The sequence below is a fragment of the Ottowia beijingensis genome (assembly GCF_042680925.1).
In the GTDB taxonomy this organism is placed as follows: domain Bacteria; phylum Pseudomonadota; class Gammaproteobacteria; order Burkholderiales; family Burkholderiaceae_C; genus Ottowia; species Ottowia beijingensis.
On the sequence record NZ_JBHUEP010000001.1, the window covers coordinates 276,914 to 332,491 of the forward strand.

At 68.0% G+C, this 55,578-nt stretch carries 54 protein-coding genes (2 of these 54 only partly in view); 31 read left to right on the forward strand and 23 right to left on the reverse strand.

Translation table 11 applies throughout. The features are described 5' to 3' along the window. Positions 1 to 369, reverse strand: the 5' portion of a protein-coding gene (locus ACFSCU_RS01310; protein WP_377559618.1) for a GNAT family N-acetyltransferase. Its footprint begins 327 nt before the window's first position; 369 of the gene's 696 nt are visible here — the first part of the coding sequence; it begins with the start codon at positions 367 to 369; its stop codon lies off the left edge, out of view. Between the two features lie 223 nt (positions 370 to 592). On the opposite strand from ACFSCU_RS01310, the gene ACFSCU_RS01315 reads away from it, so the two are divergent. Continuing rightward, the gene (locus ACFSCU_RS01315) at positions 593 to 1,330 is read left to right on the forward strand and encodes a DUF4124 domain-containing protein (protein ID WP_377559620.1); all 738 of its coding nucleotides are present in this window, start codon (positions 593 to 595) and stop codon (positions 1,328 to 1,330) included. Between the two features lie 173 nt (positions 1,331 to 1,503). Here ACFSCU_RS01315 and ACFSCU_RS01320 read toward each other — a convergent pair whose 3' ends face one another. Continuing rightward, entirely contained in the window at positions 1,504 to 1,818 is a 315-nt protein-coding gene (locus tag ACFSCU_RS01320) for a hypothetical protein (protein ID WP_377559622.1), read from the reverse strand. Between the two features lie 267 nt (positions 1,819 to 2,085). Between ACFSCU_RS01320 and ACFSCU_RS01325 the strand changes: the two genes are divergently transcribed. From ACFSCU_RS01325 to ACFSCU_RS01335, 3 genes are all read left to right on the forward strand, one after another. Then, complete coding sequence (locus ACFSCU_RS01325) at positions 2,086 to 2,694, forward strand: hypothetical protein (protein ID WP_180550360.1); 609 nt, start codon at positions 2,086 to 2,088, stop codon at positions 2,692 to 2,694. Positions 2,695 to 3,039: 345 nt separating this feature from the next. Further along, positions 3,040 to 3,306 (forward strand): translation initiation factor IF-1, encoded by a 267-nt coding sequence (infA, locus tag ACFSCU_RS01330; RefSeq protein ID WP_180550359.1) that lies wholly within the window; start codon positions 3,040 to 3,042, stop codon positions 3,304 to 3,306. A gap of 152 nt (positions 3,307 to 3,458) precedes the next feature. Continuing rightward, positions 3,459 to 4,034, forward strand: coding sequence for a protein-L-isoaspartate O-methyltransferase family protein (locus ACFSCU_RS01335; RefSeq protein WP_377559624.1), 576 nt, complete (start codon positions 3,459 to 3,461; stop codon positions 4,032 to 4,034). A gap of 476 nt (positions 4,035 to 4,510) precedes the next feature. Here ACFSCU_RS01335 and ACFSCU_RS01340 read toward each other — a convergent pair whose 3' ends face one another. From ACFSCU_RS01340 to ACFSCU_RS01350, 3 genes are all read right to left on the reverse strand, one after another. Then, positions 4,511 to 5,602 (reverse strand): 3-deoxy-7-phosphoheptulonate synthase, encoded by a 1,092-nt coding sequence (locus ACFSCU_RS01340; protein ID WP_180550358.1) that lies wholly within the window; start codon positions 5,600 to 5,602, stop codon positions 4,511 to 4,513. Positions 5,603 to 5,658: 56 nt separating this feature from the next. Beyond that, entirely contained in the window at positions 5,659 to 5,904 is a 246-nt protein-coding gene (locus tag ACFSCU_RS01345; RefSeq protein WP_180550357.1) for an ATP-binding protein, read from the reverse strand. A gap of 145 nt (positions 5,905 to 6,049) precedes the next feature. Next, positions 6,050 to 7,303 (reverse strand): M14 family metallopeptidase, encoded by a 1,254-nt coding sequence (locus tag ACFSCU_RS01350; protein WP_180550356.1) that lies wholly within the window; start codon positions 7,301 to 7,303, stop codon positions 6,050 to 6,052. Positions 7,304 to 7,359: 56 nt separating this feature from the next. On the opposite strand from ACFSCU_RS01350, the gene ACFSCU_RS01355 reads away from it, so the two are divergent. Beyond that, positions 7,360 to 7,656, forward strand: a complete 297-nt coding sequence (locus ACFSCU_RS01355; RefSeq protein ID WP_377559627.1) for an acylphosphatase — start codon at positions 7,360 to 7,362, stop codon at positions 7,654 to 7,656. Between the two features lie 139 nt (positions 7,657 to 7,795). On the opposite strand, the gene ACFSCU_RS01360 is transcribed toward ACFSCU_RS01355, so the two are convergent. Then, entirely contained in the window at positions 7,796 to 8,383 is a 588-nt protein-coding gene (locus ACFSCU_RS01360) for an NnrU family protein (RefSeq protein ID WP_180550355.1), read from the reverse strand. 150 nt (positions 8,384 to 8,533) lie between these two features. Here ACFSCU_RS01360 and rocF point away from each other — a divergent pair, with 150 nt between their 5' ends. Together rocF and ACFSCU_RS01370 are read left to right on the forward strand one after the other, a co-directional pair. Next, positions 8,534 to 9,478, forward strand: coding sequence for an arginase (gene rocF, locus ACFSCU_RS01365; protein WP_377559630.1), 945 nt, complete (start codon positions 8,534 to 8,536; stop codon positions 9,476 to 9,478). A gap of 17 nt (positions 9,479 to 9,495) precedes the next feature. Next, complete coding sequence (locus ACFSCU_RS01370) at positions 9,496 to 10,152, forward strand: hypothetical protein (RefSeq protein WP_377559632.1); 657 nt, start codon at positions 9,496 to 9,498, stop codon at positions 10,150 to 10,152. Between the two features lie 86 nt (positions 10,153 to 10,238). On the opposite strand, the gene ACFSCU_RS01375 is transcribed toward ACFSCU_RS01370, so the two are convergent. After that, a complete protein-coding gene (locus ACFSCU_RS01375) occupies positions 10,239 to 10,805 on the reverse strand; it encodes a P-loop NTPase family protein (protein ID WP_180550353.1) in 567 nt (188 codons plus the stop codon). Between the two features lie 51 nt (positions 10,806 to 10,856). Next, complete coding sequence (locus ACFSCU_RS01380) at positions 10,857 to 11,333, reverse strand: Lrp/AsnC ligand binding domain-containing protein (RefSeq protein WP_180550352.1); 477 nt, start codon at positions 11,331 to 11,333, stop codon at positions 10,857 to 10,859. A gap of 174 nt (positions 11,334 to 11,507) precedes the next feature. Here ACFSCU_RS01380 and putA point away from each other — a divergent pair, with 174 nt between their 5' ends. Continuing rightward, entirely contained in the window at positions 11,508 to 15,350 is a 3,843-nt protein-coding gene (gene putA / locus ACFSCU_RS01385; protein ID WP_377559635.1) for a bifunctional proline dehydrogenase/L-glutamate gamma-semialdehyde dehydrogenase PutA, read from the forward strand. A 39-nt stretch (positions 15,351 to 15,389) separates the two neighbouring features. On the opposite strand, the gene ACFSCU_RS01390 is transcribed toward putA, so the two are convergent. Beyond that, a complete protein-coding gene (locus tag ACFSCU_RS01390; protein WP_377559637.1) occupies positions 15,390 to 17,984 on the reverse strand; it encodes a sensor domain-containing protein in 2,595 nt (864 codons plus the stop codon). A gap of 620 nt (positions 17,985 to 18,604) precedes the next feature. Here ACFSCU_RS01390 and ACFSCU_RS01395 point away from each other — a divergent pair. The 9 genes from ACFSCU_RS01395 to cutA all read left to right on the forward strand — a co-directional run bounded on the left by ACFSCU_RS01395 (position 18,605) and on the right by cutA (position 29,835). Then, a complete protein-coding gene (locus ACFSCU_RS01395; protein WP_377559639.1) occupies positions 18,605 to 18,910 on the forward strand; it encodes an RNA recognition motif domain-containing protein in 306 nt (101 codons plus the stop codon). Further along, positions 18,910 to 20,079 (forward strand): non-hydrolyzing UDP-N-acetylglucosamine 2-epimerase, encoded by a 1,170-nt coding sequence (gene wecB, locus ACFSCU_RS01400; RefSeq protein ID WP_377559641.1) that lies wholly within the window; start codon positions 18,910 to 18,912, stop codon positions 20,077 to 20,079. The genes ACFSCU_RS01395 and wecB overlap by 1 nt, the downstream gene beginning before the upstream one ends. Further along, the gene (nfrB, locus tag ACFSCU_RS01405) at positions 20,066 to 22,285 is read left to right on the forward strand and encodes a cyclic di-3',5'-guanylate-activated glycosyltransferase NfrB (protein WP_377559643.1); all 2,220 of its coding nucleotides are present in this window, start codon (positions 20,066 to 20,068) and stop codon (positions 22,283 to 22,285) included. The genes wecB and nfrB overlap by 14 nt, the downstream gene beginning before the upstream one ends. Positions 22,286 to 22,295: 10 nt before the next feature. Beyond that, complete coding sequence (locus ACFSCU_RS01410; protein ID WP_377559645.1) at positions 22,296 to 25,100, forward strand: NfrA family protein; 2,805 nt, start codon at positions 22,296 to 22,298, stop codon at positions 25,098 to 25,100. 64 nt (positions 25,101 to 25,164) lie between these two features. Next, positions 25,165 to 25,989 carry a hypothetical protein gene (locus ACFSCU_RS01415; RefSeq protein ID WP_377559646.1) on the forward strand — a complete coding sequence of 275 codons (825 nt, stop codon included), beginning with the start codon at positions 25,165 to 25,167 and terminating at the stop codon, positions 25,987 to 25,989. Between the two features lie 34 nt (positions 25,990 to 26,023). Continuing rightward, complete coding sequence (locus tag ACFSCU_RS01420) at positions 26,024 to 26,923, forward strand: DUF2334 domain-containing protein (protein ID WP_377559649.1); 900 nt, start codon at positions 26,024 to 26,026, stop codon at positions 26,921 to 26,923. After that, entirely contained in the window at positions 26,890 to 27,795 is a 906-nt protein-coding gene (locus ACFSCU_RS01425; protein ID WP_377559652.1) for an alpha-amylase family protein, read from the forward strand. Before ACFSCU_RS01420 ends, ACFSCU_RS01425 begins: the two co-directional genes overlap by 34 nt. A gap of 530 nt (positions 27,796 to 28,325) precedes the next feature. Beyond that, complete coding sequence (locus tag ACFSCU_RS01430; protein ID WP_377559653.1) at positions 28,326 to 29,492, forward strand: aminotransferase class V-fold PLP-dependent enzyme; 1,167 nt, start codon at positions 28,326 to 28,328, stop codon at positions 29,490 to 29,492. A gap of 22 nt (positions 29,493 to 29,514) precedes the next feature. Then, positions 29,515 to 29,835 (forward strand): divalent-cation tolerance protein CutA, encoded by a 321-nt coding sequence (cutA, locus tag ACFSCU_RS01435; protein WP_180550344.1) that lies wholly within the window; start codon positions 29,515 to 29,517, stop codon positions 29,833 to 29,835. Positions 29,836 to 30,030: 195 nt separating this feature from the next. Here the strand turns inward: cutA and ACFSCU_RS01440 are convergent, their stop codons facing one another. Then, a complete protein-coding gene (locus ACFSCU_RS01440) occupies positions 30,031 to 31,572 on the reverse strand; it encodes an FAD-linked oxidase C-terminal domain-containing protein (RefSeq protein ID WP_377559655.1) in 1,542 nt (513 codons plus the stop codon). Between the two features lie 145 nt (positions 31,573 to 31,717). Between ACFSCU_RS01440 and ACFSCU_RS01445 the strand changes: the two genes are divergently transcribed. Next, entirely contained in the window at positions 31,718 to 32,131 is a 414-nt protein-coding gene (locus ACFSCU_RS01445; RefSeq protein ID WP_377559657.1) for a hypothetical protein, read from the forward strand. Positions 32,132 to 32,407: 276 nt separating this feature from the next. Here ACFSCU_RS01445 and ACFSCU_RS01450 read toward each other — a convergent pair whose 3' ends face one another. From ACFSCU_RS01450 to ACFSCU_RS01465, 4 genes are all read right to left on the reverse strand, one after another. Further along, positions 32,408 to 32,833: a barstar family protein gene (locus tag ACFSCU_RS01450; RefSeq protein ID WP_180550342.1), complete on the reverse strand. Its 426-nt coding sequence runs from the start codon at positions 32,831 to 32,833 to the stop codon at positions 32,408 to 32,410. 80 nt (positions 32,834 to 32,913) lie between these two features. Beyond that, a complete protein-coding gene (locus ACFSCU_RS01455) occupies positions 32,914 to 33,270 on the reverse strand; it encodes a guanyl-specific ribonuclease (protein ID WP_377559659.1) in 357 nt (118 codons plus the stop codon). A 208-nt stretch (positions 33,271 to 33,478) separates the two neighbouring features. Then, complete coding sequence (locus ACFSCU_RS01460) at positions 33,479 to 35,800, reverse strand: NADP-dependent malic enzyme (protein WP_377559662.1); 2,322 nt, start codon at positions 35,798 to 35,800, stop codon at positions 33,479 to 33,481. Between the two features lie 56 nt (positions 35,801 to 35,856). Further along, positions 35,857 to 36,102 carry a DUF2061 domain-containing protein gene (locus ACFSCU_RS01465; protein ID WP_180550341.1) on the reverse strand — a complete coding sequence of 82 codons (246 nt, stop codon included), beginning with the start codon at positions 36,100 to 36,102 and terminating at the stop codon, positions 35,857 to 35,859. 417 nt (positions 36,103 to 36,519) lie between these two features. Between ACFSCU_RS01465 and rarD the strand changes: the two genes are divergently transcribed. The 6 genes from rarD (at position 36,520) to ACFSCU_RS01495 (ending at position 41,393) form a co-directional block, all read left to right on the forward strand. After that, positions 36,520 to 37,407, forward strand: a complete 888-nt coding sequence (gene rarD, locus ACFSCU_RS01470; RefSeq protein WP_180550340.1) for an EamA family transporter RarD — start codon at positions 36,520 to 36,522, stop codon at positions 37,405 to 37,407. Between the two features lie 9 nt (positions 37,408 to 37,416). Continuing rightward, on the forward strand, positions 37,417 to 37,953 hold the full coding sequence (locus ACFSCU_RS01475) for a hypothetical protein (RefSeq protein ID WP_377559664.1): 537 nt from the start codon (positions 37,417 to 37,419) through the stop codon (positions 37,951 to 37,953). Then, entirely contained in the window at positions 37,902 to 39,041 is a 1,140-nt protein-coding gene (locus tag ACFSCU_RS01480; RefSeq protein WP_377559666.1) for a hypothetical protein, read from the forward strand. Before ACFSCU_RS01475 ends, ACFSCU_RS01480 begins: the two co-directional genes overlap by 52 nt. Next, positions 38,939 to 39,880: a FecR family protein gene (locus ACFSCU_RS01485; RefSeq protein ID WP_180550337.1), complete on the forward strand. Its 942-nt coding sequence runs from the start codon at positions 38,939 to 38,941 to the stop codon at positions 39,878 to 39,880. Before ACFSCU_RS01480 ends, ACFSCU_RS01485 begins: the two co-directional genes overlap by 103 nt. Positions 39,881 to 40,032: 152 nt before the next feature. After that, positions 40,033 to 40,530: a hypothetical protein gene (locus ACFSCU_RS01490; RefSeq protein WP_180550336.1), complete on the forward strand. Its 498-nt coding sequence runs from the start codon at positions 40,033 to 40,035 to the stop codon at positions 40,528 to 40,530. A gap of 317 nt (positions 40,531 to 40,847) precedes the next feature. Further along, the gene (locus ACFSCU_RS01495; protein WP_180550335.1) at positions 40,848 to 41,393 is read left to right on the forward strand and encodes a ferritin-like domain-containing protein; all 546 of its coding nucleotides are present in this window, start codon (positions 40,848 to 40,850) and stop codon (positions 41,391 to 41,393) included. Positions 41,394 to 41,743: 350 nt separating this feature from the next. On the opposite strand, the gene ACFSCU_RS01500 is transcribed toward ACFSCU_RS01495, so the two are convergent. Further along, complete coding sequence (locus ACFSCU_RS01500) at positions 41,744 to 42,364, reverse strand: glutathione S-transferase N-terminal domain-containing protein (protein WP_180551758.1); 621 nt, start codon at positions 42,362 to 42,364, stop codon at positions 41,744 to 41,746. 129 nt (positions 42,365 to 42,493) lie between these two features. Between ACFSCU_RS01500 and purB the strand changes: the two genes are divergently transcribed. The 3 genes from purB (at position 42,494) to ACFSCU_RS01515 (ending at position 45,151) form a co-directional block, all read left to right on the forward strand. After that, a complete protein-coding gene (purB, locus tag ACFSCU_RS01505) occupies positions 42,494 to 43,900 on the forward strand; it encodes an adenylosuccinate lyase (RefSeq protein WP_180550334.1) in 1,407 nt (468 codons plus the stop codon). Between the two features lie 143 nt (positions 43,901 to 44,043). After that, the gene (locus tag ACFSCU_RS01510) at positions 44,044 to 44,556 is read left to right on the forward strand and encodes a TIGR00645 family protein (RefSeq protein WP_180550333.1); all 513 of its coding nucleotides are present in this window, start codon (positions 44,044 to 44,046) and stop codon (positions 44,554 to 44,556) included. Positions 44,557 to 44,590: 34 nt separating this feature from the next. After that, positions 44,591 to 45,151: a YaeQ family protein gene (locus ACFSCU_RS01515; protein WP_180550332.1), complete on the forward strand. Its 561-nt coding sequence runs from the start codon at positions 44,591 to 44,593 to the stop codon at positions 45,149 to 45,151. 58 nt (positions 45,152 to 45,209) lie between these two features. Here the strand turns inward: ACFSCU_RS01515 and ACFSCU_RS01520 are convergent, their stop codons facing one another. The 8 genes from ACFSCU_RS01520 to ACFSCU_RS01555 form a co-directional block, all read right to left on the reverse strand. Next, positions 45,210 to 45,527, reverse strand: a complete 318-nt coding sequence (locus ACFSCU_RS01520; protein ID WP_180550331.1) for a putative signal transducing protein — start codon at positions 45,525 to 45,527, stop codon at positions 45,210 to 45,212. A 94-nt stretch (positions 45,528 to 45,621) separates the two neighbouring features. Continuing rightward, a complete protein-coding gene (locus tag ACFSCU_RS01525; RefSeq protein WP_180550330.1) occupies positions 45,622 to 45,786 on the reverse strand; it encodes a hypothetical protein in 165 nt (54 codons plus the stop codon). 93 nt (positions 45,787 to 45,879) lie between these two features. Further along, positions 45,880 to 47,130 (reverse strand): MFS transporter, encoded by a 1,251-nt coding sequence (locus tag ACFSCU_RS01530; protein ID WP_180550329.1) that lies wholly within the window; start codon positions 47,128 to 47,130, stop codon positions 45,880 to 45,882. Positions 47,131 to 47,378: 248 nt separating this feature from the next. Continuing rightward, positions 47,379 to 47,849 (reverse strand): FKBP-type peptidyl-prolyl cis-trans isomerase, encoded by a 471-nt coding sequence (locus ACFSCU_RS01535; RefSeq protein ID WP_180550328.1) that lies wholly within the window; start codon positions 47,847 to 47,849, stop codon positions 47,379 to 47,381. A 43-nt stretch (positions 47,850 to 47,892) separates the two neighbouring features. Beyond that, positions 47,893 to 48,861 (reverse strand): patatin-like phospholipase family protein, encoded by a 969-nt coding sequence (locus tag ACFSCU_RS01540; protein ID WP_377559669.1) that lies wholly within the window; start codon positions 48,859 to 48,861, stop codon positions 47,893 to 47,895. Then, complete coding sequence (locus ACFSCU_RS01545; protein ID WP_180550326.1) at positions 48,843 to 49,262, reverse strand: type II toxin-antitoxin system VapC family toxin; 420 nt, start codon at positions 49,260 to 49,262, stop codon at positions 48,843 to 48,845. The genes ACFSCU_RS01540 and ACFSCU_RS01545 overlap by 19 nt, the downstream gene beginning before the upstream one ends. A 7-nt stretch (positions 49,263 to 49,269) precedes the next feature. Continuing rightward, positions 49,270 to 49,551, reverse strand: a complete 282-nt coding sequence (locus tag ACFSCU_RS01550) for a type II toxin-antitoxin system prevent-host-death family antitoxin (protein WP_180550325.1) — start codon at positions 49,549 to 49,551, stop codon at positions 49,270 to 49,272. Between the two features lie 74 nt (positions 49,552 to 49,625). After that, complete coding sequence (locus ACFSCU_RS01555; protein WP_377559670.1) at positions 49,626 to 52,574, reverse strand: DNA topoisomerase III; 2,949 nt, start codon at positions 52,572 to 52,574, stop codon at positions 49,626 to 49,628. A gap of 105 nt (positions 52,575 to 52,679) precedes the next feature. Here ACFSCU_RS01555 and ACFSCU_RS01560 point away from each other — a divergent pair, with 105 nt between their 5' ends. The 4 genes from ACFSCU_RS01560 to ACFSCU_RS01575 all read left to right on the forward strand — a co-directional run. After that, positions 52,680 to 53,213, forward strand: coding sequence for an SET domain-containing protein (locus ACFSCU_RS01560; protein ID WP_180550324.1), 534 nt, complete (start codon positions 52,680 to 52,682; stop codon positions 53,211 to 53,213). A gap of 3 nt (positions 53,214 to 53,216) precedes the next feature. Next, on the forward strand, positions 53,217 to 54,014 hold the full coding sequence (locus ACFSCU_RS01565) for a biotin--[acetyl-CoA-carboxylase] ligase (protein WP_180550323.1): 798 nt from the start codon (positions 53,217 to 53,219) through the stop codon (positions 54,012 to 54,014). Beyond that, positions 54,014 to 54,781 (forward strand): SPOR domain-containing protein, encoded by a 768-nt coding sequence (locus tag ACFSCU_RS01570; RefSeq protein WP_377559671.1) that lies wholly within the window; start codon positions 54,014 to 54,016, stop codon positions 54,779 to 54,781. Before ACFSCU_RS01565 ends, ACFSCU_RS01570 begins: the two co-directional genes overlap by 1 nt. Before the next feature lie 418 nt (positions 54,782 to 55,199). Then, on the forward strand, positions 55,200 to 55,578 hold the 5' portion of the coding sequence (locus ACFSCU_RS01575) for a glutathione S-transferase family protein (protein ID WP_180550322.1). 281 nt of this gene lie beyond the right edge of the window; 379 of the gene's 660 nt are visible here — the first part of the coding sequence; it begins with the start codon at positions 55,200 to 55,202; its stop codon lies off the right edge, out of view.

Here is a 55,578-nt window from a genome sequence, read left to right on the forward strand (position 1 = left end):
CAGGCTGAACCAGCCGCTGAAGCGCCACTCCGGCGCTTCCACCAGCGCCAGCAGCGCGTCGTTGATCTCGCCATCAGCATGCGCCTGGCGCGCCTCGGCCAGCGTGGCCGCGTCGGGCGGCAGGGCGCGCTCGGCGCACCAGATGCCCGTGCCTTCGTGCCGGCGGTAGAAATCCCGCAGGCCGGCGATGAAGCGCGCCGCCGTGGCGGGCTCGTCCAGCGGCAGGTCGTCCACCAGTTGCGCGCGCACGCGCGGGTCGCGGTGCATGTCGGCCAGGTCATCCGTGTCGTGGGCGGCAAACTCACGCAGGCGCAGCCGCGCGCTGGCGGGCCAGGGCGGTGCAGGCAGGGGCGGCGCGGCGGCGGTCATGGCTGCGGGCACTGTAGCCGGGGCCAATGACGGCCGCCAGCTTGGAGGTTTACCAACAATCTTTTGCTATTCAATAAATAGCTGCCTGCGCTTGTCGGTAAAGGCTAAAAACCCGATTTGACTCGAATTTTCTGCATGAAGCCTTCACCGCCTGCGGATGGGCCGCCTCCCGTATCATTCGCCCTTGCCGCATCCGCCGCGCGGCCTGCCCGCCGCTCTCGCCATGCCCCCCGATCCTCACGACCACCCCGACCAGCCGCTGCGCCCGCCCGAGCCCGAGGCCGAACAGAGCCTGTGGCGCTGGTTGGTGGCGGCCGTGCTGGTGCTGGTCATCGTGGTGGGTGCCTACCAGGCGTACGAATGGCTGGTGAATGACGTGGAGCGCCGCCGCGCCGTGGCCGAGGCGCCCGCCGCGCCGCCACCGCCGCCCGCCGCGCGCGCGCGCCAGCCCGACGCCGCTCCGCCCGTCGGGCGCACCGTGCAGCCGGCGCAGCCCAGCGCGCCGCTCGAGGCCCCGGCGCCCGCCGTCACCGGCCAGGCCATCCACAAATGCGTGGTCGACGGCCAGGTGACCTATTCCAACCAGCCCTGCCCCGACGGCGCCGCCAGCGAAGCCCTGCAAGCCGATGGCGAAGACCCGAATGGCGTCGTCGGCTCCACCGGCGACAGCGTGCCCGTGCTGGTGGCGCGCCCGACCAGCCTGGGCGTGGGCGATCCCAGCCACCAGACCGCCGTGTGCGGCTACCTGCTGGCCGAGATCACGCGCCTGGACTTCGAGTTCAGGCAGCCCCTGCCGCCCAACGTGCTCGACCACATCTCCAGCCGGCTCAGCGCCCTGCGTGCCGAGCACGCCGCCGCCCAGTGCGCCCCGCTGCCCAAGGCGGCGGCCGATGCCAAGGCCGCGCCCGCCGCGCGCAAACGCCCGGCGGCGAAGGTGGTGGACGAAAAGCCGGGCGATTGAGGGCCTGGCGAGCGCTTCAAGTTTTCTTGATAGTGCAGCAAGTTTTATAGCTGTTTGCGCAATGTAGACGGGCGCTAAAGCCGAAAAAGACAAGAAAAAACCCGGCCTGAACAGGTCGGGTTTTTTCATATGGCGGCGGTCAACTCGGGGCCATCGCCCCGGGCCGGCCGCACTCAGGGCCGGGTGGAGCGCGGCGCCGGCATGCCCGCCGGTTTGCCGGCGCTGGCGGCACCGCTGGCCGCGCTGGCCGGCATGGCGGGCGTCAGGTCGGCCGGCAGGGCGCTGCCGCCGCCAAAGGCCGCGCCGCCGCGCGGGGCCGTGTCAGCCGCTGGCGCCGGGGTGGCGGGTGCCGGTGCTTTCTGCACCGTTCCGGTGGCGGCGCCAACCGGCGCGCCCATCGTGCCCTGCGCCGCGGCCGGCAGGTTCCAGGCCAGCGCCGTGGTCATCAGCAGGGCGGCGGGGACGGTGCGAAGAATGCGTTGAGACATGCGTGAATACCTTTCGGTGGTTGAACACAAGGCGCAGTCTGCCGGCTTTGCCCGTTACATGACGGGCGCAAATGTTGGCGTTGTAACGATGTGAATGCATACTCACATTACAAGTCGCAAGGCTTGGCCGGGAGCTGTCGGCGTGGCTGTCAGCGTGTGAAAGCACCGGATCCGCGGCTTCATCCGCCGCCTGCCCTTGCCAGCCGGGGGCTGGGTTGGCTACCCTGCCGCCATGGCGCCCCGAGGCGCCGCCTGGCCCATGCACCCATGCCGAACGACCCGCCTCCCTCCTTTCTCAGGCCGCCGCCGGAGCGCGGCGTGCCCCTGGGCGCGTGGCTGACCGGCCTGGTGCTGCTGGGCGTGTTGGCGCTGCAACTGCTGCGGCTGACAGCGGCACCGGCGCCCGAGCCAGCGCCTGCGGCCGCGCCCGCACCCACCGCCCCGCCGGCCCCTGCCGCGCGGCCCGCCCCCGTGCCCGCCGCGCCCGCGCTGCCGCCGGCGCGCGTGTCGCCCGCGGTGCCGGGCGACACCGTCGTCACCCGCTGCGTGCAGGCCGGGCGCACCACCTTCACCGACGGCGACTGCGCCCCCGGCGCCCAGGCCAGCGAGTTGCGCGTGCAACGCGACCTGAACCTGGCCGACGGCGCCGCCCACCTGCCGCGTGCCCGGCCGCAGCGGGCGCCGCAGGCCGCCGCGGCGCCTGGCGGCAACGCGGCCCGGGTGGGCATCGACCGGCGCAGCGAATGCGCCGCGCTGGCCCGGCGCATCGAGCAGCTCGACGCCCAGGCGCGCCAGCCGCAAAGCGGGCAGATGCAGGACTGGATCAGCGAACGCCGGCACCAGGCGCGCAGCCGCCAGTTCCAGCTGCGCTGCTAGGCGTTGCCGAACCGCGCCGCCAGCACTGGCGCCAGACCGCCCTGCTGGGTAAAATAAAGGGTTGCCCTCACGACCCATTGGCGCGGGGGGAGTGCCGCAGACAGCACGTTTTCGCCTTGTGGTTATGCCTGGTGCGCCCCTTCATACCTGCCCGCCGGCAGCGCCGCACACCGTGCCGCCACTGCCCTTGCCGATCAGCCCTGAAAGGGCGGCGGTGCCGGGCCTTCGCAGCGTCCGCGCCGGGTCCGTGCCCGACCAGCGCGCGCCGCGCAGACCGCCCTTTCAGCCCGGTCCCCGCTGTGACGCAGACAGAGTTTGTAAGCATTGAAGGATTCAGGAGAAACGATGGCGAAGGAAGAACTGATCGAGATGCAAGGCATCGTCAACGAAGTGCTGCCGGACACGCGCTTTCGCGTGACGCTGGACAACGGCCACGAGCTGGTGGCTTATTCCGCCGGCAAGATGAAGAAGAACCACATCCGCATCCTGGCCGGTGACCGCGTGACGCTGGAGCTGTCGCCCTACGACCTGACCAAGGGCCGCATCAACTTCCGCCACCTCGAGCGCCGCGGCCCGGCCCCCACCGGTGGTGGCGGCCAGCGCCGCCGCTGACGCGCGGGCCCGCAGTGACCCGCCACGCAGGCCGTCGCCTGTGGCTTCACTGCCTCATTGTTGCCGGCGCCCTCGGTGCAGTGGGGCCGGCAGCCGCTTCGCGGACGGGCGCTGCCGTGCCGCAACCCTCCACGCCTTCGGGCGTCCGCGCCATGACAACACCTGACACCCTGGATGCGGTGGCGGCCGCCTTCGCCGCCCACCCGCGCACCGGCTTCCTGCCGCCCGAAGTGCGCGATCAGGCCGGCTACGACGGCCCCCTGCCCATCGGCCACGGCCAGACCAATTCGCAACCCCGCACCGTCGCCAACATGCTGCGCCTGCTCGATGTGGCGCCGGGCATGCGCGTGCTCGACGTCGGCAGCGGCTCGGGCTGGAGCACCGCGCTGCTGGCCCACCTGGTGGGCGCCACCGGCGAAGTGCGCGGCGTCGAACTGGTGCCCGAGCTGGCACGCTGGGGCGCCGCCAACCTGGCCGCCACCCAGCAGCCCTGGGCCAGCATCGTGGCCGCCACGCCCGGCGTGCTGGGCTTGCCGGCGCACGGCCCGTTCGATCGCATCCTGGTCTCGGCCGAGCCCGACACGCTGCCGCAGACGCTGGTCGACCAATTGAAGGACGGCGGCGCCATGGTGATTCCGGTCGCCGGCGAGATGCTGCGCGTGGTGCGCCGCGGTGACAAGACCGAGATCACGCGCCACGGCGGCTACCGCTTCGTGCCGTTGAAATAAGAGGCACCCCCCTGAGTCGCCTGCGGCGCCTTCCCCCCTCTGCTGCGCGAGGGGGGATAACGCCAGCGGGCGGGCCAAGCCCTTGCGCGGCGTTCACTGGCGTGGCCTGCTCTGCGGCCATTGGAAAGGGGCGGAAAGCGCGGGGTGAGTGGTCGCGGCGGGCGCCCCGATACGCCTTCTTGTAGGAGCGGGCTTGCCCGCGATGACGGCGCCTCGCCCTTCCAACCGCCCTAGCGCGGGCAGGCCCGCTCCCACAAAGCTGCTGGGGCCATATACTCACTGTCACGCAAGCCGCCAGCGCCCGTCCATCAAGCGCCGACAATGCATACTCCCTTGCCTGCGCTCCGGTCTTGTCCACTGCGGGGCCAGCGGCTACCGTTTCGAGCCCTTGAGGTGGGCCAGCCGGCCGGGGCAGATACTCCCTGCCATGCAAGCCGCCAGCGCCCGTCCATCAAGTGCTGGCGATGCATACTCCACTATTTGCGCGCCACCCGCCGCGCCCGCACCGCCGCCGCCAGCCCGTCCAGCACCGGCACCGTCTGCTCGAAGCTGATGCACGCGTCCGTCACCGACACGCCGGGCTTCAGCGCTTGGCCGGGCACGATGTCCTGCCGCCCTTCGTGCAGGTGGCTTTCGATCATCACGCCCATGATGCGCGCGTCGCCCGCCGCCACCTGCGCGGCCACGTCTTCGGCCACCACGATCTGGCGCGCGTGCTGCTTGCTCGAATTGGCGTGCGACAGATCGATCATCACCTGCGCGCGCAGGCCGGCGTCCTTCAGCAACGCGCAGGCCGCGTCCACATCCGCGGCGGAATAGTTGGGCGCCTTGCCGCCGCGCAGGATGACGTGGCAGTCGTCGTTGCCGCGCGTCTCGAACACGGCGGCCTGGCCCATCTTGGTCAGGCCCAGAAAGGCGTGCGGAGACTGCGCGGCCAGGATGGCGTCGGCCGCCATCTTCACGCTGCCGCCGGTGCCGTTCTTGAAGCCCACCGGGCAACTCAGCCCGCTGGCCAGCTGGCGGTGGCTCTGGCTCTCCGTCGTGCGGGCACCAATCGCGCCCCAGCTCACCAGGTCGCTGATGAACTGCGGGCTCAGCAGGTCGAGAAACTCGGTGCCCACAGGCAGGCCCAGCGCCAGCACCTCCAGCAGCAGGCGCCGCGCCATCTGCAGCCCTTCGTTGATGGCGTAGCTGCCGTCCATGTGCGGGTCGTTGATGTAGCCCTTCCAGCCCACGGTGGTGCGCGGCTTCTCGAAGTACACGCGCATCACCACCAGCAGGTCGTCCTGCAGCCGCGCGGTCTCGGCGTGCAGGCGGCGCGCGTACTCCAGCGCCTGGTTGTGGTCGTGGATCGAGCAGGGCCCCACCACCACCACCAGCCGGTCGTCGGCGCCGTGCAGCACGCGCGAAATGGCGGCGCGGCTGGTTTCGACCAGGTCTTGCGCCGCCTCGGGCGCGGGCAGCCATTCCTGCAGCAGCGCGGGCGTCAGCAGCGGGCGCACGGCGCGGATGCGCGTGCCGTCGATGCGGGTGGTGTCGTGGGTGGAGGAGGATGCAACGGAGGCCATGCGCCGATTATCGCCTTTTGTGCCGCTGGCGCCCGTGGGGCAAGCGCAGGCAGCTATCAAATTGATATTTTCGAGGATGCAGTCGGCGCTTTGACTCGAAGCATCGTGATCGCCCCGAACGGGCAGCGCACGGCGCACAGCGCGCAGCCGGTGCAGCCCGCCGCGTCATGCAGTGCACTGGTCTTGCGCCCGCCCTCGGCCCGCAGCCACAGCACGCGCGGCGCACACACCGCCACGCACCAGCCGCAGCCGGTGCAGCGCGTGGGGTTGATCAGCGGCACGGCGCGGGCAGGCGCTTTCATGATGCCTCATTCCGTTTCCACCTCAAGACGTTAACCATCGTCATCCCGGCGAAAGCCGGGATCCATGCGCTCGGCGCGCGCGTCGTCTGGATTCCGGCTTTCGCCGGAATGACGAGATTCATGTCGTTTCGATCTCGAAATGGAATCAGGGCTGCACCGTGGCGTACTGCGCCATCGCCCGCGCCAGCAGCGCGCGGCTGTCGGCAATGACCTTGGTGCGCCAGGCGGGCGACGACGGGTTGAACATCTCGCGGTAGTCGCGCTGGATGCGGGCCTGGTCGTCGGCGCTGGCGTAGCCCCATTGCGCGCCCTGGTTCTCCAGCACGGTGATGTGCAGCGACTTGATGGCGCCCAGCGTGGTCTGGCTGTCCAGCGTGCCGTATTCGAAGCCGGCCGGCAGGTGCAGCCCGCCTTCGCGCAGCGAGCCCATCCACGAGGTCACGTCGCCGGTGATGGTGTAGAAATCCTTGCCGCTGCCCCAGTCGATGGGGTGGCCCTGGAACACCGTCTCCAGCCCCTGGCGCACGCGCGGCTCGTCGGGCGGGTTCAGGAACACGTGCAGGTGCCCGCGCGCGCCGTAGCCGGTGTGCAGGTCGATGCTCATCGACACCGGGTAGGCGTTCATGATGGCGCGCAGGCGCGGCGCCAGCGCCTCGAACTGCGGCGCCAGCGCGCTGCCGCCGTAGTAGATGCCCTTGGGAAACGCGTACTGCCCCTGCAGCACCGCCTGCCGCAGCGGCCCCATGCCGTGCTGGCCGATCATGCCCACCGCGCGCAGCAGGAACAGCCGGTGCTGCACCGCGCCCAGGTCGGCCGGCTGCGTGGGGTTGATGAGGCTGTCGACCAGCGGATAACCGGCGTTGTCGGTCAGGTACAGCGCGTTGGTCTGCGCGGCGTTGCGGTTCATGTCCACGTTCTGCTCGGTGAAGCGGCGCTGCCGCGCGAAACCGTAGGGGTTGATGGCGTGCAGCAGCAGCACGCCGGTGTCGGCCAGCGCGGCCTCGCCCATGAACTCCTGCATGAACAGCCGCGTGACGGCGCTGCCCGCCGGGCCTTCCACGCCGTGCACGCCCGAGGACATGATGATCAGGCGCTTGGGGCTTTGCTGCGCCGGCACGTACAGGCCGTCGACGAACAGGCCGCTGGCCTGCGCGCTGGCCACCGGAATGGCGAAGCGCTCGACCCGCTGAAAGCGCGCGGCCAGCGCATCGCCCTCGGCCAGGAAGGCCTGGCGCGCGCCGGCGTAGTCGTCGATGAACAGCGCCTGCGCAGCCGCGTCGGGCGCGATGGCCGGATCGGCCGGCGCGTAATTGGCAAAGCGCCACAGCGCCACGGCCACGCCCAGCGCAGCCACCACGATCAGCGCCAGCAAGCCGCGCCACAACCAGCGAAGCATCATATCCTGTTCCTCCTTCGTTAAACCCGGCCACTATAGGCGGCCCGTATCATGGGCCGATGATGATCGCCGAGCTGACCCGCCACCTGCTCATCGAAGGCCGCGTGCAGGGCGTGTACTACCGCGCCAGCATGGTCGAGCAGGCCACGCGGCTGGGCGTGCGCGGCTGGGTGCGCAACCTGCGCGACGGGCCGGTGGAGGCCGTGGTGCAAGGCCCGGCCGACGCGGTGCAGGCCGTGATCGACTGGGCGCAGCGCGGGCCGGCGCAGGCGCGTGTCACGCGCGTGGCCGTGGCCGATATGGCGACGGCGGAGTTCGAGGCGTTCGAGGGCTTCGTGCAGCGCGGCACGGCTTGAGCGTGGGCCGGCGGCGGGCGTGCGCAACGCGCTTGGTGGGAGCGGGCTTGCTGCCGGTATACTCCCCAATATACTGCCCGGCAGCGCCCGCCAGATAGGCATTGGAGTCCTATACTCCCATGTGGATGGGGCCAGGGCCTTATAGCGTGCGCCCGAACGGCGCAATGCCGATCCACGCGGCGTGGGCCCAGAACGCGAACGCCGCCCAGGCCACCACGCCCACCACCAGCGTCACCAGCGTGCCACCCATCGCGCCGGCGGCGCCGGTGGTGCCCAGCGCGCGATCACGCCTGCGCGCCGCGCGGTAGCACAGGATGGCCCACAGCAGGAAGGCGCCGAACAGCACCAGATCCGCCAGCTTGGCCGTGGCCAGCAGGTGGCCGAAAGCCCACAGCTTCACGCCCAGCACCATCGGGTGGCGCAGCTTCGCCTTGAAGTGGTTGCGCGGCACGTAGGCGGCCACGATCAGGGTGAAGGCCGCCAGCGTGAACAGCGAGTTCAGGTGCTTCATCATCACCGGCGGCTGCCACAGCACCACCGGCTGCTGGCGCGCCAGCCCGTAACCCCACACGATGAGCACGAAGCCGACCAGCGACACCAGCGAATACGCGCCCTTCCACGGCTTCTCGCCCAGGTGCGCCAGCGTGGCCGTGCGCCAGTCGTCGGCAAAGATGCGCACCGAATGCATGCCCAGGAAGATCAGCAACCCAAGAATCAGAACCAGCATGTGTTGTGGTCGCCCTGCCGGCGGTGCCGGACGCGGGGCGTGTGAAGTGAAGGATGCGGGCCATTATGGGTGCACGGGTGCCGTTGCTGCCGGCCGTGCGAAGATGGCCGCATCGCCCGCGCACCCCGCCACTGTCCTGCACTGACCGCCATGGCCACACCCGCCACCGTCTGCCTCATCGGCGCCCCCACCGACGTCGGCGGCGGCGCGCGCGGCGCCAGCATGGGGCCCGAGGCGCTGCGCGTGGCCGGTCTGGTGGAGGCGCTGCGCGGCCAGGGCGTCGACGTGCTGGATGCCGGCAACCTGAGCGGCCCGCCCAACCCCTGCCTGCCGCCGGTGAACGGCTTTCGCCATCTGCCCGAGGTGGCCGCATGGAACCGCGCCGTGCACGACGCCGTGTTCGACGCCCTGCAGGCGGGCCAGCTGCCGGTGCTGCTGGGTGGCGACCACAGCCTGGCCATCGGCTCCATCAGCGCCGTGGCGCGGCATTGCCAGGCCAGCGGCCGGCCGCTGCGCGTGCTGTGGTTCGACGCGCACGCCGACTTCAACACCGTCGCGCTCACGCCCAGCGGCAACATCCACGGCATGCCGGTGGCCAGCCTGTGCGGCGACGGCCCGCCCGAGCTGGTGGGCATCGGCGGCTTCACGCCGCAGCGGCCGGCGCTGCGTGCGAGCGAGCTGCGCCAGATCGGCATCCGCAGCGTGGATGCCGGCGAGAAGCGCCTGGTGCACGCCGCCGGCATCGAGGTGTTCGACATGCGTTTCATCGACGAGCACGGCATGCGTGCCGCGATGGAGCGCGCGCTGGCCGGCGTGGATGAACATACGCACCTGCACGTGAGCCTGGACGTGGACTTCCTCGACCCCGAGATCGCCCCCGGCGTGGCCACCACCGTGCGCGGCGGCCCAACCTACCGCGAGGCGCAGCTGTGCATGGAGATGATCGCCGACACGGGCCTCTTGGCCTCGCTCGACATCGTCGAGATCAACCCCGCCTACGACACCCACAACCGCACCGCCGAGCTGGCCGTCGATCTGGTGGAAAGCCTGTTCGGCAAGAGCACGCTGATGCGCGCGCGGCGCGGCGACGCCTGAACATCCGGAGCATCCGAATGCACCTGTTCTATCCCCGCTACCACGCGCAAAGTTTCTACCGCAACACCTTCCTGGTCGACAAGCCGCAGCAGATCGCGCGCGCCGAAAAATCAGACCGCGAGTGGAACAACCTGGCGGAATCGGGCTGCCACTTCACCTGCCTGGCCATGATCGCCGGCGTGGACCCGGCCACACTGGCCGACGCCGCCATCCAGACCGGCTACTACGCGCCCGACAAGGACCTGCCGGCACGCGCGCTCGATGGCAAGCGCGGGCCGCTGGTGTGGGACCAGAACGTGCCGTCGAAGAAGGGCAGGTCCTGGGTCTTCCGCCAGGTCTGGCACCCCGACCGGCGCGCGCTGGTCGACATCGAATTCAGCTGCCAGCGCTGGGACGACCATCTGCCCCTGAAGACCGCCACCCGCCTGGCGCACGCGGCCGTCCTGGAAGGGCGCCACGTGGTCAGCGGCTCGTTCGAGCACAGCGTGCTGATCGCCGGGCTGTCGGCCGACGGCCCGCTGGTGTGGGACCCGGACATGGCGCGCGGCAGCGGCGCGGCGCGGCGCCGGCTGCAGGCCATGGTCGCCGGCGGCCTGCCGCTGCGCGCCTGGGCCGAGCGCGAGAAGGTGCGCAAGTTCACCGTCGTCGAGTACGAGTTGCGGCTGCGCCAGTGATGGTGGTTCGGCGCGGACGCTGCCCGGTCGAAGCGTTTGTGGCTCAAATTGCCCCGAAGCGCCCTTGTATCAAGCGCATAAAGCTATCATTGTGATAGCTTTCGAATGCGCCGCAGCCATGCCCGCGCTTCGGCCGGACGCCGGAATTCAAGCCACTGCAGCTGCGGATAGGCATTGCCATCGCGCAACCTGGTGTAGGCGCGGCGGTTCTTCTCGAAGGTGTCCCACGACCAGCGCAGGATGCTGCCCCGCGTGAACAGCGTGCGCCGCAGCGATTCGCGGTTGCCGGCCCACAGCGGCTGGCGCAGCAGCACGCGGCGCAACGTGCGGCGCAGCACGCGCGCCATGACGGTGGCGCGGCCGTAGTCCAGCCACACCACGTGCGTGGCGTGTGGCCACAGCAGGTCGCGCGCGCTGCCGTGGTTGCCGTCGATCACCCAGGCCGGCGCGGCGGCGGCCTGGCGCACGCCGGCCTCGAAGTCGGCGCGCGGCCGCGGCGTCCAGTCGGGGCCCCAGTACAGCGCGTCCAGTTCCACGTGCGGCACGCCGAGCGCGGCGGCCAACTGGCCCGCCAGGCGCGATTTGCCGGCGCCGCTGGTGCCGACCACCAGGATGCGCGGATTGCTTCTGGTTTGATAGCTGTCTGCGCTCATCGGCTGGGAGCTACAGAGCGATTTGGCATGTAATCCAGGCGGCGCCGCCGCTTACCCCAGCGGCAGCGCGCTGCCGCTCTTCACCTCTTCCATCACCGCATAGGTGCGCGTTTCGCGCACGCCCGGCAGCTGCCACAGCACCTGGCCGGCAAAGGCGCGGTAGGCGGCCATGTCGGCCATGCGGGTCTTCAGCAGGTAGTCGAAGCCGCCGGCGACCATGTGGCATTCCATGATCTCGTCGTGCACCTGCACGGCGGCCTTGAACTGGTCGAACACGTTGGGTGTGGTGCGGTCGAGCAGCACCTCGACGAACACCACCATGCCGCGGCCGAGCTTGCCGGGGTCCAGTTCGGCGTGGTAGCCGCGGATGAAGCCCTCGCGCGTGAGGCGCTGGACGCGCGCCAGCACGGCGGTGGGCGAGAGCGACACGGTGTCGGCCAGCTTCAGGTTGCTGATGCGGCCGTCGCGCTGCAGGGCGCCCAGGATGCGCAGGTCGATGCGGTCGAGGTCGGGGTGGGTGGTGGGCATGGCTGAATATTTTGCTGCCAAAGTTGCCCATGTTGGTGATTTATTCGGTGGAGAGCATCGAACAATGGCGGCATGTTCTCCCCTGTGGGAGCGGCCTCGGCCGCGATCAGCGCCTCGTGCGATGACGGGCTGCCATCGCGGCCAAGGCCGCTCCCACACCCCCTGGATGCCGCCATGACCGCCACCGACCCCTTCGCCGCCCTGCACGCCGAGATCGCGCCGCAACAGCCGCTGCGCGCCGCCATCACCGCCGCCACGCGCGTGCCTGAAGCCGAAGCGCTGGCCCCGCTGCTGGGCGCCGCGCGCCTGCCGCCCGAGCAGGCCGCCGCCACGCACGCGCTGGCGCACCGGCTGGCCAGCACGCTGCGCGCGCGCCGGCGCGAGGGTGGGCGCGCCGGCATCGTGCAGGGGCTGCTGCAGGAGTTCGCGCTGTCGTCGCAGGAAGGGGTGGCGCTGATGTGCCTGGCCGAGGCGCTGCTGCGCATTCCCGATGCGGCCACGCGCGACGCGCTGATCCGCGACAAGGTGGCGCGCGGCGATTGGCAGGCGCACCTGGGCCAAAGTCCGTCGCTGTTCGTCAACGCCGCCGCGTGGGGGCTGCTGATCACCGGCCGGCTGGTGGCCACGCACAGCGAGGCCACGCTGGGACAGTCGCTCACGCGCCTCATCGGCAAGGGCGGCGAGCCGCTGATCCGCACCGGCGTGGACCGCGCGATGCGCCTGATGGGCGAGCAGTTCGTGACCGGCGAGACCATCGACGAAGCCCTGCGCAACGCCCGCCCGCGCGAGGCCGAGGGCTTCCGCTTTTCGTACGACATGCTGGGCGAGGCGGCGCTGACGGCCGCCGACGCAGCGCGCTACCTGGCGGCCTACGAGCAGGCCATCGACGCCATTGGCCGCGCGGCCGGCGGGCGCGGGCTGATCGACGGGCCCGGCATCTCGATCAAGCTGTCGGCGCTGCACCCGCGCTACAGCCGTGCGCAGAAAGGCCGCGTGCTGGCCGAGCTGTACCCGCGCCTGCGGCAGCTTGCCGAGCGCGCGCGCGGGCACGGCATCGGCCTGAACATCGACGCCGAGGAGGCCGAGCGGCTGGAGCTGTCGCTGGACCTGCTGGAGCGGCTGTGCCACGAGCCTGCGTTGGCCGGCTGGCACGGCATCGGCTTCGTCATTCAGGCGTACCAGAAGCGCTGCCCGGCGGTGATCGACTGGCTGGTCGACCTGGCGCGCCGCAGCGGCCACCGGCTGATGGTGCGGCTGGTGAAGGGCGCCTATTGGGACAGCGAGATCAAGCGCGCGCAGGTGGATGGGCAGAGCGACTACCCCGTCTACACCCGCAAGGCGCACAGCGACGTGAGCTACTTGGCCTGTGCACGCCAGTTGCTGGCGGCGCCGGATGCGGTGTACCCGCAGTTCGCCACCCACAACGCGCACAGCGTGGCCGCCATCGTGCAGATGGCCGGGACGGCCGACTGGCGGCCGGGGCAATACGAGTTCCAGTGCCTGCACGGCATGGGCGAGCCGCTGTACGAGCAGATCGTGCGTGGCGCGCTCGGTGTGCAGCGCCCGTGCCGCATCTACGCCCCGGTGGGCACGCACGAGACGCTGCTGGCCTACCTGGTGCGGCGGCTGCTGGAGAACGGGGCGAATACGTCGTTCGTCAACCGTATCGCGGACAACGCGGTGCCGCTTGAAGCGCTCATCGAAGACCCGGTGGCGCTGGTCGAGCGCGAGCAGCCCGTCGGCGCGCCGCATCCGCGCATCCCGCTGCCGGGCGCGCTGTACGGCGCGGCGCGGCGCAATTCGGCGGGGATGGATCTGGCGGATGAGCAGACGCTGGTGGCGCTATCGAAATCATTGCTGTCTGCGCCCGTCCAGCAAGCGCTGACGCCCGATTCGATGCCGAATCCACTCCCTCTCCCGCTGGCGGGAGAGGGCCGGGGTGAGGGCTCTTCCCCCTCCCCCGCTGGGGGAGGGCTGGGGTGGGGGCCAACCGCTTCACGTCCTGCCACCGCCGGCCCCTCACCCCAACCCTCTCCCCAATTGGGCGAGGGAGCATCCCCCATCCGCAACCCCGCCGACCGGCGCGACATCGTCGGCCACGTGCGCCCCGCCACCGTCGCGGATGTCGAGCACGCGCTGACGATTGCCGAAGCCGCCGCCCCCGCCTGGGCCGCCACGCCGCCGTCCGCGCGCGCCGCCGCGCTCGAACACGCGGCCGATGCGCTGCAGGCCGACATGCCGCGCCTCATGGGCCTGCTGGTGCGCGAAGCCGGCAAGACCTGGGCCAATGCCGTGTCGGAGGTGCGCGAGGCCATCGACTTCCTACGCTACTACGCCGCCCAGGCGCGCACGCAGTTCGACAACGCCACACACGTGCCGCTGGGCCCCGTGGCGTGCATCAGTCCGTGGAACTTCCCGCTCGCCATCTTCACCGGCCAGGTCGCTGCCGCGCTGGCCGCCGGCAACGTGGTGCTGGCCAAGCCGGCCGAGCAGACGCCGCTGATTGCCGCCGAGTCCGTGCGCCACCTGCACGCCGCCGGCGTGCCGCACGGTGCGCTGCAGCTGCTGCCGGGCGATGGCGCGACCGTGGGCGCGTCGCTGGTGGCCGATGCGCGCACGCGCGGCGTGCTGTTCACCGGCTCCACCGAGGTCGCGCGCAACATCCAGGCCGCGCTGGCTGCGCGCCTGAGCCCCGACGGCCAGCCGGTGCCGCTGATCGCCGAGACCGGCGGGCAGAACGCGCTCATCGTCGATTCGTCCGCGCTGGCCGAGCAGGTGGTGCAGGACGTGATGGCGTCCGCCTTCGACTCGGCCGGGCAGCGCTGCTCGGCATTGCGCGTGCTGTGCCTGCAGGCCGACGTCGCCGACCGCATCGTCGCCATGCTGAAAGGCGCCATGGACGAGGCGACCATCGGCCACCCGGCGGCGCTGTCCCCCGACATCGGCCCGGTGATCGACGCCGCCGCGCAGGCCGGCATCCAGCGCCACATCGACGCCCTGCGCGCCAGCGGCCAGGCCGTGCACCAGGCCACGCGCGGTCTGCGCGAGGCGCAGGTGCACGGCACCTTCATCGCCCCGACGCTGATCGAGATCGACCGGCTGGATCAGCTGGAGCGCGAAGTCTTTGGCCCGGTGCTGCATGTGCTGCGCTATCGCCGCGCCGGGCTGGATGCGCTGATCGACCAGATCAACTCCGCCGGCTACGGCCTGACCGGGGGCGTGCACACGCGCATCGACGAGACCATTGCGCGCGTCACGCGGCGCCTCCAGGTGGGCAACCTGTACGTCAACCGCAACATGGTGGGTGCGGTAGTGGGTGTGCAGCCCTTCGGGGGCGATGGCTTGTCGGGCACGGGCCCGAAGGCGGGCGGGCCGCTGTACCTGCTGCGACTGCTGTCCGCACGGCCGGCCGCCGCGGCGCGGCAGGCTGTCCGTGCGGCAGGCGACGCGGACCGGGAGCCGACGGGGTCTTCGCCCGCCTTCGACGCGCTGCTGGGTTGGGCACGGACCCAGCGCGACGACGCGCTGATCGCTGCCTGCCAGCGCTTTGCCGAACTCAACCCGGGTGGGCCGGCACGCGTGCTGCACGGCCCGACCGGCGAACGCAACCTCTACACCCTGGCGCCCTGCGCCCGCGTGCTGTGTCTGGCCGCGAACGGCGCCGATCGCCTGCTGCAGACCGCTGCCGTGCTGGCCGTCGGTGGCCAGGCGGTGTGGCCGGCCAGTGCGCAGGCCGATTGGGCGCGGCTGCCGGTGGAGGTGCTGGCGCAGGTCGCCGTGGCGGCCGACTGGCGCAGCGACACGGCCGCAGTCGACGCCGTGCTGCTGCATGGCGATGAGGCGCGGACGCGTGAAATCGCGCAGCTGCTGGCGGGGCGTGCCGGCCCCATCGTCAGGCTGGCGGCGCTGCCACCCGGCCAGGCCGACGTGCCGCTGGAGCGCCTGGTGGTCGAGCGCGCCCTGAGCATCAACACGGCCGCCGCTGGTGGCAACGCGAGCCTGATGACGCTGGGTTGAGGTCCCGGGGGTTCAGTCGGCGCGATGACGGCGCCGAGCTCATTCGTGCAACGGCGCGGTGGCTGTGTCGCGGTGCTGATCCATGAATTCTTCGAGCGCGCCGATCGACATCGGCTTGGCCAGCAGAAAGCCCTGGAACAGATCGCACCCGTGATCGACCAGGAAGCGGTGCTGCTCTTCGGTCGCGACGCCTTCCGCAATCACCGACAAGCCCTGGCTGTGCGCCAGCTCGATGATGGCGCGGGCGATGGCGGCATCGCTGGGGTCGGTCAGCACATCGGCCACGAAGCCCTTGTCGATCTTCAGCTGGTCCAGCGGCAGGCGCTTGAGGTAGGCCAGCGAGGAGTAGCCCGTGCCGAAGTCGTCCAGCGACAGCGTCACGCCGAGCTGCTTGAGCGTGTCCATCTTCTCCAGCGTGATCTCCATGCGGTCGGCCAGCAGGCTTTCCGTCAGCTCCAGCTTCAGCAGGCGGGGCGCCACGCGGTGGCGCCGGATGGCTGCGATCACCTGGTCGACGAACTCGGGGTGCCGGAACTGGCGCACGCTGACGTTGACCGCGATGCTGAGCTGCGCCGTCTCCGGTCGTTCCGCCCACGCCGCCAGCTGGGCGCAGGCCTGCTCCAGCACCCAGTGGCCCAGCGGCAGGATCAGTCCGGTGTCTTCGGCGATGGGAATGAATTCGGCCGGGCTGACCGCGCCGCGCGCCGGATGGCGCCAGCGCAGCAGGGCCTCGACACCGGTGACGCAGCGCTGCTGGTTGAACAGCGGCTGGTAGTGCACGCTGAACTGGTCGCCGGCCTGCAGGGCCGCGCGCACATCGGCGCCCAGGGCCGCGCTGGCACTGACGGCCGCCTGCATCGCCGGATCGAAGAAGGCGATGGTGTCGCGCCCCGCGCTCTTGGCCTGGTACATGGCCAGATCAGCCTGCTTGAGCAGTTCGCTCACGCCGGTCGGCTGGGCGCCGAAGCCGGTGACGCCGATGCTGACGGTGCTGTAGTGCTGGTAGTCGCCCAGGTCGAACGGCTCGCTCATGCGTGCCAGCACCTTGGTGGCCACCGTCTTGGTCTTGAGGGCCGCGCTGTGCGGATCGGTGCCGAGGCCCTGCAGCATGACCACGAACTCGTCGCCCCCGATGCGCGCCACGGTATCGGCCTTGCGCACGCTGCGCTGCAGGCGCTCGGCCACGCGCTGCAGCAGCAGGTCGCCGCGCGAATGGCCCATGGTGTCGTTCAGCACCTTGAAGTTGTCCAGGTCGATGAACATCAGCGCTCCGGACTGGCCGGTGCGCTCGCTCTCGGCCAGGGCGGCTTCCAGGCGCTCGATCAGCAGCAGCCGGTTGGGCAGCTCGGTCAGCGGGTCGAAGAACGCCAGGTGGTGGATTTTTTCGTCGGCTTGTTTGCGCGCGGTCACGTCGCGGCCCACCGCCACCCAGTGGGTGATCTGGCCGTCGGAAGCGCGCACGGGCACCGCGTCCAGGTCCATCCAGTAGGTGGAGCCGTCGCGGTGCTGCAGCAGCATCTCGCGTCGGCGCACGGTGAAGGTGTCGGGGTGCGCCAGCCCGGTGATGAGTTCGCTCAGGGTGTCGGCGCCCACGCCATGCGCCAGCACGCCAAGCCCCTTGCCCACCACGTCCTTGCGCGAAAACCCGGTCTGCCGCTCGAAGGCATCGTTGACGAAGGCGATCCGCGTCTGGCCGGCATCGCCACCCACGGCCTCGACGATGAGCACGATGTCGTTCAGTCGCGCGATGCCGGTCTGCAGCAGCATCAGCTGCTCTTGCGCGAGGCGCCGCTCGGTGACGTCGCGGAAGTACACCGCCAAGCCTTCGGCATAAGGGTGGGCCCGGACTTCAATCCATTTTTTCAGTGCGGGGTAGAAGTCTTCGAACTCGGTGCGCTCGTTGCGCGCCAGCGCGCCTTCCAGCTCCTCCTGCAGCAAGCCCGGGGTCTGCCCCACGAGCCAGCGATGCACCGGCTCTCCCAGCAGTTCGCCCGTGGTGTGACCCAGCAGCTGCTCGCTTTCGCGGTTGACGTACATGAACTGGCTTTGCCGGTCGAGGGTGACGAAGGCCTCGTTGATGCTGGCGAGCGTCGTCGTCAGGCGCATGGCCAGGCGCACGGTTTCTTCCTGGGCCTGCCGGCGAGTGCTGACATCCTGCACGGCGCCATGTATTTCCAGCACCTCGCCAGCGCTGCTGGTGCTGGCCTCGCCAATGAAGCGCATCCAGCGGCCCGTGGCGTCGGGTGAGCTGAAGCGCACTTCGGTGTCGATGGGCATGCGGTCGCGGATGCATGCCACGAACGCGCGGCGCAGCCCCTTGGCTGTTTCGGCGGTGAAGGATTGCAGAAGGTCGTCCAGATTGCGCGGCTGTTGCGCCGTCAGGCCGAGGATCATGGCCGCGTCGGCGCTCAGGGCCAGCCGCCGCGGTGCGACGCTGTAGACCCAACTGCCCATCTGCATGGCCCGCATGGCGCCGCGCAGGCGCGCCTCGAGTTGATCGGCGGCATGGCCGTCTTCCGTCTTCGGGTGCCGGTCAACCGCCTCCGTGAGTTCGATCCAGTGGCTCAGGCGGGCGGCCAGTCGCTGAACCAGCGCTTCTGCGGTTTGATGGGGCCCCGGGTCAGAAAAGCTCAAAACCATCAGCCAACCCAGTTGATCGCCAGCCCGATTGCGCACCGGCGCCACCGCACGCTGCAAAATCCGCCGTCCTGCAATGGGTTCGTCCAGTGTCGGCGCGGGTGACGAGATGAGCTTCGTCCACATGGCCAGGACGCTGTCTTGGTCCTGCGCGTCAATGGGGATCCCGCAGGCCCCCCAGCGGAGAGGCTCCGTGCCCGCGCCAGGTTGCAAGCAGATCAATGCTGCATCCAGTGCAGTCGACTCCTGCACCAGTCGCGCGATGTTGTCCAGCGAGGCTTCCCTTCTCGCGGTTGGCGCAGTTCCGCCCCCTGAGACCGGGGGGACCTCGGCACTGCGCCTGGGATGTTGCGAGCTGTTCACGTTGACTGGTGAGAATTCAAGATCCCAAGAACTGCGAATCGGACTGTCGCAAATTGTGACACGGGCGCAAGCACGACCTTTGCGGCGCGGTCGAGCCAAGGATCGATCCAATCTTCGAGAATTGTGACAAAGATCACGAATGCACCCTCGCATTGATTGCAACGACTCGAGAGTTGTGCACAAGTGAGTACAGTCGGAACAGCTCATAAGAGCAAGCGACTGGTGTCGGTGCTCGTTTCAGGGAGAGCAAAACAATGAGATCCATCGCAGAACTGTGCAAATGCGCAGATATTGCTGCCCTTCGGACCGCGTTGCAGGAAATGTGTGCGCCGTTCGGTACTGTTCGTCGAATGGACATTCTGACGTCTGTACATGAAGGCAGGCAGCAGGCCATCTGCTTCTTGCGCATGGCGACGCCTGAGCAGGAGCAGGCCCTGATGAGGTTGCTGGGGGTCGGTCGCTTCGGCGGCGAGATCGTCTTCGTGGTCGACCTTGATGCCCCGCCACCGAGCGAGGATTCGGGGCCTTCTTCAGCCTGGGCTGATTTCGAGGTGTTGTGATGAGGGAATTCCTCCACACACTTCCAGACGGCAAGGTTCCCATCCTGATCGTCTGCGGTACGCGGCCCGAAATCATCAAGCTTGCGTCCGTCTACCATGCGTTGCGGGAGTCTAGTTGGGCCCGCCCGAGTTGGGTACACACTGGTCAGCACGGTGACATGGCTGTACAGATGCTGGCATGCTTCAACGTCAAGCCCGACCATGTTCTGGAGCGGAAAGAGGAATCTCTTCTGGACTTCAGCACAGGTTGCCGGGTGCAACTCGATGCCGTGCTGCGCAGCAAACCCTGGGCCGCCGTGATCGTTCAGGGCGATACCGAGAGTGCGTTCCTGGGGGCACTGTCAGGGTTTTACCACCAGATTCCTGTCGCACACGTCGAAGCGGGGTTGCGAACCTACAACCTGAACCGACCGTTCCCCGAGGAAGGTCTGCGCCAGATGATCGGCCGCATCGCCAGCTTTCACTTCGCGCCGACTTCGCGCGCTGCGAAAGCCCTGGAAAGGGAGGGAGTGTCGCCTCAGAAGATCATGGTCACGGGCAATACGGTGGTCGATGCTCAGTTGTGGGCGTGCGCACAGCATGATATTCGACGCCGTCTTGTCGGGAAGGGGCATCTGCTGGTGACGATGCATCGGCGGGAGAACTGGGGAGCCGACGTGGAGCACGCGTGTGCCGCTGTCGCCGACATTGCGCGGGAATTTCCCTCGTTGCCGGTGCTGTTTCCGGTGCACCTGAACCCGATCATCCAGGAGCCGGTGCATCGCCTTCTGGGGGGGCTGGCCAATATTTGCCTTACCGAGCCGCTTGACTATCTCGCCATGCAGCAAGCCCTTGCCGACGCCTGGCTGGTGCTCAGCGATTCGGGTGGTTTGCAGGAAGAGGCGCCGACGTTCAAGGTGCCGGTACTGGTGCTGCGCGAAGAGACGGAGCGGCCGGAAGTTCTGGACGCGGGCTGCGCGCTCCTGGTCGGCACGAATCGTGACCTGATCCTGAAAACAGTGCGCCGTTTGATGACCGATGACGTCGCCTACAGGCGGATGCAGGCGCCCAGCAACCCGTTCGGCGACGGCACGGCCGGGCTGCAGATTGCCGACCGGCTGGGGTCCGCCCTGTGCGGGGAAGATTCATCCTGCGATCAGCCGGAAGGTCAGGTCAATGTCGTGGCTTGACGTCTTTACAGCCTATCTCTATGGACTGAAAGCCATCGCGATCGTGGTCGCGATCGTCATTTTCATCAGTGGCGTCGATGACCTGTTCATCGACATCGCCTACTGGGTCAGGCGCGCTTGGCGCGCACTCACGGTGTATGCACGCCACCAGCGAATGGACTCCAACGCGTTGTACGCCATCGAAGAGAAACCACTGGCCATCATGGTGCCCGCATGGCAGGAGCATGGTGTCATCGGGCGGATGGCTGAGCTCGCAGCCACCACGCTGGACTACGAGAACTACCACATCTTCGTGGGAACCTATCCCAACGACCCCGAGACCTTTGCCGATGTGGAAAAGGTGCGCAGCCGCTTTCCCAATGTTCACAACGTGGTTTGTGCTCGACCTGGGCCAACCAGCAAGGCCGATTGCCTGAACAACATCGTGGATGCGATTTTCCAGTTCGAGCAGCGGTCAGGCGTTCAGTTTGCCGGGTTCATCTTGCACGATGCAGAAGACGTGCTGTCGAAGCTCGAGTTGCGGTTGTTCAACTTCCTGGTCGACCGAAAGGACATGATCCAGTTGCCCGTCTATCCGTTGGAGCGACCGCTGCTGGATTTCACCGGCGGCCATTATCTGGATGAGTTCGCGGAACTGCACGGCAAGGATATCGTGGTGCGCGAGGCGCTGGTTGGCCAAGTGCCAAGCGCCGGTGTGGGAACCTGCTTCAGTCGACGGGCCATCACTGCGCTGCTGGCGCAGGGGGATGGCATTGCCTTTGATACCCAGAGCTTGACGGAGGACTACGACATCGGGTTCCGCCTCAAGCAGTTGGGTATGAGCGAGATCTTTGTGCGTTTCCCGGTGGACGACACCAGTCACCACTCCGACCATCAGACGCCCAAACGTGTGGGGCGCAGTGCCCGTGAGGCCAGCGTGATTTCGGTGCGGGAGTATTTCCCCGATACGCTGGCGGCGGCAGTGCGCCAGAAATCCCGCTGGATCACTGGCATCGTGATCCAGGGTTTCCGCACTTTGCGCTGGACCAAGAGCGCGCCGCTGAACTACTTCCTGTGGCGTGACCGCAAGGGTGCCATCACGAACTTCGCCAGCTTTCTGGCCACGCTGCTGGCGCTGCAGTTGATTGCCATTTGGCTTTACCAGCGTTGGGTGCCGGACAGCTACAAGTTCCTTTCGATCTTCGAGGGTGACCGGTGGTTCGTGCTGCTGCTTCTCGTCAACCTGGTGCTCATGTTCAATCGCATCTTGCAGCGGATTTTCTTTGTCACCAGCTATTACGGTGTATTGCAGGGGCTGTTGTCGGTGTTGCGGTTGATCTGGGGCAACTTCGTGAACTTCCTGGCCAACTGGCGCGCGGTAGCGCAGGCACTGCGTGCCAAGGATCTGCGCCGAATGGCCTGGGTGAAGACGGATCACGACTTTCCTTTGCTGGGAGAGGGTCCGCGCCAGCGCCACCCGCTGGGACGGATACTGGTCGATCAAGGGGCGCTGACGGAGGAGCAATTGCAAGCTGCCTTGGAGAGACCCACGCGCGGCCTGCGCTTGGGCAGCGCGCTCGTTCACCGAGGCGTGATCAGTGCCGATCAGTTGGCGGCGGCTGTGGCGACTCAGGGCGAGGTGGACTGGGAATCGATGGACGGACGACCACTCGATGAGCAGGCGGCGGCACAGGTACCAGCGTCCATTGCGCTGCGATATGGCGTCGTGCCGCTTCGCGAGGACGGGCGTACCTTGGTCTTGGCCAGCGAGGCGACCATCGATCCGGTGTCTTTGGCGGCGATCGGGCGCAAGTTGAAACGACCGGTTCGCTATGTGATCGTGCCAAAGGGTCAGGTCACCGTCGAGTTGCGGCGGCTATACGCTCGTCATGGTTCCGAACCAGCGCAGGAACTGCTCGAATCGGCTGTGCGCGAGCAGCGGATATCGGTCGACAACGCCAGGTCGTTATGGCGCCACTACGTTTCTCGACAGCTTCTGCTGGGGGATGTCTTGATGGCTGTCGGCAGTATAGACCCAGCCGCGCTGGGAGCGTTGCTGCTGCGCCAAGAAAAAACCGAAACCAGTCTCGGCGAATTTTTGGTGCGCGAAGGTGTGCTGACATCTGGGGGACTGGATGAGGCGCTTCAGCTTCAGAAGCAATTGCAGGTGACGATGTCCCATCTGCTCGGGCAAGTTGAACCGGAGCGGGCGCATGGCACAGCATAGGCAATCGATGATGCGTACCTCTCACATTGTTCTCTTCACGCTGGCACTCGGGCCGCTTGCAGCCGTCTCACAGGTTGTGGAGCTGGGTCCGGAGATCACGCCGTTCCAGCGTTTTCAGCTCCATCCTCATCTCGACAAAGCCTTCGAGGCCATGTCTCGAGGCGATGGGCGGCGGGCCATTTCGGAGTTGGAGCAGGCCCATCGACTGGCGCCCCAAAGTGCGGTCATCGCACTCCATCTGGCGACCGCTTACAGCCGCTATGGCGAGGCGCAGAAGGCCGAGGCATTGCTGAAATCGCAGGTCAAGCGCAACCCCGGGGATCGGCGCTTGATCGAAGCCTTGCGCGGTCTGGAGCGGGCGGTCCCTCCAGTGCCGGCGCTCGCGCCGGCCTCCGAGCCCACGGCGGCTGCTCCAGTCACCGAGACAGCCCCAGCGGCTGCACCGAAGTCTGCGGCGCCGACAAAGTCGGTTGATGTAACGAGTTCTCCGGTTCCGTCTCGTGCGACACCGCGGCGCCCGGCTCAGCGCCCGGCATCGACGCCGCGACAGCGGCATGGAACCGGTCTGGTGCAGAAGACCGCACCGGCCGTCCCGGGCTATGCAGCCGCCGCCGCGGCTTATGCAGCGGTCGACAGGGGTGAGACCAGGGTAGCCCTTCAGCATGCGCGGACTGCGGCGCAACAGGCGCCAGATAACGTGGAGTACCAACGCCTGCTGGTTTACCTGCTGTTGGAGAATGGTCACGATGTCGAGGCGGCAGCCACCATGGCGCAGGTCGAGCAGCAAGCGAATCTGCAGGCTGATCCCGCGTGGCGAACATTGCACGAGAGCTTGCAGCAGCGCCGTGCCTGGGGTTATTTCGACCAAGCGCGCCAGGCGCGTAGCCGCGGCGATCTGGTAGAGGCCGTCCAGCGTGCCCAGCAGGGACTGGAGCAGATGCCCAACGTGCTTGCACACCGCCTGCAGTTGTTGGGCTTGCTGCTCGAAGGTCAACAGTACGCGCGTGCCGAGCAGGTGGCCAATGATGGATTGGCGGTTGCGGACCATGCTTCGCTGCGTGTTTTGCGCGCCGCCGCGTTGCAGGCCCAAGGGCGCACAGGTGAGGCAGCACAGGCATTCGATGCCGCGCTGACCATGCCTCACTTGACGCAGCACGAACAACAGAGCTATCGGATCATCGCCGCCGACGCAGCGCTCGCGGCCGGTCAACCTGAGCGCGCGCAAGTCTTGATCGCACCGCTCGGCGCGGGGACAGATCCGGGCGTTCTTGCCCGCCAGGCCGAGGTGGACACCGCGCTGAGGCGTGTGATTTCGCCTGCATCCCTGTACACGGCGGCGTTGCGCTTGCCCATGGTGAACTGTTTCGGTTCCGCCTATACGCCTGGGTGCGAAATCTGGCCAGGCCCCAATCCTGCAGACCCCGCCAGCGAGATCGCGCAGGCTGCATATCGAGCTTACGCATCGCGTGACTATGCGGAGGCAGCTGAGAAGGCGGGGCAGGCCATGCAGCTTAACCCTGCGCACCAACCCTATCTCCTGCTGCGCCTGCAAGCCCTGATATCGGGTGGCAACACGACCCAAGCCATCACGGAAGCTGACCGCTACCTTGAGAGTCGCCCCAGTGCGCCCGAGGTCTTGGCTCTACGTAGCCGCTTGCGGCAACAGCTTGGGCAGACCGAGGCGGCATCTTCCGATGCGCGGGCCGCTTTGCAAGCCGGCCGATTGTCGCTATCCAGTGAGGTGGATCTTCTGCTGCAGGAAGGGCGCCGCGACGAGGCTGCAGCGCTTTTTGCCGAAGCTGTATCGACGCCGGCCCTGCGCCAGAGCACGGATCCGGATCTGGCTTATCTGGCGACACGCGTTGGTGACGACCGCACCGGGTTGGATGTCTTCAATCGTGCGCATGCGGCAGGCAAGCTGCCCAGTACGTCATTGCAGGATGCCGCCTATACCGCCACCCGCATGGTCGACAACGAACGATCCATGCTCTATTTTCGTGAAGCCATTGACGCAGCTGAAGCAGGGCGTCTGCAACTCAGCTCTCGACAGAAATTCGCCACACGCAGAGAGTTGGCTGACCGTGAGCGAACGTGGGGCGTCAATGCTTTGCTCGGCTACCGCGGCATGTCGCCGGGTTCGGTGGCTGCGCAGCCTGGCGCTTACAGCGACATCGCTCAATTGGTGGGCGAAGCGTACTGGCGGCCGCAGGGCTACAGGGATGGCAGCTTCTGGGAGGTGTACGGAGGCTTGGCGCAAACCATTTACAGCAAGGATGGTGGGCCGAGAGGTGCGGAAACGATGCAAGGGGCGCTGGGGCTTCGGGTCAAGCCCTTGAGAGATCACAATCTGGTGCTGGCGATCGAGCGACGCATCAAGATCGGCTCCCTCTCGCACAACGACTGGCTGGTGCGTGCCGGTTATTCCGGCGGATTTGGCACCGATCTGCGCGTCGACGTGCCGCACTGGAATACATTGAACGTGTACGTGGAGGCCGGTCGCTTTCTGCGGCGCAAGCAGGACTACCTGACGTTCGAAGCTCAGGCAGGACGCAGCTTCCGCATGGGCGATCCGGATGCACGCTGGGTGCTGTTTCCGCACGCAGTGCTGGGTGTTGATTACAACTCGTGGCGTACCGCTGCGGGCTACAACGGCGCGGCGGGCGCGGGCATCGGTCTGGGTGCCCGTTACTGGTTCCGCGAAGACAAATACCACGCACCGCGCTCCTACCTCGACCTGTCGCTGCAGCATCGCTGGCGGCTGGCGGGCGACGAGCGCGGCAAGGGGTGGTTTCTGCGCGCTGCGCTGGTGTATTGACCGACCCGATTCTTGCCAATGACGACGGCCTGACCATAGGTGTCGGGCCGCAGGAGAGCACATCGTGATTCAACGCCTTCTTCGATACGCATACCTGCTCATGGTTATTGCCCTCACCGCCTGCGGCGGTGGGTCTGACCCCTTCTACAGCCAGCCACCCGCTGGGCCGGGCGGCGGAGCGACGCCGCCAGTCTTTCCCTTCGGCACCAATGTGCCCGTGCCACGCGCGCCCGTTGCGGCACTTCCTGCGCCCGTTCGCACGCCTCCTGCCGGACCGCGGGTGTTGATCTTGTACGACGAACCTGAGGACAACCAGTACGCCAGGCTCGGGCGCGGCTTCGGGATCATGCTGCAAAACCTGCTGGGCCATTTCGACGCCGAAGTCCAGGCTATCCCCGTCCAACAGTATCGCAACGGCTCGGTCAACGAGTACCACACCACGTTCTATATCGGCTGGGCCACCGGACAGACTGTACCCACGAACTTCCTGAGCGATGTCAGCAGAACCAACGCGCGCGTGGTGTGGTTGCGCAGCAATCTGGAGCAGATGAACCTGCTCGACGGTTTCTCCACCAGGTCACGCTGGGGCTTCGTTCCCTGGGGCAGCCGCTTCTTTGACGCAGGGCCAACCCCTGCCGGCAGCGTGCCCAGCTTCTTCAGCACCGTCTACTACAAGAACCTCTCGTTTCAGAAGCGTGCCACCATCTATGAGGGGGAAATCGCTGCCGATCCGGAAGTGTTCATCACCGAGGTCACCGACCGCACGCGGGCGCGGGTGCATGCGGTGATCGGTAATCCAGCAACTGGAGCCACAGCGCCGTATGTCCTGCAATCGGACAACTTCTGGTTCGTCGCCGAATCTGCCATTCAACTACATCCATGCCCGTGACCGGTATCTGGTGTTCGCCGATCTATTGCACGACATGCTCGGCGTCGACCATGCCGAGTCGCACCAGGCCATGATCCGCCTGGAGGATATTGATGCCAAGGTTGATCCGGACAACTTCAAGCCGGTCGTCGACTATCTCCATGCACGCGGCATCCCGTTTTCGATGGCCACGATCCCGCATTACAAGGATCCCTATGGTTCGCAGAACAACGGCGTGCCCACGGACATTCCGTTGGCCGAGGCCACCACCCTGCGCTTGGCGCTGGATTACGCGCTGGCGCGGGGCGGCGAAATTGTGCAGCATGGCCTGAGCCATCAGTCCGATACCTATCGCAACGGCTTTCCCGGCACCGGGGGGTCAGGCCTTGACTACGAGTTCTGGGACGTGATGCGCAATGCCCCCATGGCGGGCGATTCAGTGGCCTGGGCACTCAATCGCGTCAACACCGGGTTGCGTCAGTTCCTCGATCTCGGGTATCAGCCCGTCGCCTGGGAAACCCCTCACTACCATGGTGCGCCGTCCGTCCTGCAAGCCGTTGAACAGGTCTACCAAACTGCCTACCAGCGCCACACCTATTACACCTCCGGCACCCCCAACCTCACGCCAGGCCTGGGTGCCGACTTCGAGCTGTGGCAGTTCTTCCCCTACGTGATCGAGCGCGATATTTACGGTCTGCGCGTGCTGCCGGAAAACCTAGGCAACCTTCAGTACTACCAGTTCGGCGTCGAGGAGGAACTCACGGCACAGGATGTGGTCCGCAACGCCGAATACGCTCGGGTTGTGCGCGATGGATTCGCCTCGTTCTTCATTCACCCATTCCTTATCGGTGAAATCACCGGCGGCCGTGGCATGCGCGATCTGCAGGAGATCGTGACAGGCCTCGAGGCCCTGGGCTACACATGGACCTCGCCCAGTCGCCTCGACAATCGCTAGGAAGGGCGCGTGCCCTGACACGTCGCACGGTGCTGGCCACGGCTGTCGCTGTCACAGCGTCGGGAGCGTGCGCTGGTCAGCCAAGTTCGGCCGCGCGCCGTATCGACGGCATCGTCTGGCAACTCAGTCGTCAGACTCTGCGCCCCCGTGGCGGATGGGAGCGCTTAGGTGTCAGACGGTTGCTGGTCCAATGGTCGGCCGTGGATGGTCAGAGCTTTGTCGAAGGCGCAGGACTTCCGCTGATTGGCCCGGACTTGCCTGACTGGTACCGGATCGCCAGTGAACCCTGGGCGCGCGACGTCATTCTGGGCCTCTCGGGCCTGCACGACGAAGCATGGTCACGTGCGTCGCTGAAAGAACTGGCGGCGCAATCGCGCGCGCTGGCGCTGGCTGCAGCTCCCTTGCCGCTGCGGGTCAGCGGCTGGTATTTCCCCGCCGAGGTCGACCCTACCTGGGCGGGCCCCGAGTTGCTTGCCGAGGCGCTGCGCGAGCTGCCGCGCCCGCTGTGGATCAGCGCCTACGACAGCGCCAACCTGGGTCCCGGCGCCCTGGCCGACTGGATCGAACGCTGGTTGCCACGCGACGTGGGCGTATTCTTTCAAGACGGCGTGGGCGTGCATGCGCGCACCCCCGAGGTGGCGCGCGACTATCTTGTGCACCTGACACGCCGACTGGGGCCCTCCCGCGTGCGCGTCATCGCGGAAGCCTTTCGCCCGGCCCCTAACGGGGGGTTCCGCAGTGCCACGGCGGACGAATTCCTGCCCCAGATCGACGCCTACCAGGCATGGCCGATCTATGCTTTTGACGGTCCGCACTACCTGGGTGATGAGCGAGTGCGTGAACTGGTGGCGCGTGGCGTGGGTCCTGGCTAACTCTGCCTGAGGCCGCCAGTCCTCGGCCACCACGCATGAGCCCTGGGCCAGTTCACTCGACGCGGCAGAGGGGGAGGGGTCGTCTGACACACAGCAGGATGACGGTCGACTCGCGGTGGGGCAGTGCCGCACCCGCGATGAGGGGGCACGAAGCAAAATCCGGCTCGCTGTCGAGCAGAAACACCATCCAGCAGAAAGACTTGGATGCACAGGTGGCCGTCGTCCACGAGCGGCCGTGCCTTGGCAGCCTTGCCGGCACCTGCCGTCATGGCGACACTCAGCATCAGCTTCACGTTCAGACCGAAACGCCGCACAGCACGAACACTGCGCGGGGCCAAGCTTGTGGGCGGGCTATTGTCGAAAAACTGACGCCGATGCCGGCAAGCTCACTACTGGCAGGGCAGAACCAACCGGAGCGGAGAAGGGCAGGGCACCGATTTCCATGAGTGCCGCGAAGGAGCGCTCTTGCGTGTAAAGTGAATCGTTTGAGGCTGGCACACTGCCAGCTGTGCCCCACCAAGGAGACTGCCATGCCCGGCCTTTTGCCCCACATCGATCCCGACGGCCTGCTCGAATTTTCGGTCGTCTATACCGACCGTGCCCTGAACCACATGTCCAAGAAGTTCCAGGGCGTGATGAAAGATCTCTCCAGTCTGCTGAAAGAGGTGTATCACGCCGACGCCGCCGTGTTCGTGCCCGGCAGCGGCAGTTTCGGCATGGAGGCCGTGGCGCGCCAGTTCGCCGACGGCCAGAAGGTGCTGGTGATCCGCAACGGCTTTTTCAGCTTCCGCTGGAGCCAGATTCTGGAGATGGGCAAGCTCACCGCGCCCGCCAACATCACCGTGCTCAAGGCGCGCCGTGCCGGCGATAGTCCTCAGGCGCCGTGGGCCCCCGCGCCCATCGACAAGGTGGTGGCCACCATTGCGCGCGAGAAGCCGGCGGTGGTGTTCGCCCCGCACGTGGAGACGGCCAGCGGCATGATGCTGCCCGACGACTACATGCGACAGGTGGCCGAGGCCACGCACGCCGGCGGCGGCCTGTTCGTGCTGGACTGCATCGCCTCCGGCGCCATGTGGGTGGACATGAAGGCCATCGGCGTCGACGTGCTGGTCAGCGCGCCGCAGAAGGGCTGGAGCAGCTCGCCCGCCGGCGCCATGGTGTGCCTGTCGGAGCGCGCGCTCAAGGTGATGGAAGGCACGACCAGCACCAGCTTTGCTGCCGACCTGAAGAAGTGGCACCAGATCATGCAGGCCTACGAAAACGGCGGCCACGCCTACCACGCCACGTTGCCCACCACAGCGCTGGTAGAGCTGCGCGATGCGATGCAGGAAACGCGGGACCGCGGTTTTGCGACCGTGCGCGAGCAGCAGATGGCGCTGGGCCAGAAGGTGCGTGCGCTGCTGACGTCGCGCGGCATGCCTAGCGTGGCAGCAGAGGGCTTCCAGGCACCGGGCGTGGTGGTCAGCTACACGACCGACCCCGATATCCAGAGCGGCAAGGCCTTCATCGCCCAGGGCCTGCAGACCGCGGCCGGCGTGCCGCTGATGTGCGACGAACCGTCGGATTTCCGCACCTTCCGCCTGGGCCTGTTCGGGCTGGACAAATGGGCGGATGTCGACCGCAGTGTCGGTCAGCTGTCCAAGGCACTGGATGCGATCGGCGTGAATGCTATAAATAAAGAAGCTGTCAGCGCTTGATGGACAGGCGCTGGAAGCCGATTTGACCAATATTCTTCTGGTCCTCGCCAGCGTCGGCACGCGCGCCGATGCCGACCGGCTGGCGCGCGCCGTGGTCGAGCAACGCCTGGCTGCCTGTGTGCACATCGAAGCCATCGACAGCGTGTACCGATGGAACGGTGCCGTGCAGCAGGAACCCGAATTCCGCCTGCTGTTCAAGACCACACCCGAACGCAGCGCACCACTGCAGGCTGCGCTGCGCGAGCACCATCCTTACGAGCTGCCGGCCATCGTCTGCCTGCCGGCGCAGGCCAGCAGCGAATTCGCGGCCTGGGTGGCTGCCGAAAGCACCGCGCCGCAGTAATTCCAATTCCAGATCAAAACTGCCATATCTTGTCATTCCGGCGCAAGCCGGAATCCAGACGGCGTGTGCGGAGAAACATGGATCCCGGCCTTCGCCGGGATGACGGTGGTTGACGCATTGAATTGGAAATGGAATAAGCCGCGTTCCAAACCAAGCCGATGAAGACGCAGCGTGTTCGCTGCCGCCAACGCTGCGTCAAAACCGCTCCAGCTCGGGAAACGGCAGCCGCCCGGCGCGCACCAGCATCTTGCCGTATTCAGCGCAGCGGTTCAGGGTCGGAATCACCTTGCCGGGGTTGAGCAGGCCCTGGGGATCGAAGGCGCGCTTGATGCCAAACATCTGCTCGTTCTCCTCGGCAGAAAACTGCACGCACATCGAGTTGAGTTTTTCGACGCCGACGCCGTGCTCGCCGGTCACGGTGCCGCCCATGGCGACGCTGGTTTCCAGGATGTCGGCGCCGAACTGCTCGCAGCGGCGCAGCTGGTCGGGGTCGTTGGCGTCGAACAGGATCAGCGGGTGCAGGTTGCCATCGCCGGCGTGGAACACGTTGACGCAGCGCAGGCCGTACTTCTGCTCCATCTGCTGGATCGCTAGCAGGATGTCGGCCAGGCGCTTGCGCGGGATGGTCGAATCCATGCACATGTAGTCGGGGCTGATGCGGCCGCTGGCGGGGAAGGCGTTCTTGCGCCCGCTCCAGAACTTCAGGCGCTCGGCTTCGGATTCGCTCACTGCAATTTTGGTAGCGCCTGCCGCTGTCAGCACCTGCGACATACGGCCGATTTCCTCTTGCACTTCTTCCGGCGTGCCGTCGCTCTCGCACAGCAGGATGGCGGCGGCATCCAGGTCGTAGCCCGCGTGCACGAAGTCCTCGACAGCGGCGGTCATGGGCTTGTCCATCATCTCCAGCCCGGCGGGGATGATGCCGGCCGCGATCACCGCCGCCACCGCGTCGCCGGCCTGCCGCACATCGGCAAAGCTGGCCATGATGCAGCGCGCCAGACGCGGCTTGGGCAGCAGCTTGACGGTGACCTCGGTCGTCACCGCCAGCATGCCCTCGCTGCCGTTGATCAGCGCCAGCAGGTCGTAGCCGGGCGCGTCGAGCGCCTCGCTGCCGAACTCGATGGGCTCGCCCTCGATGGTGAAGCCTTTCACCTTCAACACGTTGTGCACCGTCAGCCCGTATTTCAGACAGTGCACGCCGCCCGAGTTCTCGGCCACGTTGCCGCCGATGGTGCAGGCGATCTGGCTGCTCGGGTCGGGCGCGTAATACAGGCCATGCGCGGCGGCCGCCTCGCTGATGGCCAGATTGCGCACGCCGCACTGCACCTGTGCCGTGCGCGCCAGCGGGTCGATCTCGAGAATGCGGTTGAACTTGGCCAGCGACAGCGTCACGCCACGCTCGTGCGGCATGGCACCGCCCGACAGCCCGGTGCCCGCCCCGCGCGCCACCACCGGCACGCCCAGGCTGTGGCAGGTTTTCAACACTTGTTGAATCTGTTCGTAACTCTCGGGCAGGGCCACCACCAAGGGCCGCTGGCGGTAGGCGGTCAGCCCGTCGCATTCGTAAGGCGTGGTCTGCTCGTTGCTCCACAGCAGCATTTGAGGCGGCAAAAAGGCCTGCAGCGCTTGAACCAACTGCGCCTGAAGCTCTGTTTTTTGTAGTGTTCGAGAGGGGTGCTGGGCAGTATCGGTATCCACGGGGCGGCTCTTGAATGCGTTCAGCCCACTATAGGGCATGGCGCCGCGGTTCGGCCGTGCGTCACCGTGCTGTAGATCGGCGCGGCGAGAATGGCCGGGCCGGTGTCAGGGGGTGCCGGCGCCGCGCCTGCATGGGTCGGCGTGTTGGAGTCGAACAAGCAGTGTGGTGCAGCGATTGAGTGCGATGAAACGATGGGTGGCCTGCGGGCTTGTGTGGGCGGGCGGTGCAGGCGCGCAGTCCGCCACGCCCCCGTTGGTGTATCCGGACGAATTGCTGCCGACGCGGATGGTGTTGTGCCAGCGCGAGGTGGGCGCGGTGGAGCGCGACCGCAAGGGCAAGCTGCGCACCTGCCTGGCGCGTCGCCTGGAGGGCGAACGCATCGTCGAACGCAACTGCAAGCGACAGGCTGGCGGCGTCAGCGGTGTCGCCGCGCGCACCCAGGCACAGCGCGACTGTGAGCGCCAGGCGCTGGCCGTGCCCTCCACCGAGTTGCCGCGCCGGCCGCCGCCACCGCCGCGGCCCAGGCCGGCAGCGGATGCCGTCACCGATGCGAAGCCTTCGGTGTCGACGCCGCAACCTGCAGCGGGCGAGCAGTAGGCGGCAGGCGTGCGGCGCCTCCAGCAAAAAGAAAAGCCCGCATGCAGCGGGCTTTTCTTTTTCTGATGGGCAGCGCGGAGGCTGTGCCGCGTCAGGCAGCGCTCAACCAGTACCCGGCGTTGAACGGGCTGCTCATGCGCAGCGCCAGCGGGGAGATGTCCACCAGCTTGTCGGTCGGCATCTTTTCGCTGCCATCCACCTCGATGTTGTCGGCGGGCGCGGTTTCGCCCTGGGCCTCATTCGCCCGTTCTGCTTGGCCAGCTGGTGCAGAACGGGCTACCGAAAAGAATAGAAGCACCTGAACGGTATCTTCCGGTCGTTCCAGTAGTCGGCGGCGTCGCGGAAGATGTCGAGCAACTGCTCGCGCGCTTCCTTGTCGAATTTGGCGGTGGCCGGGATCTGTTCCAGCACGACGATGAAGCCAGGCTGCGGGCCGCTCTTGTGCAGCGGATCGGTCATGCAGTCGTACAGCGCGTCGAAGTTCTTGCCGAAGTGTGCCGGGAAGGTGAACTGCGCGGCGATCATGTCCAGCACGTCCTGCTTGGTCTGCGCGTTGGCCAGGTTGGCGTACAGGAAATGCTGGCCGAGCTGCGCCGCCGCATCCTGCAGGTCATGCACGTGGAAGGCCCGGATCGATTGCACGATGTTGGTGCGCACGCCCTTGAGCGGCGTTTCCTGGGGCGGGCGTTGGGGTTGATCCATCTCCGCTGCTTTCTCTGAAGTCAATAACCGGTTTTCGCCCGGCGCGACGGCCGGAGCGGGTTGAAACTGTTCGAATGCTTTCATTGCACGATCTTCCTGAAGCTCGAATAGTGATCGCTCGTGTACCAGCAGGCATCGGGCGTGGTGCGCCGCTTGCCGCCGCAGACGATGCGGCGGGCGCCACGGTCGCGTGCCCCGGGGGTCTCGACGGTGTATTCGCGGTAATAGCCGCGCCGCTCACGCGGCAACAGGCGCTCCCGGTTGCCGAACACCGATCCGTCCTTGCCGAAGGGAAACGGGCCACCTTGCAGGATGAGCTGATACGTCTGCTGGCCCTGCCTGGGGAGATCCGCCACCGCGACGGTCGGCTCGGCGGTCTTCCAGGGCATGTCGCGCGCTTCAGCCACGCTCCCCAGAGAGAGCGCGACCGCCAGCATCGGGACTGCCAAAAAAGACCGAGGTGACCGAGTCGATCGGACAGCATGCGATGCCGCTGTTCGCAACATGAAAAACACCTTTCGGAAACCTCCGGGTTAACCCGAAAATTCCAAGGCGGTAGTGTGACGCATGGGCCACGAAAAAGCAAGCGCTTGCCTAAAATTCAGGCAATGCGAACAGGGGCATGCACGCCTGATGAGTGGGCGCTCACTGATTCGATGAGGCCGGTGTGTTGGCGTCTGCCACGGCCAGTGCCGTCATGTTCACGATGCGGCGAACGGTGGTGCTGGCCGTGAGAATATGCACGGGTTGGGCGGCCCCCAGCAGAATCGGCCCGATCGCGATGTTGCCCCCGGCCGCCACTTTGAGCAGGTTGTAGGCAATGTTGGCCGCGTCAATGCCTGGCAGCACCAGCAAGGTGGCGTCGCCGCGCAGGCTGCTGTCGGGCATCAGGGCGCGGCGTTGCGCGGCGTCCAGTGCCACGTCGCCGTGCATTTCTCCGTCCACTTCCAGCCAGGGGGCCTGCTCCTGGATCAGGGTCAGCGCTTCGCGCATCTTGACGGCGCTGGGCAGGTTGGACGAGCCGAAATTGGAGTGCGACAGCAGCGCCGCCTTGGGCTTGAAGCCGAAGCGCTGCATCTCCTCGGCCGCCATGATGGTGATTTCGGCCAGCTGCTCGGCGCTGGGGTCGGCGTTGATGTGCGTGTCGACCATGAACACCTGGCGGCCGGGCAGCATCAGGCCGTTCATGGCGGCGTAGGTGCGTGCCCCGGGTTTCTTGCCGATCACCTGGTCAATGTAGGTCAGGTGCATCTGGTTGGTGCCCCAGGTGCCGCAGATCAGGCCGTCCACGTCGCCCGAGCGCAGCAGCATGCAGCCGATCAGCGACAGCCGGCGCCGCATCTCGATCTTGGCGATCGGCACCGTGACGCCCCTGCGCTTGGTCAGCTCGTAATAGGTTTGCCAGAAGCCGCGGTAGCGCTCGTCGTGCTCGACGTTGACCACGTCGTAGTCCACGCTCTCCTTCAGCCGCAGGCCGAATTTCTCGATGCGCTGGGCGATGATGGCCGGGCGGCCGATCAGCGTGGGGCGGGCGATGCCTTCGTCCACCACGATCTGCGCGGCGCGCAGCACGCGCTCCTCCTCGCCCTCGGCGTAGGCCACGCGCTTCCTGGTGGCGCTGCGGGCGGCGTCGATGATGGGCTTCATCGTTGTGCCCGAGGCGTAGACGAAGGTCTGAAGCCTGTCGCGATAGTCGTCCAGATCGGCGATGGGGCGCTGCGCCACGCCGCTGGTGGCGGCGGCCTCGGCCACGGCGGGCGCGATCTTCATCATCAGGCGCGGATCGAACGGTTTGGGAATCAGGTATTCCGGCCCGAACGACAGCGTGTGCCCCGCGTAGGCGCGCGCCACCACCTCGCTCTGCTCGGCCTGGGCCAGGTCGGCGATGGCGTGCACGGCGGCGATTTCCATTTCCTTGGTGATCGTCGTCGCGCCGCAGTCCAGCGCGCCGCGGAAGATGTACGGAAAACACAGGACGTTGTTGACCTGGTTCGGATAGTCGGTGCGCCCGGTGGCGATGAGTGCGTCATTGCGCACGGCCTTCACGTCCTCGGGCAGGATTTCGGGGTTGGGGTTGGCCAGCGCCAGCACCAGCGGGCGCGGCGCCATGCGCGCCACCATGTCGGCTTTCAGCACGCCGCCGGCCGACAGGCCCAGGAAGATGTCGGCCCCGTCGATCACCTCGCCCAGCGTGCGCTTGTCGGTGGCCTGCGCATACACCGCCTTGTCGGGGTCCATCAGCTCGGTGCGGCCTTCGTAGACCAGGCCGTGGATGTCGGTGACCCACACGTTCTTCAGCGGCACGCCCAGCTTGACCAGCAGGCCCGTGCAGGCCAGCGCCGCGGCGCCGGCGCCGCTGACCACCAGCTTGACCTGGTCGATCTGCTTGCCCACCACCTTGAGCCCGTTGACCACCGCCGCGCCCACCACGATGGCGGTGCCGTGCTGGTCGTCGTGGAACACCGGGATCTTCATGCGCTCGCGCAGCTTGCGCTCGACGATGAAGCATTCGGGCGCCTTGATGTCCTCCAGGTTGATGCCGCCGAAGGTCGGCTCCAGCGCGGCGATGATCTCGACCAGCTTGTCCGGGTCCTTCTCGTCGATCTCGATGTCGAACACGTCGATGCCCGAGAACTTCTTGAACAGCACCGCCTTGCCTTCCATCACCGGCTTGCCGGCCAGCGGGCCGATGTCCCCCAGCCCCAGCACGGCCGTGCCGTTGGTGATGACGCCGATCAGGTTGCCACGCGCGGTGTAGCGGAAGGCGGCCGCCGGGTCCTTGACAATCTCCTCGCACGGCGCGGCCACGCCCGGCGAATAGGCCAGCGACAGCTCATGCTGGTTGACCAGCTGCTTGGTGGCCGTGACGGCGATCTTGCCGGGCACCGGGTGCTCGTGGTATTCCAGCGCGGCGCGGCGCAGTTCGGCGCGTTTTTCTTCGCCGGCGTTCTTGTCGGTGGGGGTCATCGCTCGCTGGTCCTGTGTCTCTTCGGGTGCGTGGGATTCTAGGCCTCGGGCGACATTCACGCGGGTTCTGGCGCGGCTTCGACAGCGCCGACGGCCGGTGCGGCCTCGCGCCGGGCCCAGGCCTTCTCGTGGAAGAAGAAGGCCACCGCCTGTACCGTGGGCTCCAGCAGGCTGAGCGTGATGGCGGTGATCGCGTCGCCCGTCACCAGATAGGCCACCGCCATGGCCACCGTGATGTGCATGACGTAGTAGCTGGCGGTTTTCTGCAGGGTGAGCCGGTGGCGGCGGGCAAAGCGGGACATTGGGAACTCCTTGGATACTTCATCAAATGATAGTCATTCTCATTTAAAAAGGCCAATCGACTTTTCCGAAGGCGCCGATAGCCCGTGCCGATGGGTGGCGCGGCCGCTTCACGTTGCCATGCGTATCATCCGCCGAGTTTCACCCCGCGGAGGCAGACATGGCGCTGATGGATTTCATCGACAAGCCATGTATCGGCGTCGGGCCATGGGCCGAGCACGGCGAAGACACGCTGGCCTGGCAAGCCAGAAAACCGTTGTGAACTGAACGCGTCGGAGTCCGAGCATCGTTTACTATCTAAATAGTAGCTGTCAGCGCTTGTCCATCAAGCGCTGGAGGCCGATTTGGCTTGAAATCCGTTGGCACCACGCTGCAGGCAGCAACGTGAACGCGACGGCGCGCGCCGTCGCCCGTCTGCCATGAACAGCGGCGTCACGGCCGCCCTGCTGGCCTACGGGCTGTGGGGCCTGATGCCGCTGTACTTCCGCCTCATGGCGCCGGCCACCGCGATCGAGGTGGTGGCGCACCGCATCGTCTGGTCGCTGGCGCTGCTGCTGTTGTGGCTGGGTGTGCTCGGGCAGCTCGGTCCGCTGTGGCGGCGGCTCGACGCGCGCCTGCTGGCCCGCCTGGCGCTGGCGGCGCTGCTGGTCAGCATCAACTGGCTGACCTACGTCTGGGCGGTGACCCATGGCCGCACGCTGGACGCCAGCTTGGGCTACTTTCTGCTGCCGTTGTTCAACGTGGCGCTGGGCGTGTTGCTGCTGGGCGAACGGCTCACGCGCGGCGAATGGATCGGTGTGATGCTGGCAGCGCTGGGCGTGGGTTATCTGGCGCTGGTGTCGCCACGCCTGCCGTGGGTGGCGCTGGTGCTGGCCGCGTCCTTCGGCGTCTACGGCCTGGTCAAGAAGCAGACCGAGCTGCCCGCCGCCGAGGGCATGGCCCTCGAAACCGGACTGATCGCCCTGCCCGCGCTGGCCGTGCTGGGCTGGCTGGCCACGCGCGGGCAACTGGCGTTCGGCCAAGCCGGTGCGGGCACCGACGCCTTGCTCATCAGCACCGGCCTGATGACCACCGTGCCCCTGGTGGCCTTCGCCGTGGCGGCGCGCCGGCTCACGCTGGCGGCGCTGGGCATGCTGCAATACATTTCGCCCACGCTGCAGTTTCTGCTGGGCGTGTTCGTGCTGCACGAGCCGGTCGATGCGCAGCGGCTGGCCGGCTTCGCGGCCGTGTGGCTGGGGCTGCTGGTTTTCAGCGCCGGCGCCTATCGCCGCCACCGCACTCGCCTGCGTCACGCCAATGCGGCATGATGTAACGTAATGTCAGTCCACGTGCCCAACACCCTGGCCACCGCCCAGCCGCCTGCCCGGCGCTGGGCATGCGCCTTGCTGCTGGCCGGCGGGCTGGGCGCGGGGCCGGCGCTGGCCCAATCGGCGCCGGCGTGGGCCGAGGGCGAACAGCTGCTGTCCGCCGGCGATACCGCCGGCGCGTGCCGCCACCTGCTGGCGCTGGAGCCGCAATCGGCCGGCGATCCGGCGTTCGACGCGCTGCTGGCGCGCGCCGCCCTGGCCTGCGGCGATCCGCAACGCGCCGTGTACGCCCTGCGCCGCCTGGTGGTGGTGCAGCCGCGCCATGTGGCGCACTGGCAGCAACTGGCCTTGGCCGCTGCAGCCGCCGGCGATGCCCGCGGCGCCCGCGAGGCCCGCCAGCGCGCCCATGCCCTGCAGGCCGAGGCTCCGCTGCCGCAAAGCCACGGCGCACCCATCGCACCAGCACGGCGCCCGCCCGCAGCGGCTGGGCCTACGTGGAAGCCGCGCTGGGCCACGACAGCAACGTCAACAGCGCCACTCGCCTGACCGGCGTGGTGGTGCCCGCATACGGCTACGAGGTGCTGCCACTGGCGCCCGATGGCATCCGGCGCGGCGATGCCTACGCCATGCTGGGCGCCGGCGCGGGCGGGCCCTGGGCGGCCTATGGCTCGCTGCAGGGCAGCACCAGCCTGCATGCCGATCACAGCCGCCTGGACAGCAGCTGGCTGGCGGTGCAGGCCGGGCTGGCCTGGCAGGCCGGCGCGCACACGCTGAGCGCGGGCCTGCATGGCGAGCGCCACGGCCTGGGCGGCAGCCTGGGCAAGCAGGCGCTGCGCAGCACGCCGGGGCCGCTGCTGCAGTGGCGCGTCGCGCTGGGCGAGCGCAGTGCGTTCAGCCTGTCGCTCAAGCACGCGCGGGTGCACGAATTCACAGTGAACCGGCACGACCTGCGCCGCACCGTGGTGGGCGGTACTTTCGTGCATGAAGCACCGGCGATGGACCTCAAGGGCTTGACGAGCCTGTGGTGGATGCGTGATCGTCCGGTATCGGAAGCCATGGTGCACCTGGGGCGCAGCAGCGTGGGCGCACGGCTGGGCCTGGAGCAACTGGGCCGCAGTGTGGGCGGGTACGGCTGGGTGCAGCACCAGCGTCACCGGCACCGGGCAATCGACCCGCTGTTCCTGCGGCGCCGCCATGACCGGGTGTCCGACCTCACCCTGGGCGTGCGGCTGGCGCTGTCGTGTCACTGGTCGCTGCGCCCGCAGGTGAGCTGGATCCATGCCCGCTCGAACGTCGAGCTTTACCACTATCGCCGCACGCTGTTTCAGGTGACGGCATGCAGTTCTGAGCCATGCACACACCCACCCAGTTTCCAGGCGGCCGCTGCAGGCGCCTGTCATGGGCCGCGCTGGCCTGCGGCGCCGCACTGGCCACCGCAGCCCAGGCGCAGACCGCCGCGGCGCCCGTGGCCGATGGTCGCGCGGGTGTGTTCCTGTTCGCCCATGGCCCCGTCAGCGTGCAGGCCGGCGGCATGGCCAGCGCCGTGGTGCGCGGCACCGTGGTGCACGAGGGCGACGTGGTGGAGACCGGCCCCGGCGGCCGCGCCCAGCTGCGCATGGTCGACGGCGCCATGATCGACCTGGAGCCCGGCAGCACCCTGCGCCTGGCCGAATACCAGCTGGCCGCCCAGCCCGCCAACCACCGCAGCCTGCTGGAGCTGGTGCGTGGCGGCCTGCGCACGCTGAGCGGCGTGATCGGCCAGCAGGACCAGCCCGGCTACGAACTGCGCGTGCGCACCGTCACCATCGGCGTGCGCGGCACCGAATACCGCACCGAACTGCAGGGCGAGCAGGTGCTGCTCGACGTGCTGCAGGGCCGGGTGGCCCTGTGCAACCCGGCGGGCTGCGTCGACGTGGCGCGCGGCGAATCGGCGCGCGCGCCCCTGAGCGGCGCCTTGCCGGCGCGCACCGCGGCGGCCACCGTGCCCGGCGGCGCGGCCGCTGGCGCGGCAACCCCTGGCGCTGCGCTGCCGACCGTGCCGGGCGGCTCGACCCCGGGCCTCGGCGCGGTGCCGGTGCCGCGCGTCAGTGTCGACGGACAGCCGGTGCCCGTGACGCTGCTGCCAGCAACCCCAGCCGCGCCTGCCACGCCAGCGGGGCCATCCGGGCCAGCCGCACCGGCGTTGCCTGCGGCACCGGGCCAACCGGTGGCGCCCGCCGCGCCGGCCGATCCCGGCTCGCCCGCCACGCCGACCCCACCGGCTGGCCCTACACCGACCACGCCCGCCAGCCCAGGAGGGCCGGGCCAGCCGGCCACACCGGCACAGCCCGGTGGCCCCGGTACCGGCGCGACGCATGCCACACTGGCCAACCCGGGCGGTGCGGGGCAGCCGGCGACGCCCGCCACACCTGCCCAGCCCGGTGGCCCCGGCGTGCCGGCCACGCCCGCCAACCCGGCCCGCCCGGCGCGCTGAGCCGACGGCGGCCCCGCCGTGTCGGACAAGGCCGCGACTTGGTGGCCCGTCACAAGCTGGCCGTCGGGGCGCGATTACCATGGCCGATTCACCCCGGCGCGGGCCTGAACGGGCTGCGCCATGATCGTCCCGCTTCCAGAAAGGAATTCCCCATGGCCCTCTTCGACGTCCTGCAGCAGATTCTGAACAGCGCCAAGGCGCCCGAGCCGCAGCAGATCGACCAGATCACGCGCGAGGCCTCGCGCGATGAGCTCAAGAGCAGCGTGGGCGAGGCCCTGCGCTCCAAGGAGACGCCCCAGCTGTCGCAGATCGTGGCCGACATGTTCGAGCGCGCCTCGCCGCAGGACCGCGCCGACATCCTGAACACGCTGGTCGAAAAGCTCGGCCCCGGCGCGCTGGCCGGTGTGGCCGGCGGTGCGCTGGCCGGCCACGAAGGCCCCGACAGCCCGGTGGTCACGGTCGACAAGGCCACCACCATCACGCCCGAGCAGGTGCGCGATGTCGTCACCACCGCCCGCACGGCCGACGAGCCGGGCGTGTTCGACCGCGTGAGCGACTTCTACGCCCAGCACCCCGATCTGGTGAAGACGCTGGGCGCCGGCGCGCTGATGATCGCCCTGGCGCGCATGAAGAACAGCATGATGCGCTGAGCGCAGCTGGCCCGGCGCGGCCGGGCGCTCAGCGCCATTGTGGTGTCGTGCTGCGGAGAGCATACTCCCCGGTATGCTATAGGCCAGCGCAGTATTGACGGGCGCTGAAGGCGCATACTCCCCTGTTTTTTATTGAGAAGGCCACATGCCGCCGGCATGCTGAAGCGCGCGCGGCCGCCGCATCGCGCCTCGTAGGACGGGGCTGACAGTGCGACGGCCTGATGGCCGCCAGCCGCGCTGAGCGCGGCGGCCTAAGCTGGCGGCTCAGCGCGTCGGTCCATCCGGCCGGCCGCGCCGCAACAGACACCGAGGACGCCATGAACGCATCTGCCGCCAAACGCCCCAGCACCCGCCTGGCCCTGGACGAAGCCGCGCTGAAGAAAGCCAAGTCCAGCCTGGACGATGGCGCCGTCACGCCGCACATCGATGGCCCCTGGGTCAAGGACATCATCAAGTTGCTGAACGACTCGCTGGCCACCGAGCTGGTGTGCGTGATGCGCTACAAGCGCCACTACTTCACCGCCAAGGGCATCAATTCGCCGGCCATTGCCGACGAGTTCCTGGTGCACGCCAACGAGGAAGCCGCGCACGCCGACCGCATTGCCGAGCGCATCGTGCAGCTGGGCGGCGAGCCCGACTACAACCCCGCCTCGCTGCTGGCGCGCAGCCACGCCGACTACGACGACTCGGCCGACCTCAAGGCCATGATCAAGGCCAACCTGATCGCCGAGCGCGTGGCCGTCGAGGCCTACAGCCAGATGATCGACCTGGTGGGCGACAAGGACCCGACCACGCGCCGCATGCTCGAGGAAATCCTGGCCGACGAGCAGGAACATGCCGACGAACTGGCCGACTGGATGTGACGGGCGTGGCGCGCAGCATCATCGTGCAGTGCACGCTCTGCGCAATACGTCACACCGGGTTCACACTTCTTTACCTCGAGGGGCTGTCGCCGTCGGAACTTACCCGGCAACATGCCCTCTCAATCAACGTGATGAGTGGGATTGAACCCGTTGATTGCATTACGCTGCCAAGCCTGACGGCCCAGCCGATTTGAAAACCTGAAGCGCACTTCCTCCTCCCTCCCTCCTCCTCCTTCGTTTCAGGCCGCTTCGGCAGCTTTTTTATTCAGAACGCGCCGCCCGGGCTTCAGGCCCCGGCGGCGCTTCGCTTTTGAAGGTGTCGGAAAGTGGCGCGGCAGCGGCCGCCTGCGTCAGGCCGGTGCCGTGTCGGCGAAGGTGGGGCGCTGCATCAGCTTGTCGTCCAGCAGCCGCGCCAGGTTGGGGTGGCGCTCGCGCCAGTCCAGTTCGGGAAAGCGGAAGTCCAGATAACTCAGCGCGCAGCCCACGGCGATGTCGGCCAGCGTGATGTGCACGGCGGGCGAGCACCAGGGCTTGTCGCCCAGGCCGCGGTCCATGGCGGCCAGGGCATCGTCCACCTTCTTCATCTGGCGCGCGATCCAGGCCTCGCTGCGCTCGCCCTCGGTGCGGCCGGGCCAGGTGCGCTCCAGCCGGGCCAGGATGGCGGCGTCCATCAGGCCGTCGGCCAGCGCCTCCCAGGTCTTCACCTCCACCCGCTCGCGGCCCGACGGCGGAATCAGCCGCCCCACGGGCGACAGCATGTCGAGATATTCCACGATCACGCGCGAATCGAACACCGCGTCCTGCCCGTCCATCACCAGGCAGGGCACCTTGCCCAGCGGGTTGGCGGCGGCGATCTGGGTGTCGTCGGCCCACACGTCCTCGGGCACGAAGCGGTAGTCCAGCTTCTTCTCGGCCAGCACCACGCGCACCTTGCGCACGTAGGGGCTGGTCACGGCACCGATCAATCGCATCGACATGGCTGAACTGCTTCGAAATGTGACAGGGGTCGCGGCATTCTAGGCGAAGGCCAGCCCCGCGCCATTCGTTGCATGGGCGGTGGATCAAGGTCTCGTCAAGGGGCGGCTTCTACAATCCGGGGCATGGACCTGACCTCTCTCACCGCCGTTTCGCCGCTCGACGGCCGCTACGCCGCCAAGCTGGCGCCCCTCCGTCCCATCATGAGCGAGCTGGGCTACATGCAGCGCCGTGTGCAGGTGGAGCTGGCCTGGTTCATCGCCCTGTCGGATGCCGGTTTCGACGAATTCAAGCCGCTGTCGGGCGAAGCGCGCGCTTACCTCGCCGAACTGCTGCGCGACTTCTCCGAAGCCGATGGCGCCGCGATCAAGGCCATCGAGAAGACCACCAACCACGACGTGAAGGCGGTCGAATACTGGATCAAGGACAAGTTCGAGGGCCGGCCCGAGCTGCAGGCCGCCGCCGAGTTCGTGCACTTCGCCTGCACCAGCGAGGACATCAACAACACCAGCCACGCCCTGCAGCTGAAGGCGGGGCGCGACACGGTGCTGCTGCCGCAGCTGGATGCCGTCGTTGCCAAGCTGCGCGAGTTGGCGCACGCTTATGCTGCCGTGCCCATGTTGAGCCGCACCCACGGCCAGACGGCCAGCCCCACCACGGTGGGCAAGGAGCTGGCCAACGTGGTGGTGCGCCTGGCGTCCGCGCGCGATCGCATCGCCCAAGTCAAGCTGCTGGCCAAGATGAACGGCGCCGTGGGCAACTACAACGCACACCTAAGCGCCTGGCCCGACTTCGACTGGGAAGCCTTCAGCCGCCGCGTGGTCGAGGCGCCCGCCGCCGGCGAGCCCGGATCGAACGCGGCCAAGCCGGGCCTGGGCCTCACCTTCCAGCCCTACAGCATCCAGATCGAGCCGCACGACTACATGGCCGAGCTGTTCGACGCGGTGGCCAGAGCCAACACCATCCTGATCGACCTGGCGCGCGACGTGTGGGGCTACATCAGCGTCGGCTACTTCAAGCAGAAGACCAAGGCGGGCGAGATCGGCTCGTCCACCATGCCGCACAAGGTCAATCCCATCGACTTCGAGAACGCCGAGGGCAACCTGGGCCTGGCCAATGCCGTGTTGCGCCATTTGAGCGAGAAGCTGCCCATCAGCCGCTGGCAGCGCGACCTGACCGACAGCACCGTGTTGCGCAACATGGGCGTGGCGCTGGGCTACGCGGTGCTGGCCTACCAGTCGCTGATGACCGGCCTGAGCAAGCTGGAGCTGAACGAGGCGGCGTTGGCCGCCGACCTCGACGCCTCGTGGGAAGTGCTGGCCGAGCCGATCCAGACCGTGATGCGCCGCTTCGGCGTGCCGGGTGCGTACGAGAAGCTGAAAGACGTCACCCGCGGCCAGGCCGTGACGCGCGAGGCGCTGCACGGCCTGATCCGCGGGCTGGACATTCCGCAGCCCGAGAAAGACCGCCTGCTGGCGCTCACGCCCAGCGGCTACATTGGTAAGGCGGCCGATCTGGCGCGGCGGGTCTAGGAATCTTCGACCATCCCGCCGGAAGCCAGAAAACGTGATATTCGCTCTGCACACTGCGGTGTGCTGATCGGAGCGGCAGTGACCGAGATCCCATCGGCGCACCGCGCAGCCCCTCTGCCATTTGATCTTGCAATGCCCATCCCATGAAATCTTTTGAACAGCGTCTCGAGCGATTCATGTTCGCCAGCCGATGGTTGCTGGCGCCGTTTTATGTCGGGCTGGTGGGCGCCATCGCCATCCTGCTGTTCAAGTTCATCAAAGAGTTCGTCATGCTGCTGCCCCAGGTGGCGACGCTCGATGGCGGGCAGATCATGGTGAGTGTGTTGACGCTGGTGGATGTGGCGCTGGTGGCCAATCTGCTGCTGATCATCGTTTTTGCGGGCTACGAGAACTTCGTTTCAAAAATCAACACGGAAGACAGCGAAGACCGGCCCGAATGGATGGGGCACGTCACCTTTTCCGATTTGAAGATCAAGCTGATCGGCTCCATCGTCGCGATTTCCGGCATCGAACTGCTCAAGGCTTTTGTCAACGTCGAAAGCTACACCGACAAGCAGCTGGCCTGGAAAGTCGGCTTGCACTTGACCTTCGTGCTGTCCGGCGTGTTGTTCGCCTTCATGGACCGCCTGACCGCCGGAAAACCCAACGGCCATTGAGGCACCCCAGCAGCCCCGCTCGCAGCCGCTCCCGATGGCCCTCAAATCTACGGTCTTCAAGGCCGACGTGCAGCTCGCCGACATCGACCACGGCTGCTACACCGATCTGCCCCTTACGCTGGCGCGCCACCCCAGCGAGACCGACGAACGCATGATGGTGCGCCTGGCCGCGCTGGCACTGAATGCCCACCAGGTGCAGGATGTGTGCGGCGGCGACGCGCGCATCGGCTTTGGCGCGGGCCTCTCCAGCCCTGACGAGCCCGATGTGCAGCTGGTCGATTTCACCGGCCGCACCCGCCTGTGGATCGAAGTCGGCCAGCCCGACGACAAGCCGCTGGCCAAGGCGTGCAGCAAAGCCGATGCGGTGATCGTCTACGCCTTCGGCCCGGCGGCCGATGTGTGGTGGCGCGGCATCGAAGGCAAGCTGGCGCGGCTGGACAAGCTGCAAGTCTGGCGCTTGCCCGCCGCCGACGCACAAGCGCTGGCGGCGCTGGCCGAGCGCGGCATGGCCTTGCAAGCAACGCTGCAAGAGGGCGTGCTGACCCTGTCCAGCGCACGCGGCAGCGTCAGCACCGAGCCGCTGCGCTGGAAGTAAGCGCCCTCACGATTTTGGTCAAATCGGCCCGCAGCGCTTGCTGGACAAGCGCTGACAGCTACGAATTCAATAGTGATGGCATCAACGCCCCGCACGCCCAGCACTGCTCGAAGCCGCCCTCAATCTGCTCGCCGCAGGCCGCGCATTGCCAGCGGCGTTGCGGCACCTGCGCCAGTTCGGCCAGCAGCGCGCGCGCGGCGGCGTGGTGTTCGTCGTGGCGCACCCACAGCTCGGGCAGGCATTGGTCGGGCGGCAGCTCGCCGGCCACGCTGGACAGAAAGCGCCGCTCCACCGTCGTCGGGTAACCGGCCTCGCACAGCAGATCGGCCCAGATCTGCGCGATGGCGGCGTTGGGGGCGTGGATCAGACGGCGCATGTGGCGGTGAGGCGAGCGGGCAGAAAATCGGCTCTGGCGCTTATCTGGCTTGCGCAAGCAGCTATCAAAAATCAAGTGACCAGCCTCGGCAGGCTTATTTGCGCACGCGCCCCACACCCACATCTGCGGTGCCGTAAACGGTGACGCCCGATGTGGCGCCAGCGGTGTCGGGGTTGTGCGGCGTGGCACCGCAGCCGGCGAGCGTCAGCGCGGCGGCCAGCAGGCCGGCGCAGGCGATGAATGGGCGGATGAATCGCATGGCGGGTACTCCTTCAGTGTGCGGCCAGTATGCCCGCTGGCCGCCGCGCGCGGCGCCGGCGTGCCGGGCAATCGTGACCAGACGTGAGGGCCGTCAATCCGCAGCCGGCGCCCGCGGCAGCTTCCAGAACGCCAGCGTGCCCATCAGCACCACCGCGCTCATGGTCAGCAGCGCGGCGGTGAAGGGTTCGACACCGAAGCGCGGCGCCAGGCTGGCGGCCAGGCCGCTGGCCCACTGCATCAGCGCAATGCCCAGGAACATCGCCATGGTGAACAGCGACAGCGCCCGGCCGCGCACGTGCTCGGGGTAGGCTTCGCGCACGTAGCCGTACTGCAGCACGCCGTAGCCCGACAGCGCGCCGTAGCCAATGGCCAGCAACACGTCGGCCCAGGCCACGTGGATCAGGCCCATCGCCCCCAGCATCAGCACGGCCACGACGGCAAAGCCCAGCAGCCAGCGCACGCGCTGCGCGCCACCGGGGTCGATGCGGCCAAAGATGGCCGGGCTGGCCATGCTGGCCAGCGTCATCACAAAGGCCACGTTGCCGCTTTGCACCAGGCTGAAGCCGTGGCGCTCCACCAGCAGCGGCCCCAGCCACAGCCCGCGCAGGGTGATGAAGCCCGCGTACGCCACCGCCGCGTAGGCCACCAGACCGGCCGTGTGCGGCAGGGCGAACAGGCGCAGCAGATCGCGCAGCGCCGCCAGCACGCTCTGGCGCTCAGTCGCCGGCTGTGCGGCGCTGCTGCCGCGCGGCGCGCGCACCAGCCACCACATCGCCAGCCACGACGCGGCCGAAGCCACCGCCAGCACGCCGAAGCCCCAGCGCCAGTGGCTGACCTCGATCAGCCAGGCCAGCGGCGTGGCCGTGGCCAGCACGCCCAGGCCGCTGATGCTCATGATCAGCCCCGATGTGGAGGTGAAGTGCTGGGGTACGAAGTACTTGGCGATGAACACCGTGCACACCAGGAAGGCCGGCGCGCAGCCGGTGCCGATCAGCATCTGGCCGATCAGCAGCACCGTGTAATTGGGCGCCACGGCCGACACCGCGGCGCCCAGCACCGCCATGGGAAACGCGGCGAGGATGGTGCGGCGGATGCCGAACAGGTCGATCGACACGCCCATCACCAGCTGCATGATGCCGAACGAGAAGTGGTACGCCGCCGCCCACAGCCCCAGTTGCTGCGGCGACAGGTGCAGCTCGCCCGCCAGCGGCGGCCCCATGATGGCCGCCACGGTGCGGAACGACTGGCTGAGCGTGAAGCCGCTGGCCAGCGCCAGCAGAATGGCCCAGGCCACGCGCGGTGGCAAAAGAGGGTTGGCGGGCGGGGGCGCGGCGCTGGACATGGCGGCGCGAAGCCTAGCGCAAACGGGGCAGGCACGCAGTCGCGCAAGCGGCTGATAGGGTATGTCGCTGTTTCACCCCACGCCGGCGCAAGCCCATGGGCGCTGCTTCACGGGGACCACGGCTGAAAACTTCCTTGTCATTCCGGCTTGCCCCGGCGGACGGGGGGATCTCAAGAGGTTAGAAGCCAAATCGGGCTTCAGCGCCCGTCTGGCAAGCGCTGAGGGCTATTTAAAATGTAGCGAAATCATCAATGCTGGTGCCCATGCGCACCATGCACATGCCCGTGGGCAATCTCCTCGGCCGTGGCGGCGCGCACGGCCGTCACCGTGGCGGCAAAGCGCATCGCCTGCCCGGCCAGCGCGTGGTTGCCGTCCAGGTGCACCTCGGGGCCCTTGATCTTGACCACGTTGTAGACCACCGGCGTACCCTGCGGCCCCGCGCCCTGCAGCTGGCCGCCCACCTTCACGCCGGGCGGGAATTCGCTCTTGGGGATGGTGCGCACCAGCGCCTCGTCGCGCTCGCCGAAGGCCTCGGCAGCGGTCAGGTCGAGGCTGACGCTGTGGCCCACGCCCTGGCCGTCCAGCGCCGCCTCCACCTTGTCGAACAGGTTGCCGTAGCCGCCGTGCAGGTAGGCGGTGGTGCCGCTGTCCAACGGCTTGCCTTGCGGTGAAGTCATGCGGTAGGCGATGGTGACGGCGGTGTCCTTGGTGATGTTCATGGGATGCGTCTGATTCGGGTGAATGGGCGGGAGTTTGACAGCATCACGCCGCATCCGGCGCCAGCGGCGGGCACAGGCCGCGCGCGCGCAGCAGCGGCAGCACCTCGGCGGCGGCGGCGCGGCCGGCGTCGATGGCCTCGGCCGCGCGGTGGAAGTCCAGCAGCCCCAGGTGCGCCAGGCGCGGCGCGATCGTCGTCTCGGGCGGGTCGCCCGCCATGCGGCTGCGCGTGATGCGCACCTGCATCACGTGGATGCTGCTGGCCAGCACGTCGAGCACCGAGGGCAGGCCGCGCGGCGCCGTGGCCGGCGCGGGTTCGGCAGCTGGGGCGTCGGCCGGCGGCTCGGCGCCATGCGGCATCAGCGCGCTCATGCGGTTCTGCAGCGACTGCATCCACGGCGCGCGCGGCGCCGGCGCAGGCTCGGCGCGCAGCAGGCGGCCGGCAATGTCGGCGTTCAGGTCGACGGCGATCACCACCTCGGCGCCCAGCGCGCGCGCCAGCGACACCGGCACCGGGTTCACCAACCCGCCGTCCACCAGCAGCCGGTCGTCCTGCCACACGGGCGTGAACAGCCCAGGCAGCGCGAACGAGGCGCGCACCGCATCGGCCACCGAGCCCTCGCGCAGCCACACCTCGTCGCCCGTGCGCAGGGCCGTGGCCACGGCGCCAAAGCGCAGCGGCAGCGATTCGATGGCCGGATCGGCAAAGTGGTTGCGGAAAAACGCCACCAGCTTCTCGCCCTTGAGCATGCCGCCGCCCAGCCCGAAATCCATGAACGACCACACGGCGCGGGCACTGAGGCGCCGCACCCATTCCTCGAAGCGGTCCAGCTCACCCGCCGCATACGCCGCGCCCACGATGGCGCCCACCGACGCGCCGGCCACGATGTCGGGCTTGAGCCCCGCCTCGGCCAGCGCCCGCAGCACCCCGATGTGCGCCCAGCCGCGCGCCGAGCCGCTGCCGAGGGCGAGGCCGATCAGGGGGCGGCGCGGCGTCACGCGTTGAAATCCCAAGGGTTGAGCAGCCGCACGCCGGTGCCGGTGAAGTCACCGACATTGCGCGTGACGACCGTAAAGCCATGCTCCAGCGCCGTGGCGGCGATCATGGCGTCGCGAAATGATCGCGGATCAGGCACGTGCAGCGCGGCGCAGAACGGTGTGGTGAATTCGGTGAAAGGCAGAACGCGGCCGGTGAACTGCGCCAGGACCAGCTGGCGCCAGGTGCGCAGCACGATGGCCTGCGCCGGGTCCCTGCGCGCCAGGCGTAACTCGCCCATCTCCAGTTCGAACTTGGTGACCACGGACAGGAACAGGCTTTGCGGCAGCGCGGTGCCGGCCCAGGCCAGCACGGCAGGATCCGGGCGAGGCTTGCCCTCCCGCAGTTCCGAGATGACGTTGGTGTCGATCAGGTACACGTGCGGCTCAATCGGCGTCGAAATCGAACGGTTTCGCGACGTCGTCCAACTTGGGCGGCTCGAACTCGAAATCGCCGCCAGGGATGGATTGCATGACTTCGAGCAAGGTGCGCGGTTGGCTGCCACCCCGAAGCCGGTGGTACTCCTCGATGCTGAGCAGCGCATACGCCGGCTCACCACGGTCGGTGATGAACACCGGGCCGTTGGCGGCTGCGCGCTTGGCTGCCGCCACGTCGCGGGTGAACTCGCGGCTGGTGTAGGTGGTGATGGGGGCGGGATGGGCGCTCATGGGCAGCTCCACATGGGACGGAATGAATGCTTGTATGTTAGAGCATTCATCGCCGCCGGACAACCGCGCGCTCCTCAGCTCAGGTGCCCGCCCACCAGCCCCGCCAGCTTGAACATGCCCACGCTGTCGGCGCCGAACACGGGCTTGAGCTTGTCGTCGGCCAGGATGGTGCGCTTGTCGTTCGGGTCCTGCAGGTTGTTCGCCTTGATGTAGTCCCACAGCTTCTTCATCACCTCGCCGCGGCCGAAGGGGCCGGGGCCGATGACGGCGGCCAGCGCGGGGCTGGGCTGCAGGTTGCCGGCGCGCGGGGTCTTTTCGGTCTTGGCGGCGGTTTTCTTGGTCGGTGCCTTTTTGGCAGCTTTTTTGGCTGCAGCGCCCGCCCCTTCAGCGCGGGCAGCTCCTGATTTGGAAGCGGTCTTGGCCGGTGCGGCGGCGGTCTTGCGCGGCGGGTACTTGCGGCCGCCTTCGCGCGGCTCGAACTCGAACACCACCTTGCCCTCGTCGGGGCTCCAGGCCAGGCGCGCCTTGAAGGGGCGGCGCGTGCGCATGCTGACGAACTTGTCGAGCAGGTCGGTCTTGCCCTCGTTCAGCAGCTTGGCCATCTGCTCGGGCTCCACCGGCTGCTGCAGGATGACCTGGCCGCTCTTGAAGTCGCAGCTGGGCGCGGGGTGCTCGTGCGAGGGCACGCTGCGGGTGCAGACGTAGCTCTTGCCGAAGGCCTTCACCGGGTTGCCGCACTTGGGGCAAGGGCCGACGCTGGGTTCCGCCGACAGGTCGACGATCTCGCCGGTCTGCTCGGCCTTGGCGTCGTCGCCGAAGTCGAATTCGAGCTTGTAGTTGCCGCTTTCCTCGTCGCGCACCAGCGCCAGCTCGGCCACGAAGGGCCAGCCGGCCTTGCTGCGAAAGCCTTCCAGCGGGCCGATCTTGTGGTTGCTCAAAAAGGCTTCGGCCTCCTCGACGGCGAACGTGCGGCCGGCGGGCGTCTTGGTGAACGAGAAGCCGCAGCCTTCGCCCGCGCCGCTGGCGCCGGTGCAGGCATAGCGGCGGTAGTTCTCTTGCACCACGCCGCCGCAGTTCGGGCAGGGCGTTTGCAGTGTGGCGTAGTCGCCGGGCACGGTGTCGCGGTCGTATTCCTTGGCCTTCAGCACGATGCGCTCGGTCATCGCCGCGATCTCGCGCATGAAGGCTTCGCGCGAGAGCTGGCCTTTTTCCATCTGCGCCAGCTTGTATTCCCAGTCGCCGGTCAGCGCCGGCTTGCTGAGTTCTTCCACTTGGAGCCCGCGCAGCAGCGTCATCAGCTGGAAGGCCTTGGCGGTGGGGATCAGCTCGCGCCCCTCGCGCAGCATGTATTTCTCGCCGATCAGGCCTTCGATGATGGCGGCGCGCGTGGCGGGCGTGCCCAGGCCTTTTTCCTGCATGGCCTCGCGCAGCTCGTCGTCCTCGATCCACTTGCCCGCGCCTTCCATGGCGCCGAGCAGCGTGGCTTCGGAATAGCGGGCGGGCGGGCGGGTCTGCAACGCCTTGGGCTCGACGTGTTCGTTGCGCACCATCTCGCCCGGCTTCACCGGCACCAGCGACTTTGACTGCTCGCCTTCCTTCTTCTCCATTTCGGCGTCGGCTTCCTTGCCGTAGATGGCCAGCCAGCCGGGCCGCACCAGCACCTTGCCGTTGCTCTGGAAGTTGTAGCTTTGGCCCTCGTGCGACGCAGTCGTGATGCGCGTCGTCACCTGGTATTCGGCGCTGGGGTAGAACACCGCCATGAAGCGGCGCACCACCAGGTCGTACAGCTTCTGCTCCGCTTCCGATAGCGCGCCGGGCGCCTCCAGCGTGGGAATGATGGCGAAGTGGTCCGACACCTTGCTGTTGTCGAAGATGCGCTTGCTGGGCTTGACGTAGCCGTCATCCAGCGCCTTCTTCGCGTGCGGTGCCAGATGCCGCTGGCCGCTGGTGGCCAGCATTTCGAAGGTCTTGCGCGCCACGGCCAGGTAGTCCTCGGGCAGCCAGCGCGAATCGGTACGCGGGTAGGTCAGCGCCTTGTGCCGCTCGTACAGGCTTTGCGCCAGCGCCAGCGTGGTCTTGGCGCTGAAGCCGAACTTGCCGTTGGCCTCGCGCTGCAGCGATGTGAGGTCGAACAGCAGCGGGCTGGCCTGCGTGCTGGGCTTGCTCTCCTCGGTGACGCTGCAGGCCTTGCCGCGCACGGCGTCGGCAATGGCCTGCGCGGTGTGGGCGTCCCACACCCGGTCGGCGCGCTTGTCGGCATCGCCCGCGTCCTTCTTCCAGGCCGGGTCGAACCACTTGCCGGCGTACTCGCCCGCCTCAGCCAGGAAGGTGGCGTGAATCTCCCAGTAGTCGCGCGCCACGTGCCGGCGGATCTGCTCCTCGCGCTCGACCACCACGGCCAGCGTGGGGGTCTGCACGCGGCCCACGGTGGTCAAGAAGAACCCGCCGTCGCGCGAGTTGAAGGCCGTCATGGCCCGCGTGCCGTTGATGCCGACCAGCCAGTCGGCCTCGCTGCGGCTGCGCGCGGCGTCGTGCAGGCCCTGCATCTGGGCGTCGGTGCGCAGGTTGTCGAAGCCGTCGCGGATGGCCTGCGGCGTCATGCTCTGCAGCCACAGGCGCTGCACCGGCTTGCCCAGCGGTTTGCCGCCGCCGGCGTACTGCTCGATCAGGCGGAAGATCAGCTCGCCCTCGCGCCCCGCGTCGCAGGCGTTGATGAGCGCGCCCACGTCCTTGCGCCTGGCCTGCCGCACCACGGCGTTCAGGCGCGTCTTGGTCTTGTCCACCGGCTTCAGCTCGAAGTGCGGCGGAATCACCGGCAGGTGGGCAAAGCTCCACTTGCCGCGCTTGACGTCGTACTGCTCGGGCGCCTGGATCTCCACCAGGTGGCCGACGGCGCTGGTGACGACGTAGCGCTCGTTCTCGAAATGCTCGTCGTGCTTGTCGAACTTGCCGGCAACGGGCGTGAGGGCGCGCACGATGTCTTGCGCGACCGATGGTTTCTCTGCGATGACCAGTGTTTTCATGTGGCTAGAATCCGGCTCCTCGCGCGTGCGCACACGCGCACCCGCACTCGCGCGCCCACGCCCACGCATGCGCGCGCACTCAAACCAACATAGCAAAAACTTTCCGTGGCCAGCAAAAACCCCGCAGATTCGTCGGCCACGCGCCGCATCGAGGTGCGCCGCTCAGGCGTGCATGGGCAGGGCGTGTTCGCCCTGGTCGACATCCCCAAGGGCGAGCGCATCATCGAATACGTGGGCGAGATCATCAGCTGGAACGAGGCGCAGCGCCGCCATCCGCACGACCCGGATGACCCCAACCACACCTTCTACTTCCACATCGACGAAGACCGCGTGATCGACGCGCTGTACGGCGGCAACGATTCGCGCTGGATCAACCACAGCTGCGACCCGAACTGCATCGCCGACGAGGACGAGGGCCGCATCTTCATCACGTCGCGCCGCAAGATCAAGGCCGGTGACGAGCTGAACTACGACTACGGCCTGGTCATCGACGAGCCGCTGACGCCCGAGCTGAAGGCGGACTACCCCTGCTGGTGCGGCAGCAAGAAATGCCGCGGCACGCTGCTGTCGTCCGACCTGGAAACGGCGGAAAGCGGTGACAAGAAAAAGAAGAAGAAAAAGAAGAAGGCCAAAGGCTGACGCATGCCCCACCCCACCCTTGCCTGGCCCCTGGATGCGCTGCGCACGCAACTCGCGCCGCTGCTGCCGGGCGTGGCGGTGGAGGTGGTGGCCGGGATCGACTCCACCAACAGCGAGCTGATGCGCCGCGCGCGCGCCGGCCGCACGGCGCCCACGCTGCTGGTGGCCGAGCTGCAGACCGCCGGTCGCGGCCGCCTGGGGCGCGGCTGGCAGTCGGGCGACGGCGAGCGCGGCGGTGCGCTGGCCTTCTCGCTGGGCCTGCCGCTGGTGCCGTGCGACTGGTCGGGCCTTTCGCTGGCCGTGGGGCTGGCGGTGGCAGAAAGCCTGCACCCGGACATCCGCCTGAAGTGGCCGAACGACCTGTGGTGGCAGGGCCGCAAGCTGGCCGGCATCCTGGTCGAGACGGCGGGCACCGGGCAGCCGGGCACGGGGCGCTACGCCGTCATCGGCATCGGCGTCAACATCGCGCCGTTGCCGGGCGAAGGCTTTGCCACGCCGCCCGCGTGGCTGCAAGAGTTGTTGCCGGGCATCGACGCGCCCGCCACGCTGGCGCGCATCGCCGCGCCGCTGGTGCAGACGGTGCGCGGGTTCGAGCAGGGCGGCTTCGCACCGCTGGCCGAACGCTTTGCCGCGCGCGACCTGCTGGCCGGGCAGGCGGTGCGGCTGTCCGATGGAACGGAAGGCGTGGCGCAAGGCGTCGGCCCCGGCGGCGAGCTGCGCGTGCACACGCCCGCCGGCCTGCGCGAGGTGCACAGCGCCGAGGTCAGCGTGCGCCCACAGGCGCCACAAGGAGGTGGGTGATGGTCGGTCGTCTGGTCGTGCTGCTGCTGGTGGCCAACGTGGCCTGGTTCGCCTGGTCGCAGGGCTGGCTGCGCGTGCTGGGCCTGGCGCCCACGGTGCAGGCCGAGCCCGAGCGGCTGGAGCGCCAGGTGCGCCCCGAATCGCTGACGCTGCGGCCGCTGGACGCGGCCTCGGCCGCAGCGCCCGCGCCGGCACCCGCATCGCGGGCCTCCCGGCCAGCCCCGGCCCCCGCACCTGCGCCGGCACCGGCGGTGCCCGCACAACCCGCCCCCGCGCCGGAGCCACCCGTGGCCGCCGCGCCCCCGCCGCCGGCCCCGGCCCCCGGCGTGTGCCTGCAGGCCGGCGTGTTCAACGAGCAGCAGGCCGACGCCGTGCGCCGCGCCGCCGCCAGCCTGCCGGCCGGCAGCTGGCGCCTGGAGCCGGTGCAACTGCCCGGCCGCTGGATGGTCTACGTCGGCAAGCTGGCCGACGCGGATGCCGTGCGCACCAAGCGCAGCGAGCTGCGCGACCTGGGTGTCGACACCGACCGCCCCGGCGCCGCGCTGGAGCCGGGCCTGTCGCTGGGCCGCTTTTCCAGCGAGGAGGCCGCGCAACGCGCCCTGACCGACCTGGGCCGCAAGGGCGTGCGCACCGCCCGCGTGGTGCAGGAGCGGCGCGACACGCCGGCCTACCTGCTGCGCCTGCCGAATGCCGATGCGGCACTGCGCCAGCAGGTGCGCGGCCTGCGCGGCGCGCTGGCGGGCAAGGAGCTGCGAGGGTGTGAATAGAAGAACAACCCCCTGAGCCGCTGACGCGGCTTCCCCCTTCTCTTGCTGCGCTGCGCTTCGCGGGAAGGGGGACAACGCCAGTGGCCGGGCCAAGCCCGCTCCACGGCGTTCGCTTGGATGGCCTGCTCCGCGGCCGTTCGATTCACGAAGGGGGGCGTCTGGCCCTGAAACTCCCTCGCCCGCCTGCGGGAGAGGGCGGGGGTGAGGGTCGGAGACGCATCCTCCCGTAGCTGGCTAATCGATCAGGCGCTTTTTAATTGATAGCGGCTTGCGCTTGTCCATCCGTGATTTCAAGCCGAAGCCATCTGAAACCATTGATTGACCGGCGCAGGCAGCTATCTTTATTGATGTTCGGCGCCCCGCCCGCCGCGCTATGCTCAGGCCCTTGCCTACCCACCGATCCACAGGAGACTTCCCCATGACCCTCAAGCTCTACTACGCCTCCGGCGCCTGCTCGTTCGTGCCGCACAGCATGCTGGAGATGGCCGGCGCCACTTTCGAGCCGGTGGCGGTGAAGCTGCACCGCAACGAGCAGAACAGCCCCGAGTACAAGGCCATCAACCCGCGCGGCCAGGTGCCGGTGCTGGTGGACGGCGGCGAGGTGATCACGCAGATCATGGCCATCATTGCCTACATCGACGCCAAGTTTCCCGAGGCCACCTTCATCCCCAAGGACCCGCTGGCGCGTGGCCGCTTCGTCGAGGTGCTGGCGTGGATGAACAACACGGTGCACCCCACCTTCACGCACATCTTCATGCCGCACAAGTTCACCGGCGACGAGGCGGCGCAGGCCGCCA

Coding starts and splice junctions, on each gene's coding strand:
- ACFSCU_RS01315 (WP_377559620.1), top strand. CDS start 593: ATGCCCCCCGATCCTCACGACCACCCCGACCAGCCGCTGCGCCCGCCC.
- ACFSCU_RS01320 (WP_377559622.1), bottom strand. CDS start 1,818: ATGTCTCAACGCATTCTTCGCACCGTCCCCGCCGCCCTGCTGATGACC.
- ACFSCU_RS01325 (WP_180550360.1), top strand. CDS start 2,086: ATGCCGAACGACCCGCCTCCCTCCTTTCTCAGGCCGCCGCCGGAGCGC.
- infA (WP_180550359.1), top strand. CDS start 3,040: ATGGCGAAGGAAGAACTGATCGAGATGCAAGGCATCGTCAACGAAGTG.
- ACFSCU_RS01335 (WP_377559624.1), top strand. CDS start 3,459: ATGACAACACCTGACACCCTGGATGCGGTGGCGGCCGCCTTCGCCGCC.
- ACFSCU_RS01340 (WP_180550358.1), bottom strand. CDS start 5,602: ATGGCCTCCGTTGCATCCTCCTCCACCCACGACACCACCCGCATCGAC.
- ACFSCU_RS01345 (WP_180550357.1), bottom strand. CDS start 5,904: ATGAAAGCGCCTGCCCGCGCCGTGCCGCTGATCAACCCCACGCGCTGC.
- ACFSCU_RS01350 (WP_180550356.1), bottom strand. CDS start 7,303: ATGATGCTTCGCTGGTTGTGGCGCGGCTTGCTGGCGCTGATCGTGGTG.
- ACFSCU_RS01355 (WP_377559627.1), top strand. CDS start 7,360: ATGATGATCGCCGAGCTGACCCGCCACCTGCTCATCGAAGGCCGCGTG.
- ACFSCU_RS01360 (WP_180550355.1), bottom strand. CDS start 8,383: ATGCTGGTTCTGATTCTTGGGTTGCTGATCTTCCTGGGCATGCATTCG.
- rocF (WP_377559630.1), top strand. CDS start 8,534: ATGGCCACACCCGCCACCGTCTGCCTCATCGGCGCCCCCACCGACGTC.
- ACFSCU_RS01370 (WP_377559632.1), top strand. CDS start 9,496: ATGCACCTGTTCTATCCCCGCTACCACGCGCAAAGTTTCTACCGCAAC.
- ACFSCU_RS01375 (WP_180550353.1), bottom strand. CDS start 10,805: ATGAGCGCAGACAGCTATCAAACCAGAAGCAATCCGCGCATCCTGGTG.
- ACFSCU_RS01380 (WP_180550352.1), bottom strand. CDS start 11,333: ATGCCCACCACCCACCCCGACCTCGACCGCATCGACCTGCGCATCCTG.
- putA (WP_377559635.1), top strand. CDS start 11,508: ATGACCGCCACCGACCCCTTCGCCGCCCTGCACGCCGAGATCGCGCCG.
- ACFSCU_RS01395 (WP_377559639.1), top strand. CDS start 18,605: ATGAGATCCATCGCAGAACTGTGCAAATGCGCAGATATTGCTGCCCTT.
- wecB (WP_377559641.1), top strand. CDS start 18,910: ATGAGGGAATTCCTCCACACACTTCCAGACGGCAAGGTTCCCATCCTG.
- nfrB (WP_377559643.1), top strand. CDS start 20,066: ATGTCGTGGCTTGACGTCTTTACAGCCTATCTCTATGGACTGAAAGCC.
- ACFSCU_RS01410 (WP_377559645.1), top strand. CDS start 22,296: ATGCGTACCTCTCACATTGTTCTCTTCACGCTGGCACTCGGGCCGCTT.
- ACFSCU_RS01420 (WP_377559649.1), top strand. CDS start 26,024: ATGCTCGGCGTCGACCATGCCGAGTCGCACCAGGCCATGATCCGCCTG.
- ACFSCU_RS01425 (WP_377559652.1), top strand. CDS start 26,890: ATGGACCTCGCCCAGTCGCCTCGACAATCGCTAGGAAGGGCGCGTGCC.
- ACFSCU_RS01430 (WP_377559653.1), top strand. CDS start 28,326: ATGCCCGGCCTTTTGCCCCACATCGATCCCGACGGCCTGCTCGAATTT.
- ACFSCU_RS01440 (WP_377559655.1), bottom strand. CDS start 31,572: ATGCCCTATAGTGGGCTGAACGCATTCAAGAGCCGCCCCGTGGATACC.
- ACFSCU_RS01445 (WP_377559657.1), top strand. CDS start 31,718: ATGAAACGATGGGTGGCCTGCGGGCTTGTGTGGGCGGGCGGTGCAGGC.
- ACFSCU_RS01450 (WP_180550342.1), bottom strand. CDS start 32,833: ATGGATCAACCCCAACGCCCGCCCCAGGAAACGCCGCTCAAGGGCGTG.
- ACFSCU_RS01455 (WP_377559659.1), bottom strand. CDS start 33,270: ATGCTGGCGGTCGCGCTCTCTCTGGGGAGCGTGGCTGAAGCGCGCGAC.
- ACFSCU_RS01460 (WP_377559662.1), bottom strand. CDS start 35,800: ATGACCCCCACCGACAAGAACGCCGGCGAAGAAAAACGCGCCGAACTG.
- ACFSCU_RS01465 (WP_180550341.1), bottom strand. CDS start 36,102: ATGTCCCGCTTTGCCCGCCGCCACCGGCTCACCCTGCAGAAAACCGCC.
- rarD (WP_180550340.1), top strand. CDS start 36,520: ATGAACAGCGGCGTCACGGCCGCCCTGCTGGCCTACGGGCTGTGGGGC.
- ACFSCU_RS01475 (WP_377559664.1), top strand. CDS start 37,417: ATGTCAGTCCACGTGCCCAACACCCTGGCCACCGCCCAGCCGCCTGCC.
- ACFSCU_RS01485 (WP_180550337.1), top strand. CDS start 38,939: ATGGCCAGCGCCGTGGTGCGCGGCACCGTGGTGCACGAGGGCGACGTG.
- ACFSCU_RS01490 (WP_180550336.1), top strand. CDS start 40,033: ATGGCCCTCTTCGACGTCCTGCAGCAGATTCTGAACAGCGCCAAGGCG.
- ACFSCU_RS01495 (WP_180550335.1), top strand. CDS start 40,848: ATGAACGCATCTGCCGCCAAACGCCCCAGCACCCGCCTGGCCCTGGAC.
- ACFSCU_RS01500 (WP_180551758.1), bottom strand. CDS start 42,364: ATGCGATTGATCGGTGCCGTGACCAGCCCCTACGTGCGCAAGGTGCGC.
- purB (WP_180550334.1), top strand. CDS start 42,494: ATGGACCTGACCTCTCTCACCGCCGTTTCGCCGCTCGACGGCCGCTAC.
- ACFSCU_RS01510 (WP_180550333.1), top strand. CDS start 44,044: ATGAAATCTTTTGAACAGCGTCTCGAGCGATTCATGTTCGCCAGCCGA.
- ACFSCU_RS01515 (WP_180550332.1), top strand. CDS start 44,591: ATGGCCCTCAAATCTACGGTCTTCAAGGCCGACGTGCAGCTCGCCGAC.
- ACFSCU_RS01520 (WP_180550331.1), bottom strand. CDS start 45,527: ATGCGCCGTCTGATCCACGCCCCCAACGCCGCCATCGCGCAGATCTGG.
- ACFSCU_RS01525 (WP_180550330.1), bottom strand. CDS start 45,786: ATGCGATTCATCCGCCCATTCATCGCCTGCGCCGGCCTGCTGGCCGCC.
- ACFSCU_RS01530 (WP_180550329.1), bottom strand. CDS start 47,130: ATGTCCAGCGCCGCGCCCCCGCCCGCCAACCCTCTTTTGCCACCGCGC.
- ACFSCU_RS01535 (WP_180550328.1), bottom strand. CDS start 47,849: ATGAACATCACCAAGGACACCGCCGTCACCATCGCCTACCGCATGACT.
- ACFSCU_RS01550 (WP_180550325.1), bottom strand. CDS start 49,551: ATGAGCGCCCATCCCGCCCCCATCACCACCTACACCAGCCGCGAGTTC.
- ACFSCU_RS01555 (WP_377559670.1), bottom strand. CDS start 52,574: ATGAAAACACTGGTCATCGCAGAGAAACCATCGGTCGCGCAAGACATC.
- ACFSCU_RS01565 (WP_180550323.1), top strand. CDS start 53,217: ATGCCCCACCCCACCCTTGCCTGGCCCCTGGATGCGCTGCGCACGCAA.
- ACFSCU_RS01570 (WP_377559671.1), top strand. CDS start 54,014: ATGGTCGGTCGTCTGGTCGTGCTGCTGCTGGTGGCCAACGTGGCCTGG.